The organism is Microbacterium esteraromaticum (assembly GCF_016907315.1).
Taxonomy (GTDB): domain Bacteria; phylum Actinomycetota; class Actinomycetes; order Actinomycetales; family Microbacteriaceae; genus Microbacterium; species Microbacterium esteraromaticum.
Genome location: NZ_JAFBBS010000001.1, coordinates 1,689,766 through 1,745,601 on the forward strand (window position 1 = coordinate 1,689,766; position 55,836 = coordinate 1,745,601).

Annotated in this window: 56 protein-coding genes and 3 tRNA genes (2 of these 59 cut by a window edge); 29 read left to right on the forward strand and 30 right to left on the reverse strand. The window is 66.7% G+C overall.

Going from position 1 to position 55,836, the window contains the following annotated elements; all coding sequences use genetic code 11:
• The 3 genes from JOE67_RS08225 to JOE67_RS08235 form a co-directional block, all read right to left on the reverse strand.
• A protein-coding gene (locus JOE67_RS08225; protein ID WP_204974989.1) for a metallophosphoesterase crosses the window boundary here: on the reverse strand, positions 1-196 show its beginning. The gene continues 4,838 nt to the left of window position 1, outside the view; 196 of the gene's 5,034 nt are visible here — the first part of the coding sequence; its start codon is at positions 194-196; its stop codon lies beyond the left edge, outside the window.
• A gap of 159 nt (positions 197-355) precedes the next feature.
• Complete coding sequence (locus tag JOE67_RS08230; protein ID WP_204974990.1) at positions 356-1,414, reverse strand: LLM class flavin-dependent oxidoreductase; 1,059 nt, start codon at positions 1,412-1,414, stop codon at positions 356-358.
• A gap of 29 nt (positions 1,415-1,443) precedes the next feature.
• Entirely contained in the window at positions 1,444-2,961 is a 1,518-nt protein-coding gene (locus JOE67_RS08235; RefSeq protein WP_420827640.1) for a DUF7059 domain-containing protein, read from the reverse strand.
• A gap of 89 nt (positions 2,962-3,050) precedes the next feature.
• On the opposite strand from JOE67_RS08235, the gene JOE67_RS08240 reads away from it, so the two are divergent.
• The 4 genes from JOE67_RS08240 (at position 3,051) to trxA (ending at position 8,294) form a co-directional block, all read left to right on the forward strand.
• Positions 3,051-5,147: a DUF6049 family protein gene (locus tag JOE67_RS08240; RefSeq protein ID WP_204974992.1), complete on the forward strand. Its 2,097-nt coding sequence runs from the start codon at positions 3,051-3,053 to the stop codon at positions 5,145-5,147.
• A complete protein-coding gene (murJ, locus tag JOE67_RS08245) occupies positions 5,144-6,757 on the forward strand; it encodes a murein biosynthesis integral membrane protein MurJ (protein WP_204974993.1) in 1,614 nt (537 codons plus the stop codon). Before JOE67_RS08240 ends, murJ begins: the two co-directional genes overlap by 4 nt.
• A gap of 176 nt (positions 6,758-6,933) precedes the next feature.
• Positions 6,934-7,908, forward strand: a complete 975-nt coding sequence (gene trxB, locus JOE67_RS08250; RefSeq protein WP_204974994.1) for a thioredoxin-disulfide reductase — start codon at positions 6,934-6,936, stop codon at positions 7,906-7,908.
• Positions 7,909-7,970: 62 nt separating this feature from the next.
• Positions 7,971-8,294, forward strand: a complete 324-nt coding sequence (gene trxA / locus JOE67_RS08255) for a thioredoxin (RefSeq protein WP_204974995.1) — start codon at positions 7,971-7,973, stop codon at positions 8,292-8,294.
• A 126-nt stretch (positions 8,295-8,420) separates the two neighbouring features.
• Here trxA and JOE67_RS08260 read toward each other — a convergent pair whose 3' ends face one another.
• The 11 genes from JOE67_RS08260 to rpmH all read right to left on the reverse strand — a co-directional run bounded on the left by JOE67_RS08260 (position 8,421) and on the right by rpmH (position 17,949).
• Entirely contained in the window at positions 8,421-8,711 is a 291-nt protein-coding gene (locus JOE67_RS08260; protein ID WP_204974996.1) for a tryptophan synthase subunit alpha, read from the reverse strand.
• Between the two features lie 9 nt (positions 8,712-8,720).
• Entirely contained in the window at positions 8,721-10,169 is a 1,449-nt protein-coding gene (locus JOE67_RS08265) for a sugar porter family MFS transporter (RefSeq protein WP_204974997.1), read from the reverse strand.
• Between the two features lie 148 nt (positions 10,170-10,317).
• Entirely contained in the window at positions 10,318-11,316 is a 999-nt protein-coding gene (locus tag JOE67_RS08270) for a ParB/RepB/Spo0J family partition protein (protein ID WP_204974998.1), read from the reverse strand.
• Positions 11,316-12,197 carry a ParA family protein gene (locus tag JOE67_RS08275; protein ID WP_204974999.1) on the reverse strand — a complete coding sequence of 294 codons (882 nt, stop codon included), beginning with the start codon at positions 12,195-12,197 and terminating at the stop codon, positions 11,316-11,318. The genes JOE67_RS08270 and JOE67_RS08275 overlap by 1 nt, the downstream gene beginning before the upstream one ends.
• 1,295 nt (positions 12,198-13,492) lie before the next feature.
• On the reverse strand, positions 13,493-13,792 hold the full coding sequence (locus tag JOE67_RS08280; RefSeq protein ID WP_204975000.1) for a GIY-YIG nuclease family protein: 300 nt from the start codon (positions 13,790-13,792) through the stop codon (positions 13,493-13,495).
• Between the two features lie 1,129 nt (positions 13,793-14,921).
• Positions 14,922-15,548 (reverse strand): 16S rRNA (guanine(527)-N(7))-methyltransferase RsmG, encoded by a 627-nt coding sequence (rsmG, locus tag JOE67_RS08285; protein ID WP_204975001.1) that lies wholly within the window; start codon positions 15,546-15,548, stop codon positions 14,922-14,924.
• Positions 15,549-15,611: 63 nt separating this feature from the next.
• A complete protein-coding gene (locus tag JOE67_RS08290; protein ID WP_204975002.1) occupies positions 15,612-16,097 on the reverse strand; it encodes a Jag family protein in 486 nt (161 codons plus the stop codon).
• The gene (gene yidC, locus JOE67_RS08295) at positions 16,097-17,104 is read right to left on the reverse strand and encodes a membrane protein insertase YidC (RefSeq protein WP_204975003.1); all 1,008 of its coding nucleotides are present in this window, start codon (positions 17,102-17,104) and stop codon (positions 16,097-16,099) included. Before yidC ends, JOE67_RS08290 begins: the two co-directional genes overlap by 1 nt.
• Positions 17,105-17,107: 3 nt before the next feature.
• Positions 17,108-17,458, reverse strand: coding sequence for a membrane protein insertion efficiency factor YidD (gene yidD / locus JOE67_RS08300; protein WP_204975004.1), 351 nt, complete (start codon positions 17,456-17,458; stop codon positions 17,108-17,110).
• Entirely contained in the window at positions 17,455-17,805 is a 351-nt protein-coding gene (gene rnpA / locus JOE67_RS08305; protein WP_204975005.1) for a ribonuclease P protein component, read from the reverse strand. The genes yidD and rnpA overlap by 4 nt, the downstream gene beginning before the upstream one ends.
• Before the next feature lie 6 nt (positions 17,806-17,811).
• A complete protein-coding gene (gene rpmH, locus JOE67_RS08310; RefSeq protein WP_022879826.1) occupies positions 17,812-17,949 on the reverse strand; it encodes a 50S ribosomal protein L34 in 138 nt (45 codons plus the stop codon).
• A gap of 341 nt (positions 17,950-18,290) precedes the next feature.
• On the opposite strand from rpmH, the gene dnaA reads away from it, so the two are divergent.
• The 7 genes from dnaA (at position 18,291) to JOE67_RS08345 (ending at position 28,307) form a co-directional block, all read left to right on the forward strand.
• Positions 18,291-19,685 carry a chromosomal replication initiator protein DnaA gene (dnaA, locus tag JOE67_RS08315; RefSeq protein ID WP_204975006.1) on the forward strand — a complete coding sequence of 465 codons (1,395 nt, stop codon included), beginning with the start codon at positions 18,291-18,293 and terminating at the stop codon, positions 19,683-19,685.
• A 418-nt stretch (positions 19,686-20,103) separates the two neighbouring features.
• Entirely contained in the window at positions 20,104-21,246 is a 1,143-nt protein-coding gene (gene dnaN / locus JOE67_RS08320) for a DNA polymerase III subunit beta (protein WP_204975007.1), read from the forward strand.
• A gap of 57 nt (positions 21,247-21,303) precedes the next feature.
• Positions 21,304-22,482: a DNA replication/repair protein RecF gene (recF, locus tag JOE67_RS08325; RefSeq protein WP_204975008.1), complete on the forward strand. Its 1,179-nt coding sequence runs from the start codon at positions 21,304-21,306 to the stop codon at positions 22,480-22,482.
• Positions 22,475-22,960, forward strand: a complete 486-nt coding sequence (locus JOE67_RS08330) for a DciA family protein (RefSeq protein ID WP_204975009.1) — start codon at positions 22,475-22,477, stop codon at positions 22,958-22,960. Before recF ends, JOE67_RS08330 begins: the two co-directional genes overlap by 8 nt.
• Before the next feature lie 117 nt (positions 22,961-23,077).
• Positions 23,078-25,138: a DNA topoisomerase (ATP-hydrolyzing) subunit B gene (gene gyrB / locus JOE67_RS08335; RefSeq protein ID WP_204975010.1), complete on the forward strand. Its 2,061-nt coding sequence runs from the start codon at positions 23,078-23,080 to the stop codon at positions 25,136-25,138.
• Positions 25,139-25,311: 173 nt separating this feature from the next.
• Complete coding sequence (gyrA, locus tag JOE67_RS08340) at positions 25,312-27,882, forward strand: DNA gyrase subunit A (protein ID WP_204975011.1); 2,571 nt, start codon at positions 25,312-25,314, stop codon at positions 27,880-27,882.
• A gap of 20 nt (positions 27,883-27,902) precedes the next feature.
• On the forward strand, positions 27,903-28,307 hold the full coding sequence (locus JOE67_RS08345; protein WP_204975012.1) for a DUF3566 domain-containing protein: 405 nt from the start codon (positions 27,903-27,905) through the stop codon (positions 28,305-28,307).
• A 101-nt stretch (positions 28,308-28,408) separates the two neighbouring features.
• Here the strand turns inward: JOE67_RS08345 and JOE67_RS08350 are convergent, their stop codons facing one another.
• A complete protein-coding gene (locus JOE67_RS08350; RefSeq protein ID WP_204975014.1) occupies positions 28,409-29,053 on the reverse strand; it encodes a hypothetical protein in 645 nt (214 codons plus the stop codon).
• A 378-nt stretch (positions 29,054-29,431) separates the two neighbouring features.
• On the opposite strand from JOE67_RS08350, the gene JOE67_RS08355 reads away from it, so the two are divergent.
• The 4 genes from JOE67_RS08355 to JOE67_RS08370 all read left to right on the forward strand — a co-directional run bounded on the left by JOE67_RS08355 (position 29,432) and on the right by JOE67_RS08370 (position 32,413).
• Positions 29,432-30,784, forward strand: coding sequence for a sensor histidine kinase (locus JOE67_RS08355; protein WP_204975015.1), 1,353 nt, complete (start codon positions 29,432-29,434; stop codon positions 30,782-30,784).
• Entirely contained in the window at positions 30,772-31,458 is a 687-nt protein-coding gene (locus JOE67_RS08360; protein WP_204975017.1) for a LuxR C-terminal-related transcriptional regulator, read from the forward strand. Before JOE67_RS08355 ends, JOE67_RS08360 begins: the two co-directional genes overlap by 13 nt.
• Complete coding sequence (locus JOE67_RS08365; protein WP_204975019.1) at positions 31,455-32,258, forward strand: DUF4097 family beta strand repeat-containing protein; 804 nt, start codon at positions 31,455-31,457, stop codon at positions 32,256-32,258. The genes JOE67_RS08360 and JOE67_RS08365 overlap by 4 nt, the downstream gene beginning before the upstream one ends.
• 81 nt (positions 32,259-32,339) lie before the next feature.
• A tRNA-Ile gene (locus tag JOE67_RS08370) sits at positions 32,340-32,413 on the forward strand.
• A 59-nt stretch (positions 32,414-32,472) separates the two neighbouring features.
• On the opposite strand, the gene JOE67_RS08375 is transcribed toward JOE67_RS08370, so the two are convergent.
• Positions 32,473-32,967 carry a DUF3253 domain-containing protein gene (locus JOE67_RS08375; RefSeq protein ID WP_204975021.1) on the reverse strand — a complete coding sequence of 165 codons (495 nt, stop codon included), beginning with the start codon at positions 32,965-32,967 and terminating at the stop codon, positions 32,473-32,475.
• A 165-nt stretch (positions 32,968-33,132) separates the two neighbouring features.
• Between JOE67_RS08375 and JOE67_RS08380 the strand changes: the two genes are divergently transcribed.
• Together JOE67_RS08380 and JOE67_RS08385 are read left to right on the forward strand one after the other, a co-directional pair.
• Positions 33,133-33,205, forward strand: a tRNA-Ala gene (locus JOE67_RS08380).
• A gap of 95 nt (positions 33,206-33,300) precedes the next feature.
• Positions 33,301-34,431, forward strand: a complete 1,131-nt coding sequence (locus JOE67_RS08385) for a pyridoxal-phosphate-dependent aminotransferase family protein (protein ID WP_204975023.1) — start codon at positions 33,301-33,303, stop codon at positions 34,429-34,431.
• A gap of 7 nt (positions 34,432-34,438) precedes the next feature.
• On the opposite strand, the gene JOE67_RS08390 is transcribed toward JOE67_RS08385, so the two are convergent.
• Positions 34,439-34,894 carry a hypothetical protein gene (locus JOE67_RS08390; protein WP_204975025.1) on the reverse strand — a complete coding sequence of 152 codons (456 nt, stop codon included), beginning with the start codon at positions 34,892-34,894 and terminating at the stop codon, positions 34,439-34,441.
• A gap of 172 nt (positions 34,895-35,066) precedes the next feature.
• Here JOE67_RS08390 and JOE67_RS08395 point away from each other — a divergent pair, with 172 nt between their 5' ends.
• The 3 genes from JOE67_RS08395 to JOE67_RS08405 all read left to right on the forward strand — a co-directional run bounded on the left by JOE67_RS08395 (position 35,067) and on the right by JOE67_RS08405 (position 36,866).
• Positions 35,067-35,981 carry an AraC family transcriptional regulator gene (locus JOE67_RS08395; RefSeq protein WP_239528051.1) on the forward strand — a complete coding sequence of 305 codons (915 nt, stop codon included), beginning with the start codon at positions 35,067-35,069 and terminating at the stop codon, positions 35,979-35,981.
• A gap of 99 nt (positions 35,982-36,080) precedes the next feature.
• Entirely contained in the window at positions 36,081-36,392 is a 312-nt protein-coding gene (locus JOE67_RS08400) for a DUF7882 family protein (RefSeq protein ID WP_204975027.1), read from the forward strand.
• 39 nt (positions 36,393-36,431) lie between these two features.
• Positions 36,432-36,866: an NUDIX hydrolase gene (locus JOE67_RS08405; RefSeq protein ID WP_204975028.1), complete on the forward strand. Its 435-nt coding sequence runs from the start codon at positions 36,432-36,434 to the stop codon at positions 36,864-36,866.
• A gap of 30 nt (positions 36,867-36,896) precedes the next feature.
• On the opposite strand, the gene JOE67_RS08410 is transcribed toward JOE67_RS08405, so the two are convergent.
• Both JOE67_RS08410 and JOE67_RS08415 read right to left on the reverse strand, forming a co-directional pair.
• Complete coding sequence (locus tag JOE67_RS08410; RefSeq protein ID WP_204975030.1) at positions 36,897-37,385, reverse strand: aminoacyl-tRNA deacylase; 489 nt, start codon at positions 37,383-37,385, stop codon at positions 36,897-36,899.
• Positions 37,382-37,879, reverse strand: coding sequence for a DNA helicase (locus tag JOE67_RS08415; RefSeq protein ID WP_204975032.1), 498 nt, complete (start codon positions 37,877-37,879; stop codon positions 37,382-37,384). Before JOE67_RS08415 ends, JOE67_RS08410 begins: the two co-directional genes overlap by 4 nt.
• Positions 37,880-38,024: 145 nt before the next feature.
• On the opposite strand from JOE67_RS08415, the gene JOE67_RS08420 reads away from it, so the two are divergent.
• Positions 38,025-38,582, forward strand: coding sequence for a peptidylprolyl isomerase (locus JOE67_RS08420; RefSeq protein WP_204975034.1), 558 nt, complete (start codon positions 38,025-38,027; stop codon positions 38,580-38,582).
• A 24-nt stretch (positions 38,583-38,606) separates the two neighbouring features.
• Positions 38,607-39,488: a rhomboid family intramembrane serine protease gene (locus tag JOE67_RS08425; RefSeq protein WP_204975036.1), complete on the forward strand. Its 882-nt coding sequence runs from the start codon at positions 38,607-38,609 to the stop codon at positions 39,486-39,488.
• Positions 39,489-39,695: 207 nt separating this feature from the next.
• Here the strand turns inward: JOE67_RS08425 and JOE67_RS08430 are convergent, their stop codons facing one another.
• On the reverse strand, positions 39,696-39,935 hold the full coding sequence (locus JOE67_RS08430) for a cell division protein CrgA (protein WP_204975038.1): 240 nt from the start codon (positions 39,933-39,935) through the stop codon (positions 39,696-39,698).
• 36 nt (positions 39,936-39,971) lie between these two features.
• Here JOE67_RS08430 and JOE67_RS08435 point away from each other — a divergent pair, with 36 nt between their 5' ends.
• Genes JOE67_RS08435 through JOE67_RS08445 form a run of 3 tightly spaced genes read left to right on the forward strand, consistent with a single transcriptional unit; the run spans position 39,972 to position 41,559 of the window.
• Positions 39,972-40,772 carry a class E sortase gene (locus JOE67_RS08435; protein ID WP_204975040.1) on the forward strand — a complete coding sequence of 267 codons (801 nt, stop codon included), beginning with the start codon at positions 39,972-39,974 and terminating at the stop codon, positions 40,770-40,772.
• Positions 40,772-40,927: a hypothetical protein gene (locus JOE67_RS08440; RefSeq protein ID WP_204975041.1), complete on the forward strand. Its 156-nt coding sequence runs from the start codon at positions 40,772-40,774 to the stop codon at positions 40,925-40,927. Before JOE67_RS08435 ends, JOE67_RS08440 begins: the two co-directional genes overlap by 1 nt.
• Complete coding sequence (locus JOE67_RS08445) at positions 40,924-41,559, forward strand: anthranilate synthase component II (RefSeq protein WP_338041539.1); 636 nt, start codon at positions 40,924-40,926, stop codon at positions 41,557-41,559. Before JOE67_RS08440 ends, JOE67_RS08445 begins: the two co-directional genes overlap by 4 nt.
• Here JOE67_RS08445 and pknB read toward each other — a convergent pair.
• From pknB to JOE67_RS08480, 7 genes are read right to left on the reverse strand one after another with little or no spacing between them, the layout of a single operon-like run.
• The gene (pknB, locus tag JOE67_RS08450) at positions 41,535-43,262 is read right to left on the reverse strand and encodes a Stk1 family PASTA domain-containing Ser/Thr kinase (protein WP_338041540.1); all 1,728 of its coding nucleotides are present in this window, start codon (positions 43,260-43,262) and stop codon (positions 41,535-41,537) included. The two genes, JOE67_RS08445 and pknB, sit on opposite strands and share 25 nt — an antisense overlap.
• Positions 43,263-43,302: 40 nt before the next feature.
• Positions 43,303-45,078: a protein kinase domain-containing protein gene (locus JOE67_RS08455; protein ID WP_204975043.1), complete on the reverse strand. Its 1,776-nt coding sequence runs from the start codon at positions 45,076-45,078 to the stop codon at positions 43,303-43,305.
• A complete protein-coding gene (locus tag JOE67_RS08460) occupies positions 45,075-46,544 on the reverse strand; it encodes a peptidoglycan D,D-transpeptidase FtsI family protein (RefSeq protein ID WP_204975044.1) in 1,470 nt (489 codons plus the stop codon). The genes JOE67_RS08455 and JOE67_RS08460 overlap by 4 nt, the downstream gene beginning before the upstream one ends.
• A gap of 16 nt (positions 46,545-46,560) precedes the next feature.
• Entirely contained in the window at positions 46,561-47,943 is a 1,383-nt protein-coding gene (locus JOE67_RS08465; RefSeq protein WP_204975045.1) for an FtsW/RodA/SpoVE family cell cycle protein, read from the reverse strand.
• Positions 47,940-49,244, reverse strand: coding sequence for a PP2C family protein-serine/threonine phosphatase (locus JOE67_RS08470; protein ID WP_204975046.1), 1,305 nt, complete (start codon positions 49,242-49,244; stop codon positions 47,940-47,942). Before JOE67_RS08470 ends, JOE67_RS08465 begins: the two co-directional genes overlap by 4 nt.
• Positions 49,245-49,258: 14 nt before the next feature.
• Positions 49,259-49,750, reverse strand: a complete 492-nt coding sequence (locus JOE67_RS08475; protein WP_204975053.1) for an FHA domain-containing protein FhaB/FipA — start codon at positions 49,748-49,750, stop codon at positions 49,259-49,261.
• The gene (locus JOE67_RS08480; protein ID WP_204975055.1) at positions 49,747-50,439 is read right to left on the reverse strand and encodes an FhaA domain-containing protein; all 693 of its coding nucleotides are present in this window, start codon (positions 50,437-50,439) and stop codon (positions 49,747-49,749) included. Before JOE67_RS08480 ends, JOE67_RS08475 begins: the two co-directional genes overlap by 4 nt.
• 139 nt (positions 50,440-50,578) lie before the next feature.
• On the opposite strand from JOE67_RS08480, the gene JOE67_RS08485 reads away from it, so the two are divergent.
• Positions 50,579-50,662, forward strand: a tRNA-Leu gene (locus JOE67_RS08485).
• A 133-nt stretch (positions 50,663-50,795) separates the two neighbouring features.
• On the opposite strand, the gene JOE67_RS15855 is transcribed toward JOE67_RS08485, so the two are convergent.
• The gene (locus JOE67_RS15855; RefSeq protein WP_420827641.1) at positions 50,796-51,194 is read right to left on the reverse strand and encodes a helix-turn-helix domain-containing protein; all 399 of its coding nucleotides are present in this window, start codon (positions 51,192-51,194) and stop codon (positions 50,796-50,798) included.
• Between JOE67_RS15855 and JOE67_RS08495 the strand changes: the two genes are divergently transcribed.
• The 3 genes from JOE67_RS08495 to JOE67_RS08505 are packed head-to-tail and all read left to right on the forward strand — an operon-like array spanning position 51,142 to position 53,373.
• Positions 51,142-51,636, forward strand: a complete 495-nt coding sequence (locus JOE67_RS08495; RefSeq protein WP_204975060.1) for a hypothetical protein — start codon at positions 51,142-51,144, stop codon at positions 51,634-51,636. The genes JOE67_RS15855 and JOE67_RS08495 overlap by 53 nt on opposite strands.
• Positions 51,636-52,319 carry a hypothetical protein gene (locus JOE67_RS08500; RefSeq protein ID WP_204975062.1) on the forward strand — a complete coding sequence of 228 codons (684 nt, stop codon included), beginning with the start codon at positions 51,636-51,638 and terminating at the stop codon, positions 52,317-52,319. The genes JOE67_RS08495 and JOE67_RS08500 overlap by 1 nt, the downstream gene beginning before the upstream one ends.
• Positions 52,320-52,323: 4 nt before the next feature.
• Positions 52,324-53,373, forward strand: a complete 1,050-nt coding sequence (locus JOE67_RS08505; protein ID WP_204975064.1) for a hypothetical protein — start codon at positions 52,324-52,326, stop codon at positions 53,371-53,373.
• A 67-nt stretch (positions 53,374-53,440) separates the two neighbouring features.
• On the opposite strand, the gene JOE67_RS08510 is transcribed toward JOE67_RS08505, so the two are convergent.
• Together JOE67_RS08510 and JOE67_RS15760 are read right to left on the reverse strand one after the other, a co-directional pair.
• Complete coding sequence (locus JOE67_RS08510; RefSeq protein ID WP_338041642.1) at positions 53,441-54,760, reverse strand: DEAD/DEAH box helicase; 1,320 nt, start codon at positions 54,758-54,760, stop codon at positions 53,441-53,443.
• Positions 54,667-55,836, reverse strand: the end of a protein-coding gene (locus JOE67_RS15760; RefSeq protein WP_338041541.1) for a hypothetical protein. The gene runs 1,815 nt beyond the window's last position; 1,170 of the gene's 2,985 nt are visible here — the last part of the coding sequence; the start codon falls outside the window, past its right edge; the stop codon is at positions 54,667-54,669. Before JOE67_RS15760 ends, JOE67_RS08510 begins: the two co-directional genes overlap by 94 nt.

The following is a 55,836-nucleotide window of genomic DNA, read 5'->3' on the forward strand; positions in this document are numbered from 1 at the left end:
CGGCCGTCTCGTCGGTGCTGGGTGCGGTGGGCGCGGGCTCGGGAGTCACGGCCTGCTCGGTGGCGGGGGTCGCCGTGGGCGTGGGTGTCGTCTCGTCCGCGAAGGCGGCGGGCGCGGCACCGGAGACCAGCGCGGTGGCGACGACCACGGCGGCGAGTGCTCCGGCTCCGGCACGACGGAGGGATGGATGGGGCATGGAAAGAGGACCTCTTCACGAAGGGGGAGTCGGCGAATGCCGCTCCTCTTCGTAGTCCCCTCGGATGACGGCTCGGTAACCGTCTTCCGTCCTATTCGACCGTCTCGTGAACCCTCGGTGAACCCCGGCGCGTCCCTTGCGCGCCGGGGTGAAGGCGGGTCAGTCGATGGGGTCGCCCTGCACGGGCCCCTCGGTGTTGGGCTTCCAGCCCAGGGCGGGGGCGACGTGCTCGGCGAAAGCCTGCAGCACGTGCAGGTTGTACTCCGGACCCAGCTGATTAGGGATGGTCAGCATGAGCGTGTCGGCGGCCATGACGGCCTCGTCGGCGCGGAGCTGCTCGATCAGCTCGTCCGGTTCGGCGGCGTACGTCTTGCCGAACGTCGAGCGGTAGCCGTCGATGATGCCCACCTGGTCGCTGTTCTCGCGCGAGCGCATGCCGAAGTACGCGCGGTCACGATCGCTGACCAGCGGGAACACGCTGCGACTCACCGACACGCGGGGTGCTCCCGTGTGACCGGCCTGCTTGTAGGCGGAGCGGAACAGGTCGATCTGCTCGCGCTGCAGCTCGTGGAACGGCTGGCCCGTGGCCTCGGTGAGCAGGGTCGAGCTCATCATGTTCAGGCCCATGCGCCCCGTGGACTCGGCGGTCGCGCGGGACCCTGCTCCCCACCAGATGTGGTCGCGGAGCGTGGGCGACTGCGGCTCGATGGCCAGGTACTGCCCAGGACCGACCATGCGCGGGTCGCCGGGTGCGATGCGCTCACCGTCGATCACCTTGAGGAACAGGTCGAACTTCTCGCGAGCCAGCACGCTGCCGCGCTCGGTGTCCTCCTCGTCGTGGAAGCCGAAGGTCTCGTAGCCCCGCAGCGCCGTCTCGGGTGATCCGCGGCTCACACCCAGGGCGATGCGTCCGTCGGCGATGAGGTCGAGCGCCGCGGCCTCTTCGGCGAACTGGAACGGGTTCTCGTATCGCATGTCGATCACGCCCGTGCCGACCTCGATGCGCTTCGTGCGGGCAGCCATGGCCGACAGCAGCGGCATGGGCGACGCAGCCTGACGAGCCCAGTGGTGCACCCGCACGTATGCGCCGTTGACGCCGATCTCATCGGCGCCCTCGGCGAGCTCGATGGTCTGGCGCAGCATGTCGCCGGCGGTGCGGGTGACAGAGCCGGGCACGTCTTGGTAGTGCCCGAACGAGAGGAAGCCGAATGCCTTCATGTCATATGCAAACGCATGTAAGCCGGATGCTATTCCCCGGCGGGCAGGAGAACTCCGTCGAGCACCAGCTGGCGGATGCGCGGCTCGACATCCGCCCATAGGTCGGCGAGCGGCACGTCGAAGAGGTCGGCGAGCGCGGCGGCGATCTGTGCGACGCTGAGTTCGCCGTCGCACGCGCCGACGAACCCGGCGAGTGCGCTGTCGACGCCGATCGTGCGGCCGAAGCCGCCGCCCTGGCGCAGCTCGATGACGCTCGGGTCGTCTTCTCCTGGCATGAGATGGCGGGCCTCGGTCACGTCGGGTGCGACCGTGAGCCGGGCGGGGATGCCCTCGGCGAGCACGTCATGTGCGGCGAGACCGGCACCGAGGGCCAGCCCGAGGTTCGACACCGGCTGCGAGACCGTCTCGAAGCGACGAAGCACGTCGTGGTTCGCCGGCGGGCGGCGCAGGAGGATGTACCCGAAGCCCACAGCGGTCACGTCACGCTCGGCGAAGTCGTCGAGCCACGCGGTGAGCAGACGGGTGAACTCGGCATCCCGTGGCAGCGTCCCCCCGTCCCGGATCCAGAGCTCGGCGTACCCGAGCGGGGTGAGCTCTTCGCGCTGGATCACCCAGGCGTCGAGGTCGTCGCCGATCCACGAGCGCACTCGGTCGAGGCCCCGAGCGCCGCCGCGCGACTCCCAGTTGCCGAGCAGCTGCGCGATGCCACCGGCGGCCAGGTGCGCGGGAGCGCTGCGCAGGAACTCCTCGACGAGGGCATCACCCACGAGGCCCCCGTCACGGTACTCGTATTCGGGCACACCTGACGCGCGCGGGGTGATGACGAAGGGAGGGTTCGACACGATGAGGTCGAACGACTCCCCCGCAACGGGCTCGAAGAGGCTGCCCAGGCGGAATTCGATGTTGTGCACGCCGTTCAGCAGCGCGTTCAGCTCGGCGTAGGCGAGCGCGCGAGCCGAGATATCGGTCGCGACGACCCGGCCTGCATGCCGCGAGACCAGCAGCGCCTGGATCCCGCATCCGGTGCCGAGGTCGAGCGCCCGCCCGATCGGCACGGGGATGACGAGCTCTGCGAGCGTGCGCGACGCTCCGCCGACGCCCAGCACGTGATCGGCGGGCAGTGAGGCGCCGAGGGCGATCTCATCGAGGTCGCTCGCGATCCACCATTCGCCGACGCCGTCGGCATCCACGAACGACTGGGGCCGGATCAGCGCTTCGGGATGCACGTCGCCGCCATCGACACGGGCAAGGCCCAGCGACACCGCCCCATCGACGCCGAGCTGCGGCAGCGCCCGCTCGACGGCGTCGTGCGGCTGCGGCATCCCGAGCACCCACAGCCGGCCCAGCGTCGGCAGGACGTCGTCTCGCCCGCCCAGCGCACGCAGGATCGGCTCCCGCAAGCCTCGGCCGACGGCGTCGTCCGCCTCTTCGCCCCAGAGTCGCCGCAGGGGCTGCGAACGGAAGTCTGCGGCGTCGAGATCGGCGGCGAGCGCCTGCGCGAGAGGGGCGTCTGGGAGGGGCTGAGCGCGGTGCGGCACGGCCGTCACTCTACGCGCCTTCAGGGTTCGCGAGGCGTCGCCGCCTAGAATCGGGGGCGTCGCCGGTGCCGGATTCCCGAAGCCGCCGACCCGCACACATGAACTCGACGATCCCTCGCGAAGGCCCCCGCCCGCGCGCGCGACGGCTGCTGGGCCGCCTCGCCGCGGTGGTCGTCGTCGGCTCGATCGGATTCGGCGTCTCCCCCGCCGCTCTCGCAGACGACGCGGATGCCGAGCAGCCGGCCGACCCGGCTGTCGAGCTGTTCCTCTCTGTCGGGGCGGGTGGCGAGATCGCGCCGGGCACGCCGATGACGGGAACCGTCACGATCGACAATCCCACCGACAGCGACCTCACCGCGGGGAGCGTCAGCGTCGAGTTGAACACCACTCCCCTGGCCGACGGCGCGGCTCTCGACGCGTGGCTCGACGGGGGCACGGCCGGCGGCGGGTTCCGCACCGTCGCCACCGAGAGCAGCCCCGTCGTGACCGACGGCGCAGACGACTCGGTGAGCGTGAGCGTCGACGCCACTGACCTCGGCACCCTCGCACCGGGGGTGTACCCGCTCAAGGCGCGCCTCAACGGGGCCACCACCACCGACGCCGACGGCGAGACCGTGCCGTGGAACGTCACCGCCGAATCTGTCGTCGTCGTCACGCCGCCGACGGACAGCCGCACCGCGGTGATCGTGCCCATCACCGCGACGCCCGAGAACGGCGGCCTGCTCACTGCCGACGAGCTGAGCACGCTCACCGCCGACGACGGCGCTCTCACAGATCTCGTCGAGGCCGTCTCGGGAACCAGCGCCATCCTCGCCATCGACCCCTCGATCCCCGCGGCCATCCGTGTTCTCGGCGAGTCGGCCCCGGTGAGCGCGACGCAGTGGCTCGAGAGCTTCGAGGCGCTGCCGAACGACATGTTCACCCTGCAGTTCGGCGACGCCGATGCCACGGTGCAGGCGCAGTCGGGTCGGGCGCAGCTGCTCGCCGAGCCCGACTTCGCGCCGCTTCTCGATCCCGCCGACTTCCCCGCCGTCGAGCCCGAGCCCGAAGCGACATCGGAGCCGACCCCCACCCCGCTTCCGAGCGCGGAGCCCGAGTTGCCCGACAACAGCGAGCTCACGGCCGTCCGCGGCTCGCAGGCCGGGATCCTGTGGCCGCGCGCCGGCATCACCGAGAAGGACCTCGCGGCGTTCGGAGGGTACCTCGGCGACCGGGTGACGACGATCCTTCCCTCCACGGCTGTGCAGGGCGCATCGGCGGTGCACAGCGCCGTCGGCGCACGCGACCTGCTGATCACCGACGCCGCGGCCTCCGCCCGTCTGTCGGCGGCCGTGGAGCGCTCCGATCCCGCGGCGGCCGAGGCCCAGCTGGCGGGCGCCGCCGGCCACCTGTTCTTCGCCGCCCGCAGCAGCGAGCTGACCGCCGTCGCGCTCGACCGCTCCGAGACCCGCTCCCCCGAGGCGCTGCGCAAGGCGCTCGTGGCCTTCGCCTCGCCCGGTGCGACGCTGAGCTCGCTGCGCGTCGGCGCACCGGCATCCGTCACCCTCACCGAGACGACTCCGGGTGCCCGCGTCGCCGAGCTGAACAGCATGCTCGCGGGTGAAGACCGGCTCGCCGCCTTCGCGACCATTCTCGATGAGCCGGCCGTCCTGCTCGCGCCCGAGCGCATCCGCCTGCTGCGCACCATCGGCGTCGGCCTCGACGACGAGCAGTTCAGCGAGCGCACTGCGGCGCACGCCGATCGCGTGAGCACCACACTCACATCGGTGACCGTGCAGAAGCCCAAGCCGGTGCAGCTGTTCACGTCGGCTGCGCCGCTGCCCGTGTGGGTGCGCAACGACCTGCCGTGGCCGGTGACCGTCAACCTGTTCAGCACCCCGTCCGACAACCGGCTCGACATTCAGCCCGTGACCCCGGTGACGGCGCTCGCTTCGAGCGCCACGCGCGTCGACGTGCCGATCGAGGCGCGCGTCGCGAGCGGTCAGGTCGATGTTCGTTTCCGCCTCGAGAGCGACGCAGGCGTGCCGATCGGCCAGCCCGAGGTCGCCGACGTCACGCTGCGCGCCGACTGGGAGGGCATCGGTCTCGGCATCCTCGGCGGGGTGATCGGGCTCCTGCTGATCGTCGGCATCGTGCGGATGGTGCGGCGACGCAGAGCGGATGCCGCAGATGACACCCCTGAGGAGAGCAAGTGACGAGTCTCGGCCGCGCCAGTGCACTGATCGGCGCGGGAACGATGATCTCGCGCGTCACCGGACTGCTGCGCACGATCGTGCTCGTGCTCGTCCTCGGCGCTGTCGGATCGCAGGCGGCCGACGCGTTCGACGTCGCCAACAAGCTGCCCAACAGCATCTTCAACCTCATCTCGGTGGGTCTGCTCACCGCGGTGATCGTGCCGCAGATCGTCGCCGCGGCCCGCCACGACGACAAGGGCAGCGCCTTCATCTCGAAGCTGTTCACCCTCGGCACGGTCGTGCTCATCGTCGCGACCGGCGTCGCGGCGATCCTCACCCCGTGGCTCGTCTCGGTGCAGCTGCCGAAGGGCGGTGAGCAGGCCGCCCTCGCCATCGCGTTCGCCTACTGGTGCCTGCCGCAGATCGTGTTCTACGGCCTGTACGCCATCGTCGGCGAGACCCTGAACGCCCGCAACATCTTCGGGCCGTTCACGTGGGCGCCCGTCGTCAACAACATCCTGTCGATCATCGGCTTCCTCGTTATCGGCGCCGTCTTCGGCACCGAACTGGTCGACGTCGATCAGTGGACGCCGATGATGATCGCCGCACTCGGCGGCACGGCCACCCTCGGCATCCTCGTGCAGGCGGCGGTGCTGATGCTGTTCTGGCGACGCACGGGCATCCACATCCGCCCCGACTTCCACTGGCGCGGCGTGGGCCTCGGCGATGTCGGCAAGCTCGCGAGCTGGACGCTGCTGATGGCTCTGGTGAGCCTGGCCACGGGGTTCCTGCAGACCAACGTCGCGAACCTGGCCTCCGGCGCGGGTGCGGGCAGCACGGTGATGTCGAACGCCTGGCTGGTGTTCATGCTCCCCTACTCGATCATCGTGCTGTCGATCGGCACCCCGTACTTCACGCGCATCAGCGAGCACGCCGTCGCCGGACGCGACGACGAGGTGATCGCCGACATCTCGCGCGCCGTGCGCACCCTCGGCTTCTTCATCGTCGGCGCGCTGGCCGCAGTGGTCGCGGCGGCCGTTCCCGCATCGCGGGTGTTCACACGGTCGGCTCCGGATGCCGAGGCCGCCGCCCTCGTGCTGCTCGCCTACCTCGTGAGCCTGGTGCCCCTCACCGTGATCTTCATGGTGCAGCGCGCGTTCTACGCCTACAGCGACACCAGGACGCCGCTGCTGTTCACCCTCGTGCAGTGCGTGGTCGTGGTCGCGACCGCGTTGGGCGCACGGATGCTGGTGGATGCCGGGATGCTCGACATCACGCATCTGGCGGCTGCCGTCGCCCTCGGGCAGTCCATCGCGAGCACCGTGCAGACGCTGCTCGCGATCTGGCTGCTGCACCGACGCCTCGGCCCTCTGGGTGCGCGTCGATGGATGGGCGCACTCGGGTGGTTCTCGATCGCCGCGGTTCCTGCGGGCTTCGCCGGATGGGGCCTGTACCTGCTCTGCGGTGGCGCCGATGGGTGGATGGCCCAGTCGCAGCTCCTCGGCGCCCTCGGCGCCGCGCTCGTCGGCGGGGTGGTGGTCGTCGTGTACGCCGGCCTGCTGGCCGTCATGCGCACCCCCGAGCTCGCCGTCGCAGGCACACTGCTGCGCCGCTTCCTGCCTGGCCGCTGAGCCACCGCCCGCGAGGCGGCTCCCGGCACGGAGACGCCGTGAATCCGGGCATCCGGAACCGCCGTCCGCCCTGCGGCGCCGCACAGCGCCCGGGAATGCCGCGCGGCTACCATGGGTTTACGCAGGTGACGCGGATCACCCGCGCCTGCTGAACATCAGCCGCCTTAGGAGAGCACATGCGTCAGGTCATCATCATCGGCTCCGGCCCCGCCGGATTCACCGCCGCGATCTACGCGGCGCGTGCCAACCTCAAGCCGCTGCTGGTCGCCAGCACCGTCGAGGTCGGCGGCGAGCTGATGAACACGACCGATGTCGAGAACTTCCCGGGGTTCCCCGAGGGCATCCAGGGCCCCGATCTGATGGCCAAGCTGCAGGCGCAGGCCGAGAAGTTCGGCACCGAAGTGCTCTACGACGACGTCACCGAGCTCTCGCTCGACGGCCCGGTCAAGAAGGTCATCCTCGGCAGCGGCGCCGTGCACGAGGCATCCACCATCATCTACGCGACCGGATCCGCTTACCGCAAGCTCGGCATCGAGGGCGAAGAGCGTCTCTCGGGCTACGGCGTCTCGTGGTGCGCGACCTGCGATGGCTTCTTCTTCCGCGAGAAGGAGATCGCGGTCGTCGGCGGCGGCGACTCGGCCATGGAAGAGGCCACCTTCCTCACCCGCTTCGCGTCGAAGGTGTACGTCATCCACCGCAAGGACACGCTGCGCGCTTCGAAGATCATGCAGGAGCGCGCGTTCGCGAACGAGAAGATCGAGTTCGTGTGGAACAGCACCGTCGACGAGATCCTCGGCGGCGACTCGGTCAACGGCGTTCGCCTGCGCTCGACCGTCGACGACACGACCCGTGAACTCGCTGTCGACGGCGTGTTCGTCGCGATCGGCAACGACCCGCGCACGCACCTCGTGCACGACAAGCTGCAGCTCACGGACGCCGGAACCATCTGGGTCGACGGCCGTTCGTCGCGCACCTCGGTTCCCGGCGTCTTCGCCGCGGGCGATGTGATCGACCCGACCTACCGCCAGGCCGCCACGGCAGCAGGCTCGGGCGTCGTCGCAGCGCTCGACGCCGAGCACTTCATCGCCGACCTCGAAGACGCCTCGGTCGAAGAGCCCGCCGCGATCGCCGCCGAGATCATCGCGAGCTGATCGGGAACACAATCCTCCCGCCTGACGTTTGATCAGGTGGACACCGAACAAGGAGACAATCCATGACTGCCAAGGCAACCACTCAGGCAACCTGGGAGCAGGACGTTCTGCAGGCTGAAGGACCCGTGCTGGTCGACTTCTGGGCCGCGTGGTGCGGTCCGTGTCGCATGGTCGCGCCCGTCCTCGACGAGATCCAGGCCGAGAACCCCGACAAGATCACGATCCTCAAGCTCAACGTCGACGAGAACCCCGACCTGGCCATGAAGTACCAGATCACGTCGATCCCGGCGATGAAGGTGTTCCAGGGCGGTGAGGTCAAGACGACCATCATCGGCGCCAAGCCGAAGTTCGCCCTCGAGCAGGATCTGGCTCCGTTCATCGGCTGATCCCCACGTGCACCGAGAGCGCGTCACCTCATCGAGGTGGCGCGCTTTCTGCATCCGGATGCCCGGCGGCCGTCGCCGGCGGAATCCCGGCGGCGGCTGAATCGCGGCGCTGGCGGATTCCCGTCGCTATGCGGCCAGCATCCGCCAGACGGTCGAGCTCAGCTCGGGATACTCGTGTGCGATGCTGCGCAGCACCACGTCGTTCCAGCGTGGATCCCGTGGGTTGCCGCCCCGGTCCTCATAGACGTCGGTGCGCAGCAACAGAACCACCAGCTCGTCGACCGACGGCAGCTCAGACATGAAGTCCCACGGGTCCTCGCCGCTGCGCAGGCGCTCGTGCACCAGCACCGACCGTTCGTCGCCCGCTTCGGCGCGCAGCACTTCGAGGCTGGCACGACGCGGGAACGAGGGGATCACCTCACAATTCTACGAGCGCTGAACGCGTCTGCGGCGCTCGACCGTGACATCCTCGGTCATCGACTCGAGCTCCTTGCCCTTCGTCTCGGCGACCTTGAAGTAGACGAAGAAGAACGACAGCAGCGCGAAGAACGCGTAGAAGCCGTATGCGAAGGTGAGCCCGATCTCGGCGAACGCGGGGAACGTCGTCGAGATGAAGAAGTTCGCCGCCCACTGAGCCGCTGCGGCGACCGCGAGCGCTCCGGCGCGGATGGAGTTGGGGAACATCTCCCCCAGCAGCACCCACACCAGCGGGCCCCAGGTCGCTCCGAAGAACACCACGAACGCGTTGGCGCTGATCAGTGCGATCGTCGCCCACGGGTCGGGAAGAGCGACCGCGCCCTCGGCATCCAGGGTTCCGAACGAGAACGCGACGGACATCAGACCCAGTGTCAGGGCCATGCCGATCGAGCCGACCATGAGCATCAGACGGCGTCCGACGCGGTCGACCAGCAGGATCGCGATGATCGTGACGACGATGTTCGTCACCGAGGTGATGACGGTGATCGTCAGGGCATCCGACTCGTCGAAGCCGACCGATCGCCACAGCGTCGTCGAGTAATAGAAGATCACATTGATGCCGACGAACTGCTGGAAGATGCTCAGCAGGATGCCGACCCAGACGATCGGCTTCAGTCCGAAGCGGTGGCCGCGCAGGTCGCTGAGCGATTCGCTGCGCTCGGTGTTGATCGTGCCCGTGATCTCGGTGATCTTCGCCTTCACGTCGATGGTTCCGGTGACGAGGGTGAGCACCTCCGCCGCCTTCTCGACATCGCCTCGTGCGACGAGGTATCGCGGCGACTCCGGCAGGCGCATCGCCATGAGCCCGTAGACGACGGCGGGGATCGCCTCGGCGATGAACATCCAGCGCCAGGCCTCCAGCCCCCAGAGCGGCTCCGCCGCTCCCCCGGCGACGTTCGCGAGCAGGGCATCCGAGAGCAACGCGATGAAGATGCCCGTCACGATCGCCAGCTGCTGCAGCGAGCCGAGTCGCCCGCGGACGTGCGCGGGCGAGACCTCGGCGATGTACGCCGGCGCGATGACCGACGCCGCACCGACGCCGAAGCCGCCGACGATGCGCCAGATGATGAGGTCGATCACGCCGAAGGCCAGACCGGAACCGACGGCGGAGACGAGGAAGAGGACGGCGGCCACGATCATCGTCGGGATGCGTCCGAAGCGGTTCGCCACAGGACCGGCGAACCAGGCGCCGATCGCGCAGCCGATGAGCGCCGAAGAGACAGCGAAGCCCTTGAGGCCCACGCCGAGGTCGAAGGCGCCCGCCAGGGCATCCACTGCGCCGTTGATCACCGCGGTGTCGAAGCCGAAGAGGAAGCCTCCCAACGCGGCGGCGATGCTCACGCCGATCACTTTTCCGCGGATCCCGCTCGCGGCACGTCCTCTGGCTGAATCGGTCATGATGCCCCTCCTCCGGTCGGTGCTCCGGATGCTAGCGGAGCGCGGGTGCCGTCTGAAAGGGGTGGTGCCGAGCAGACGGCGACGATACATCGCGGAAAGCAGCTGAGCACCGGAGTTTTCCGGTGCTCAGCTGCTGTGTCTGCGTGGGTCAGCGCGAGCCGAACTCCTCTTCGCCGAGTTCGGCGAGGATGCGGTTGAGATCCTGGATCGAGGCGAATTCGATCTTGAGCTGGCCTTTTCGTGCACCGAGCGTGATCTGCACCCGCGTGTTGAGGCGGTCACCGAGCTTGTGGGAGACCTCGTCGAGGTAGGCACGACGCGCACCGGCGGTGGGCTTGCTCGTGGTTCCCTGAGAGCTCGGGAGCGTCTTCGCCGCAGCCTCGGTGGCACGCACCGAGAGGTCCTCGTTGACGACCTTGTCGGCGAGGCGCTGCATCTGCTCAGGGGTCTCGACCGACAGGATCGCTCGGGCGTGACCGGCCGACAGCACGCCGGCCGCGACGCGCTGCTGCACCGGAACGGGCAGGCGAAGCAAGCGGATCGTGTTGCTGATCTGGGGGCGAGAGCGGCCGATACGAGCCGCAAGCTCCTCCTGGGTGATCCCGAAGTCCTCGAGCAGCTGCTGGTAGGCGGATGCCTCTTCCAGAGGGTTGAGCTGTGAGCGGTGCAGGTTCTCGAGGAGTGCGTCTCGGAGGAGGTCTTCGTCTGCGGTCTCACGGACGATCGCGGGGATGGCGTTGAGGCCGGCCTCACGTGCCGCGCGGGTGCGGCGCTCACCCATGATGAGCTCGTACTCGCCGTCCGCGTTCTCCCGGACGATGACCGGCTGAAGCACACCGAACTCGCGAACGCTGTGCACGAGCTCGGCGAGGTGGTCCTCGTCGAAGTGCGTGCGCGGCTGACGAGGATTGGGGACGATGCTGTTCGGGTCGATCTGGATCAGACGCACCCCGGGGACCTGTGACAGCTCTGCGTCCGTTTTCGTGGGCTCGTCCGTCGTGGCGGTGCTCGTGTCGGAGGTGGCGGGAGCGGCATCCGTCTTCACCTTCGTCGCGCCGGGGAAGAAGACGTCGACGGGACGCTCCGCCTGGTCCGTCGTCGGAATGAGTGCGCCGATCCCCCGACCGAGTCCAGTGCGCTTGGCCATCATGCTCCCTTGTTCTGCGCGGCGGATTCTCTGCGCTGCGCGATCTCGACTGCTGCTTCCCGGTAGGCGACGGCGCCGGCCGAGGTACCGTCATACGAGATGACGGTCTGTCCGAAGCTCGGCGCCTCGGATACCCGCACGGAGCGCGGGATCACGGCGTTGAGCACCTGCTGCGGGAAGTGGGTGCGCACCTCATCGGCGACCTGCTGGGCGAGGCGCGTGCGCGCGTCGTACATCGTCAGCAGGATCGTGGAGAGGTGAAGCTCGGGGTTGAGGTGCTTCTGGATCATCTGGATGCTCCCCAGCAGCTGGCTCAGACCCTCGAGCGCGTAGTACTCGCACTGGATGGGAATGAGCACCTCGGATGCCGCGGTGAACGCGTTGATCGTGAGCAGCCCCAGCGACGGCGGGCAGTCGATGATGACGAAGTCCACAGGACTGTCGCTCAGGTACTCTTCGAGCGCGCGGCGCAGACGGAACTCCCGCGCGACCTGTGAGACGAGCTCGATCTCGGCTCCCGCGAGGTGGATGGTGCTGGGTGCACAGCGCAGATTCGGGGATTCCGGGCTGTCCTGCACGATCTCACCGAAGGGAAGATCGTTGATCAGCACGTCGTAGATGCTCTTCGTGTCTGCCGAATGGGCGACACCGAGGGCCGTCGACGCGTTTCCCTGCGGATCGAGGTCGATCACGAGCACCTTGGCGCCGAGATCGGCGAGAGCGGATGCCAGATTGACCGCCGTCGTGGTCTTGCCGACTCCGCCCTTCTGATTCGAAACCGTGAAGACGCGGGTGTCACCGCTGAACTGCACCTCGACCGCCTTGAGCGCTTTGCGTCGTGACGAGAGGTCTGCGAGTTCCCGAGCGAGCGGGGTATCCATCCCGAAATCGTTGTTCGGCGATGCGTTGTCGGATGGTTTCACGTGAAACATCGACTCCTTTCGGGACCGCCTACCACTCTACGTGATCCCTCCCCCACGCCCCGGCCTTGCGGTCATTGAACAGGGACGTCAGCTCGAGTCGCAATGCGCCACACACCGCCCGTTGCCACCCCGGTCATTGAGCGTGGAGCGCAGCGACGAGACGAAATGCTCGTCCTCCCCGGTCATTGAGCGAGGAGCGCAGCGACGAGTCGAAATGCCACCATGCCCGAACACACCGGGGCGTTTCGACTCGCTGGGCTCGCTCAACGTCCGGGATGTCCCCTTCCCTGAGGTGCGCCCATCGTCTCGCGCATGTTTCACGTGAAACGCCCTTGCTCGGTCATTGAGCGAGGAGCGCAGCGACGAGTCGAAATGCTCGCCGACTCCAACAGTCAATCCGTTTCACGTGAAACACAGACGACCGGCGCTCGTGCCGAGGTCATTGAGCGAGGAGCGCAGCGACGAGACGAAATGCTCGCCGACTCCAACAGTCAATCCGTTTCACGTGGAACATAGGGGCCCGGAGCTCGAGCCGGGGCTATTGAGCGCGCGGACGCCGTGCGAGTCGAAATGCCAGCCGGCCTCTAGGACCTGGCCGCACCGTTTCGACTCGCCCCGCTCGCTCAATGCCCTTCCCCGTCACCTTTCCGGTCATTGAGCGAGGAGCGCAGCGACGAGACGAAATGCCAAACAGCCCCAGAAATCTGGCCGCAACGTTTCGACTCGCTCCGCTCGCTCAAGGCCCCTGCCCGTCACCTCTCCGGTCATTGATCGAGGAGCGCAGCGACGAGACGAAATGCCAAACAGCCCCAGAAATCTGGCCGCAACGTTTCGACTCGCCCCGCTCCCTCAATGCCCTTCCCCGTCACCTTTCCGGTCATTGAGCGAGGAGCGCAGCGACGAGACGAAATGCCAAACAGCCCCAGAAATCTGGCCGCAACGTTTCGACTCGCCCCGCTCGCTCAATGCCCTTCCCCGTCACCTTTCCGGTCATTGAGCGAGGAGCGCAGCGACGAGACGAAATGCTCGCCGACCCCAACAGCTGGCCCGTTTCACGTGAAACATACGCTCCCGGCGCTCGAGTCGAGATCATTGAGCGAGAGCGGAGCGCACAAGTCGACGTCCGCCCCAGTACCCAGAATCGACGTTGTGACTCCGACCGCTGCCCGCTTCACGTGAAACTCAGGTGGGCGAACGTGCCGCACAGTTGCGCTGCCACCCGTACTTTCGGTGTTCTCAACCAGAGACGCAACCTACTTGCTGCCTCGGAGGGCCCGCTCTCGCGCACTCCATCCCTTGATGGCAACCCAGCCTCCTTCGATGAAAGCGAGCCGTTTGGCGTGGCTCCAACCCTGTATCTGCTTCTCGAGCGCGAACGCCTCGTCAATTCGCGAGAACTCGGCCCACCAGATCAGCTGAAGTGGCCGTCTGTTGGTCGTGTAGTCACTACCCAACCCCTGATGATGCGCCTCGATCCGGTCCTCGAGATGCTTCGTGCTTCCCGCGTAGAACGTGCCGTCTGAGCACCGAAGAACATAGGTGTACGCCGTCATCACGCGAGTGTAGCGGTTGCCGTTCATGGATTCTGTCTCAGATGCGCACATGTGGATGACACGAACCGACGAGTTCGATGTGCAGGAAGAGCTGTGGTGTCCTCCCAGCTCGATCAGCCGCCGGAGGATGCTCAGTCACTTCGAGTAGTCGCCTCTCAGGTGTGAGATATCAATCTGACAAGCCAAGCCCGGTGGCGCCGAGGTGCGCGTTTCGCCGACTTCGCTCCCCAACGACCGGGACGCCGGAGGAAATGGCAGCCGCTGCTCAAACTGCGCGAGCGTCGCCGGGTGTTTCACGTGAAACATTGGTGTCGCCGCAGGGCTAGGGCAGGCGTTTCGACTCGCAACGCTCGCTCAACGACCGGGATGCTGTACTCGATTATGCCTCGCGACATCGCCTTCTCATGGTGCGGTCACAGTTCGGCGAGTGCAGCTTCGAGACGAGGTGGGCTCGGGCCCTTCCAGCGCGCCTCGCTTGCACGATGTCCGGCACACCGGGGTCAGGCAGCCAAGGGAGCGCAGCACCGGTCGGATCCTACGTGTTTCACGTGAAACGTCGGCGTCGCGAAAGAGCGGAACGGGCGTTTCGACTCGCTTCCCTCGCTCAACGACCGGGGGGCAGAGCGAGGAGCGCGGTGAGGAGACGAGAAACAACCAGAACGAGCGTTTCGACTCGCTTCGCCCGCTCAACGACCGTGGGAATCCTCTGAACGTCGCGGCAGCGTAGCCGTTTCACGTGAAACATCGGCGACGACCTTGGCGGGCGTTTCGACTCGCTCCGCTCGCTCAACGACCGGGGGGGCCTCCGGACGTCGCGGCAGAACAGCCGTTTCACGTGAAACATCGGCGACGACCGTGACGGGCGTTCGTCTCGCTCCGCTCGCTCAACTACCGGGGGTGATTGAGCGAGGAGCGCAGCGGTGAGACGAAACGAGAAGCAACCAGAACGAGCGGTTCGACTTGCTTCGCTCGTTCAACGACCGTGGGCATCCTCCGGACTCCGCGGCGTAGCAGTCGTTTCACGTGAAACATCGGCAACGACCCTGGCGGGCGTTCGACTCCCTCCGCTCCCTCAACGACCAGTGTTGGGGACGAAATGGACCCGCTTCGCCCGGTCAACGACCGGGATTCAGGCGCGAACGCGGGCGCGAACAACCCGAGTCGTCTCGGAGAGGAGATCCTCCCCCAGCACCTGGACCGTGACGTCGGTCACCTTGTGCTTCTTCAGCACCTTCTGCGCAGAGTCGATCTCCGCAGGCACGTTGTGCCCCTTGAGCAGAATGAGCTCTCCGCCGTCTTTCACCAGCGGGGCCGTGATCGGCACCAGCGTGCGCATCGCGCTGACAGCACGTGCGGTCACGACATCGAACTCGAGTCCGACGTCTTCAGCGCGGGAGCGCATGACCTTCACATTGTCGAGGCCAAGGGCATCCACCTGCTCGTTGAGCCAGGTGACGCGACGGTCCATCGGCTCAATGAGAGTCCACTGCACGTCCGGCCGGCTGATCGCGAGTACAAGTCCGGGAAGACCTGCGCCTGAACCGACGTCAGCCACAGAGCCGTAAAAGAGCGGTGCGGCGATCGCGGAGTTCAGAATGTGACGCGTCCAGATTCGCGGCAGCTCCAGTGGCCCGATCAGACCGCGCAGCTCACCCTCCGCAACGAGCGCAGCAGTGAACCGCCTCGCAAGCTCGATCCGGTCGCCGAACAGCTCCGCAGCGACGGAGGGTTCAGGCTCGACAGCAGGAGTCGTCATCTCAGCATCCTCGGGTCGCAACGGGGGTACTACGCACAGACCGTTTCACGTGAAACATCACGCTCAGCCGCGCGAGATCACCGTGTGCCGATCGGCACCCTCACCGTAGGACTCCGACGTCAGCCCGCGCTCCGAGACGATGTCGTGCACAAGCTTGCGCTCATAGCTCGACATCGACGGCAGGGATGCCTGCGTCGCTCCCTCATCGAGCTTCGCGACAGCAGCATCCACCAGCTGCTCCAGCTGACGGCGGCGCGTATCACGCGACCCGCCGATGTCGAGGATCATCCGCGAGAAGGTGCCGATCTGGTTCTGCACGGCCAGGCGCGTCAGTTCCTGCAGAGCCTGCACGGTGTCGGGGGCCGACAGCAGAGCGAGTCCGTCGCCCTCTGCTTCGACCGAGACATAGGCGCGGCCCTGACGAACGTCCAGATTGAGGTCGCCGTCGATGTCGGCGATGTCGAGCAGCTCTTCGATGAAGTCAGCGGCGACGTCGCCCTCGTGCTCGAGTTCTTCGACCGACGGCGCGGCCTTCACGTCATCAGTCATCAGTTGGCGCCCTTCTTCTTCGCACGCTTCTTGCTCATCGGCTGCTCACGCTTGGGAGCTTCAGCCTTCGCCTTCTCGACCTCTTCGAGCTTGCGCTGCTCCTCGGCCTCGTAGACGGCCATCGGAACGACCTTGCCCTGAGCGTTCACGGCCTTGCCCTTGCGAGCCAGGCGCTCTTCACGCGCCTTAGCCGCCTCGGAGCCGGGGGTCGGCATCTCGCGGATCACGAGGAACTGCTGCGCCATGGTCCACAGGTTCGACACGAACCAGTACATGACTACGCCGAGCGGGAAGAAGACACCCGAGAAGATGAAGCCCAGCGGCAGCACGTAGAGCATGATCTTCTGCATCTGATACGCCTGGCCGGTCTTGGCCTCGGGCGACAGGTTCTTCGAGATGATCTGCAGCTGGGTGAAGAACTGCGACACGATCATCAGCACGACGAGAACGGCGAGCAGTGCGATCGCCGGAGTGTTGCCGGCCTCCCAGGCGGTGCCGAGGTTCTCGTGCAGAGACACGGCGCCGAACACCTTGGCGTCATAGAACTGCTCTGTGAGCTCGGCGTTGAGCAGACCCACACCGCCCGTGCTCGCGTTGTGATGCTTGGTCACGTCGTTCAGCACGCTGAACAGGGCGAAGAAGATCGGCATCTGCACCAGCAGCGGCAGGCAGCTCGACATCGGCGTCGTGCCGTGCTTCTTGTACAGCGCCATCGTCTCGCGGCTCATGGCCTCACGAGAGAGCTGATCCTTCTTGCCGCGGTACTTCTCCTGAACTTTTCGCAGTTCAGGAGCAATTTCCATCATCTTCCGCTGGCTCTTGATCTGCTTGACGAACAGCGGGAAGACCGCCGCGCGCACCACGATCACCAGACCGACGATCGAGAGCACCCAGGTCATGCCCTCGGCCGGCGCCATGCCCATGGTCGTGAACAGCCAGTGCCATGCGACGAGGATGAGCTCAACAGCCCACTTCAGCGGCCACAGGATGATTCCCAGGAAGTCCACTGTTCAGTCCTTTCGAGCAGGTACGACGAACCCCCGGGGGGTCAGTTCGTATCGGAAATGAGCGTGGGGCTTGACGTCGTCGACGCCGCCCGCGCTCCACGGATTGCAACGCAGAATGCGCCAGACGGAGAGCACTGCTCCCCACACGGCGCCGTTCTGCTGAACCGCCCCTACAGCGTACGCGGAACAGGACGGGTAATACCTGCACACGTCCCCGTAGAGCGGTGAGATCAGAGCCCGGTAGAGGGCGAGAAAACCCAGAGCGAGGTTGCGCGGCAGCAGTGCGATCCCCCGCAGCAGATCGGATGCCCGGAACCGCGCCGTTCCGAAGGCGTACGACGGCAGCGCGCTCATGCGCGGGCCGATCCGGACAGCACGCGGCTCAGACAGCGCTCGACGTCGGTCCGAAGGGCGGCGAAGTCCGCTGTCGCGGACGCAGGAAGGGCACGGATGACGACATCCGTGCCCTCGGGAACCATGTCGACGAACTCCGCGCACACCGCCTTGAGGCGTCGGCGAACGGTGTTGCGAACCACGGCGGTTCCTACCTGCTTGCTGATGATGAAGCCGAACCGGGGAGCCCGCTGATCCGCGCCACGAAACACCGAGGTGATCAGACGCGGACCGCCGCATCGGGTGCCACGGCGGACCACCTGTCGGTAGTCGACGCCGCGGGTCAGCCGATTCGGCCGGGCGAGCACAGGGCTTTACGCCGAGAGCTCGGTGCGGCCCTTCGCGCGGCGTGCCGACAGGATGGCGCGGCCGGCGCGGGTGCGCATGCGGGCGCGGAAGCCGTGCTTCTTGGCGCGACGGCGGTTGTTGGGCTGGAAGGTGCGCTTGCTCATGGAATCACTCCGGGAATGGTGTCACCGGGTCTAAGCATCCGGAGACAGGGGGTACTGCCTAAATGGCATAAGTCAACCGATTAAGGGTACGACCTGCCGCCGCGCAGGGCAAATCCGCCCGGGGATTCCGTGGATCTCCGCACCGGGTGCCGCGCTGCAGCCGTGGAGTTGCGCACACCCATTATCCACAACTGTGGAGATCTCGCCGACCCACGACACACCCGCGTGTTTCCGGGGACGGGTTGCTGTTAACAGCGGCGGTGACTACCGTGGCATCCGACGTTATCCACAGGGGGAGATCACGCTTCACGCGCCCTTTCCACAACTTCGCCCGGAGCACCATGACCTCTGCCGCCCATCCCGATGTGCCCATCTGGTCGACTCTGCTCGAGCGACTGGCGGAGGATGAGCGCGTCAGCCCGCAGCTGCGAGGCTTCCTCAGCCTGGTCGTGCCGGCGGGAGTCATGGGCGGTGTGCTGTATCTGGACGTCCCGAATGATCTCACCGCCGCGCAGATCAACAAGCGCCTGCGCGTGCCGATGATGGAGGCTCTCTCGGACATCGGCGAAGAGGTGACCTCCTACCGCACGGTCGTGAACCACGAGCTGATCGATCAGCCGACCGCGCCCATCTCGGTGCCGGACTTCGCCGCTGCGGAACCGGTGCGCGTCGAATCGCCCATGGAGCAGCAGCCCACTCCCCTGCGCCACGAATCGCGACTGAACCCGAAGTACACCTTCGACAACTTCGTGATCGGTCAGTCCAACCGCTTCGCACATGCCGCGGCCGTCGCCGTGGCCGAGGCGCCGGCGAAGGCGTACAACCCCCTCTTCATCTACGGCGACTCGGGTCTGGGCAAAACCCATCTCCTGCATGCGATCGGCGACTACGCCCAGTCTCTGTACGCCGGGGTGAAGGTCCGGTACGTCTCGAGCGAGGAGTTCACGAACGACTTCATCAACTCGATCGCGAACAACCGAGGAGCGGCGTTCCAGAGCCGCTATCGCGAGGTCGACATCCTGCTCATCGACGACATCCAGTTCCTGCAGGGTCGTGCCGAGACCCAGGAGGCGTTCTTCCACACCTTCAACCAGCTGCACGATCACAACAAGCAGGTCGTGATCACCAGCGACGTGGCGCCGAAGCTGCTGACCGGCTTCGAAGACCGCATGCGCAGCCGGTTCGAGTGGGGTCTGATCACCGATGTGCAGGCGCCCGATCTCGAGACGCGCATCGCGATCCTTCGCAAGAAGGCGCAGAGCGAGTCGCTGCACATCCCCGATGAGGTGCTGGAGTACATCGCAACCGTGGTGTCGTCGAACATCCGCGAGCTCGAGGGCGCACTGATCCGGGTCTCGGCGTTCGCCAGCCTGAACCGCTCGATGCTCGACATCTCGCTGGCGCAGACGGTGCTGCGCGACATCGTCGACACGACCGAAGACAACATCATCTCGCCGACCGACATCATCACGGCGACCGCCGCCTACTTCAAGCTCACGGTCGACGATCTGTACGGATCGAGCCGCTCGCAGCAGATCGCCACCGCCCGGCAGATCGCGATGTACCTGTGTCGTGAGCGCACGAGCCTGTCACTGCCGAAGATCGGTCAGCTGTTCGGCAATCGCGATCACACGACGGTCATGTACGCGGTCAAGAAGATCAGCGAGCTCATGAAAGAGCGTCGCTCGCTCTACAACCAGGTCACCGAGATCACCACCCAGATCAGCCGGCGCTGACGGCCCCGACACGCCTGCTCTGGCGCGGAATCGGACCGGTTCTCCGCAGGGCTTGTGGATAACTTGTGGAAACTTCGTCTTCCGGATGCCTCCGCACGGGGTCCCCTGTGGATAAGCACCACCCTTGAGAAAAACGTCCACACCCCCGAAACCCGCGGATTCCTCAGGGATTCCACATGTCACACGTGTGTAGTTACCTACTCTCTGCTGATATCCACCGACTTATCCACAGAATCCACAGTTGTTAACACCGTTAAGAGATCTCCATCCAGTCAGGGGTCATTCGATGACCAGACGGATGTGGACGAACCCCGAATCACAAGACCTTCGGGGTGGTGGACGGCTCGTCACCTGCGACTAGCATGGGATCGCCTGCAGTGCGCCCACTGCAGAGAGCAGGTACAACGAGGGAGCGCCCGTGAGGTTCCAGGTCAACCGCGATGTGTTCAGCGAGGCTGTGTCCTTCGTCGTCAAGCTGCTTCCGCAGCGCAATCCGCAGCCGATCCTCGCGGGTGTGCTCATCGAGGCATCCGGTGACGGGCTCACCCTTTCCGCGTTCGACTACGAGGCCTCCGCGCGCACCACCATCGAGGCGACCGTCGACGACCCGGGCACGATCCTCGTGCACGGCCGTCTGCTCTCAGACATCGCGAGCCGTCTGCCGAACGCGCCGATCGAGATCGCCGTCGAGGAAGACGGCGGCGTCGCGGTGACCTGCGGCTCCGCCCGCTTCACCCTCGCGGCCATGCCCGTCGAGGAGTACCCCTCGATCCCCGAGGTCACCGGGTCCACCGGCGTCGTGCCGGCCGAGGACTTCGCGACCGCGATCGCCCAGGTCGCCTTCGCTGCATCGCGCGACGATGTGACCCCTGTGCTCACGGGTGTTCAGCTCGAGGTCGCCGACCACAATCTCAGCCTCGTCGCGACCGACCGCTACCGGGTCTCTCTTCGTGACGTCCCGTGGGACGGCCAGGTCGCCGAGCAGTCGGCACTCGTGCCTGCGCGCACTCTGACCGAGGTCGGCAAGACCTTCGCCCATGCGGGCAACATCGAGGTCGCGTTCTCGGGCGCGGGCGATCGCGAGATCATCGCCTTCACCGCGGGCAACAAGACCGTGACTTCTCTGCTGATCAAGGGCAATTTCCCGCCCGTCCGCCGGCTGTTCCCCGAGCAGACCGACCACTACGCAGTGGTCAACACGGGCGAGCTCATCGAGGCCGTGCGTCGTGTGGCCCTGGTGCTCGACCGCTCTGCTCCGCTGCGCTTCACCTTCGGCGCCGACGGAGTGACGATGGATGCCTCCGGCAGCGAGCAGGCACGGGCATCCGAGTCGGTCGACGCCCACCTCAACGGCGGCGACGAGGTCACCCTCGGTCTCAACCCGCAGTACCTGCTCGAGGCTCTCGGCGCCGTGAAGAGCGAGTTCACCCGCGTGACGTTCACGTCGAGCGACAACGCCAACAAGCTCAGCCCGGTGCTCATCACGAGTCAGACGTCGGTCGATCAGGCGGGCCTCGACTCGTTCAAGTACCTGCTGCAGCCGAACCTGCTGCTGCGCTGATCGCGAGCATCCGGCTCCGCCGGGGCCGATGTCGGGGGCCGAAGGTAGGCTGATGCGGTGATTGTGGAGCACCTGAACCTGGTCGATTTCCGCAATTACGCGACCGCCGATCTCACCCTCCATCGCGGTCCGAACGTGCTGGTGGGCAGCAACGGGCAGGGCAAGACGAACCTCGCCGAGGCGATCGTCTTCCTCGCCACTCTCGGTTCGCATCGCGTGTCATCCGATGCCCCGATGGTGAAAGACGCCCAGGAGTTCGCGGTCATCCGCGCGCGGCTGGCGCACGGAGAGCGCAAGGTGCTCGTCGAGGTGCAGCTGAACCGCCAGGGATCCAACAAGGCGAGGGTCAACGGCTCGCCGTCGAAGACCAACGAGCTGCCGCGCTATGCACATGTCGTGCTGTTCGCCCCCGAAGACCTCCAGATCGTGCGCGGCGATCCTTCTTCGCGCAGAAGATTCGCAGATCAGATGCTGATTCAGCGCACCCCGCGAATGGCAGGCGTCATCGCCGACTATGAGCGGGTGCTCCGGCAGCGCACCGCCCTGCTGAAGTCCGCGCGGGCCCGTGGCGTTCGCGGCGAGGGCCTGTCGACGCTGGACGTGTGGGACGACAAGCTCATCGCGCTCGGCTCCGAGATCATCCACGCGCGCCTGCGTCTCGCGGCGGATCTGCAGGGTCCGGTCGCCGAGGCGTACACCGCCATCGCCGGAGCCGATCACCGTCCCGAGCTCGAGTGGGCGCTCTCGGTGCGCGGTGCCGATCCCGAGGAGGACGGCGATGAGGCCGATGCCGAGTCGGATGCCAGGGGCGAGATCGCCGATCAGTTCCGGGCCGCACTGCAAGCCAAGCGGTCGAAGGAGATCGAGCGGGGTCTCACTCTCGTCGGTCCCCATCGCGACGATCTGATCCTGCGGGTCAGAGACCTTCCGGTGAAGGGGTACGCCTCGCATGGCGAGTCGTGGTCGGTGGCGCTTGCGCTGCGCCTGGCATCCGCCGAGCTGCTGCGCGCCGAATCGCCTGCGGGAGATCCGGTGCTGATCCTCGACGACGTGTTCGCCGAGCTCGACGCCGATCGCCGTCAGCGCCTCGCGGCGCTGACTTCGGGCTACGAGCAGGTCATCGTCACCGCCGCCGTCGAGGCCGACATCCCCGAGCCGCTGCACCGCCACGTGGTGCGGATCACCGCGGGCACGATCAGCGACGACCGCGAGTCGGAGGGTGGTCCGGATGCGTGATCCTCAGCCTCCCGAAACGGTCGCGACCTACCTGCGGCTGCGCGGTCTCAAGCCGAGCGCGAAGAACTGGAAGCGCAAGAAGCGCATCGAGGTCGACGACGACAACGCACCGTTCACCAAGGGACGCGACCCGGGAACCCTCGGCGACGTGCTCGCCAAGCTGACGAAGGACTCTGGCTGGGAGAAGACCCTGGCCGCTGAAGACCTCGTACGTCAGTGGGCCGAGCTCGCCGGCGCCGATACGGCGAAGCACTCCGAGCCGGTGTCGCTGGAGCGCGGTGTTCTCACGGTCAAGTGCGACTCGACGGCGTGGGCGAAGAATCTGCAGTTCATGCGTGCTGTCATCATGACCGAGATCGGCAACCGCTATCCGGATGCCGGGGTGCAGAACCTCCGATTCATCGGGCCTGATGTGCCGTCGTGGAAGTGGGGTCCGCGCGTCGTGCCCGGACGGGGCCCACGAGACACCTACGGGTAGGGCATCACGACCGCACCCTCAAGCGCTCAGAATCGCCCACACGGCGTTTGAGGCGCATATCGACCCTCGAAACCCAGTAGAATGAGTGGGTACTTTCGATGTGGAGAACCATTCCTGATGACGCCTGAAGAACCTTCGACCAGCTCTGAGCAGGATCCGACGAACAGCTCAGCGACCGAGAACAGCTCCTCGAAGGTCTCCGGTGACTACGGCGCCGATCAGATCCAGATCCTCGAGGGTCTCGAGGCGGTGCGCAAGCGCCCCGGCATGTACATCGGATCGACCGGACCGCGCGGTCTGCACCATCTCGTGTACGAGATCGTCGACAACTCCGTCGACGAGGCCCTCGCCGGCCACGCCGACAACATCGAGGTCACCATCCTCGAAGACGGCGCTGTCCGCGTGGTCGACAACGGCCGAGGCATCCCGGTCGACCCGCACTCCTCCGACCCGAACAAGTCGACGGTCGAGGTCGTGCTGACGATCCTGCACGCCGGCGGCAAGTTCGGCGGTGGCGCCTACGCCGTCTCCGGTGGTCTGCACGGCGTCGGCTCGTCTGTGGTGAACGCGCTCTCGACCCGGTTCGAGGTCGAGGTCAAGCAGAAGGGCTTCGTCTGGCGGCACAGCTTCGCCGAGGGAGGAACCCCGCAGCAGAAGCTCGAGAAGGGCGAGGCGACCGACGAGACCGGAACCGCCATCACCTTCTGGCCGGATCCCGAGATCTTCACCGAGACCATCGAGTTCGACTACGACACTCTGCGCACCCGCTTCCAGCAGATGGCGTTCCTGAACAAGGGTCTGCGCATCGCCCTGCGCGACGAGCGTCCGGCATTCGCCATCGAGGACGAGGTCGACGGCACCGTCGTCTCCCGCCAGCCGGCCGAGGTCTTCCTCTACGAGCGCGGTCTCGTCGACTACGTCGAGTACCTCAACAAGGTGCGCAAGGCTGAGGTCGTCAACGAGGAGATCATCGCGTTCGAGTCCGAGGACACCGAGCGCAAGATCTCGCTCGAGCTCGCGATGCAGTGGACCACCTCGTACACCGAGAACGTGTTCACCTACGCCAACACGATCAACACCCATGAGGGCGGAACGCACGAAGAGGGCTTCCGCGCCGCTCTCACCAGCCTGGTCAATCGCTACGCCCGGGCGAACAACCTGCTCAAGGAGAAGGACGAGAACCTCTCCGGCGATGACGTGCGCGAGGGTCTCACCGCGGTCATCTCGATCAAGCTCGGCGAGCCGCAGTTCGAGGGTCAGACCAAGACCAAGCTCGGCAACACCGAGGCGAAGGCGTTCACGCAGAAGATCGTGAACGACCAGCTCGGCGACTGGTTCGACCGCAACCCCCAGCAGGCGAAGAACGTGATCCGCAAGGCGATCGATGCCGCCACCGCGCGTCTTGCAGCCCGGAAGGCCCGAGAGACCGCGCGTCGCAAGAGCGTCTTCGAGTCGGCCGCGATGCCGGACAAGCTCAAGGACTGCACCAGCAAGGACCCGTCGATCAGCGAGATCTTCCTCGTCGAGGGTGATTCGGCAGGCGGCTCGGCCGTGCAGGGTCGCGACCCGCACACCCAGGCGATCCTCGCGCTGCGCGGCAAGATCCTCAACGTCGAACGCGCGCGTCTCGACAAGGCGCTGGGCAACAAGGAAGTCCAGGCGATGATCCAGGCCTTCGGCACGGGCATCGGCGAGGACTTCGACATCGAGAAGGCCCGCTATCACAAGATCGTCCTGATGGCGGATGCCGATGTCGACGGCCAGCACATCACCACGCTGCTGCTGACGCTGCTGTTCCGCTACATGCGCGGACTCATCGAGGCCGGCTTCGTGTACCTGGCCATGCCGCCGCTGTACCGGCTGAAGTGGTCGAATTCGCCGCACGAGTACGTGTACTCCGACGCCGAGCGCGATGCGCTGCTCAAGCACGGCGCCGAGAACGGCAAGCGTCTGCCGAAGGATGCCGGCGTGCAGCGCTACAAGGGTCTGGGCGAGATGAACGCGAAGGAGCTGTGGGAGACGACGATGGATCACACCACGCGCACCCTTCGCCAGATCACCATCGACGACGCGGCAGCGGCGGACGAGATCTTCAGCGTGCTGATGGGTGAAGACGTCGAGTCGCGACGCACGTTCATCCAGCGCAACGCCAAAGACGTCCGCTTCCTCGACATCTGACCCACATACACACAAAGCCGCTGCTCGTGAGCAGCAGCTCATACAGAACTCAGGACGGAGGGCTCTTCTCAGAGTGAGCATCGGGAGGGACCCGCGAAGCGGGAGGGACCCGCTCTGCGAAGGAAGAGAAGAGCCCGAAGTCCGGCAGCCACAGGCATCAGAGAAGAAACCACATGACTGACGAAGAACGCCCCGACATCAACGAGGGCCACGAGCACGGCCGCATCAACCAGGTCGACCTGCAGTCCGAGATGCAGCGGTCGTACCTCGACTACGCCATGGCTGTCATCGTCGGGCGTGCGCTGCCCGACGTGCGCGACGGGCTCAAGCCCGTGCACCGCCGCGTGCTCTACGGCATGTACGACGGCGGCTTCCGTCCCGACAAGTCGTTCTCGAAGTGCGCCCGCGTCGTCGGCGAGGTGATGGGTCAGTACCACCCGCACGGTGACACCGCGATCTACGACACTCTCGTCCGCCTCGTGCAGCCGTGGTCGCTGCGCTACCCCCTCGCCCTCGGTCAGGGCAACTTCGGGTCGCCCGGCAACATGGGCGCTGCTGCCCCCCGGTACACCGAGACCAAGATGGCTCCCCTCGCGCTCGAGATGGTGCGCGACATCGAAGAGGACACGGTCGACTTCTCGCCGAACTACGACGGTCAGACGCAGGAGCCCGACGTTCTGCCGGCTCGGTTCCCGAACCTGCTCGTCAACGGCTCGATCGGCATCGCGGTCGGCATGGCGACCAACATCCCGCCTCACAACCTGCGCGAGGTCTCGGCCGCCGCTCTGTGGGCGCTCGACAACCCGCAGCTTCCGCGTGAGGAGCTGCTCGAGGGTCTCATCCAGCGCGTGCCCGGCCCCGACTTCCCGACCGGTGCGCAGATCCTCGGCACCAAGGGCATCCACGAGGCGTACCGCACCGGCCGCGGCTCGATCACCATGCGCGCGATCGTCGAGGTCGAGGAGATCCAGGGCCGGACCTGCCTCGTGATCACCGAGCTGCCGTACCAGGTCAACCCCGACAACCTCGCGGTGAAGATCGGCGACCTGGCGCGCGACGGCAAGATCACCGGCATCGCCGACATCCGCGACGAGTCCTCCGACCGCACCGGTCAGCGCCTGGTCGTCGTGCTCAAGCGCGACGCGGTCGCGAAGGTCGTGCTGAACAACCTGTACAAGCACACGCAGCTGCAGGAGAACTTCGGCGCGAACATGCTCGCGATCGTCGACGGCGTGCCGCGCACGCTGGGCCTCGACGGCTTCATCACACACTGGCTCGACCACCAGCTCGACGTCATCGTGCGTCGTACCGGCTTCCGGCTGCGCAAGGCGCAGGCGCGCATGCACATCCTGCAGGGATACCTGAAGGCGCTGGATGCCCTCGACGAGGTCATCGCGCTGATCCGTCGCTCGCCGACCGTCGATGAGGCCCGGGAGGGCCTGAAGACGCTGCTCGACATCGATGACGACCAGGCTCAGGCGATCCTCGACATGCAGCTGCGTCGCCTCGCTGCACTCGAGCGGCAGAAGATCATCGACGAGGCCACCGACCTCGAGCTGAAGATCGCCGATTACAAGGAGATCATCGCCACCGAGTCGCGCCAGCGCGACATCGTGCGTCACGAGCTCACCGAGATCGTCGACCGCTTCGGCGACGAGCGCCGCACGCACATCCTGCACGGATACGACGGCGACATGTCGATGGAAGACCTCATCCCCGTCGAGGAGATGGTCGTCACCGTCACCCGCGAGGGCTACATCAAGCGCACGCGCAGCGACAACTACCGCTCGCAGCACCGCGGCGGCAAGGGAGTGAAGGGTGCGCAGCTGCGCGCCGACGACCTCGTCGAGCACTTCTTCGTCACCACCACGCACCACTGGCTGCTCTTCTTCACCGACAAGGGTCGCGTCTACCGCACCAAGACCTATGAGGTGCCAGAGGCCGGCCGCGACGCGAAGGGCCAGCACGTCGCGAACCTGCTCGCCCTGCAGCCCGACGAGAAGATCGCCCAGGTGCTCGCCATCAGCGACTACCAGGCGAAGGACTACCTGGTGCTGGCCACCCGCAGCGGCCTGGTGAAGAAGACCCGCCTCGGCGACTACGACACCAACCGTCAGGGCGGCGTCATCGCCATCCGCCTCCGCGAGACCGACGAGCTGGTCAGCGCCAAGCTCGTCAATTCCGACGAAGACATCCTGCTCATCAGCGCCAAGGGCATGTCGGTGCGCTTCCACGCGACTGACGACGCGCTGCGCCCGATGGGCCGCGCCACCGAGGGTGTGCGGGGCATGAAGTTCAAGGACGACGAGGACTGCCTGCTCTCAGCATCCATCGTCTCCGACGCATCGTTCGTCTTCACCGTCACCGACGGCGGCTACGCGAAGCGCACCAGCGTCGATGAGTACAAGGTGCAGAAGCGCGGCGGAACGGGCATCAAGGTCGCCAAGCTGAGCGACGAGAGAGGCGTTCTCGCCGGTGGTCTCATCGTCTCGGAGGACGACGAGGTCTTGGTGGTTCTGTCCAGCGGCAAGGTGGTACGCTCTGCCGTGGCCGAGGTGCCGGCGAAGGGCCGAGACACGATGGGAGTCGTGTTCGCCCGTATGTCCGGTGACGACCGCATCCTCGCCGTCGCACGCAACAGCGAGCGCGGCATCGACGAAGAGGACGACGCGGAGACCGAGACCCCGGCACCCGAGACCCCCACCCCCGCGCAGACCCCCGCGGCGGATTCCCCCGAAGCCTGAGAACGAGAGAGCACTGACACATGAGCACAGTGGCAGACAAGCTGGCGAAGAAGTCCACGCGCAAGACGGGCGGCAAGCAGGTGCGCCTGCGCCTGGTCTACGTCGACTTCTGGTCGGCTGTGAAGCTGTCGTTCCTCGGAGCGGTGGCACTGGCGATCGTCACCATGGTGTCGTTCTTCCTCGTGTTCATGGTTCTGCAGGCGACGAACGTGATCGGCCAGACCGGTGACTTCCTCGACACGCTCACCGACGGCGCTGTCGACATCGAGAGCCTCATCGGGCTTCCGCAGGTCATGGCGTTCGGCGCGGTGGTCTCGATCCTGAACCTCATCGTGTTCACGGTGCTCGGTGCCGTCATCGCGGGTATCTACAACCTCGCGGTGAAGGTGACCGGCGGACTGCTCGTCGGGTTCATGTCGAACTGAGCCTGCGCCTCTGTTGGGGCAGACTCTGCCCCGAACGGCGCCTAGCATGCGTGGGAACCAGCGGGGTCAGGCACATTCGCCTCTAGGCAACGTAGCCAGACTTATATGTTGCTGGCGCTTGCGTGGTTGAAATAGGCATAGTTGTCGGAGAAGTCCGCGTTGTTCCCGGTGTCGCTGTCGGTGACTCCCGAACCGGGCTGGAAGTCGGACGTGGTGCGCACCCGATAGAAATTGGTGGCCGTGTTCTCCGTTCCGTTCATCTGAACCGTGAAGTTCACGGTGAATGAAGCGCCTGGGGCGAGGGGCGCCATCAGCGTGAAGTACCAGAGCTGGCGCACCGCGAGTGGCTCAGTACCGATCTCCTGCGTGCCCGTACCTGAGGCGGCCAGGGGGTACCCGTCAGATCCCACGATGGTGAACGAGGAAGTCTCCCAGATCGCCGCGAAGGGCAGGCCGATGGTGAGCGTCGCACCGGCTGGCAGCTCGTCTGGCCCGAGGTTCCCGAACGTGTAAGAGAAACTGGTGAGCCGCGGCCCGCGGTAAAAGGACTCCCCGCGGTAGGTGCCGTCCGGGCCCGATGGCAGCCGAGCGGTCGACCACAAGTTGACCTGCGGAGCAGGAGATGCGGCCGTGAGCGGCGCCGCCACGGCAACCGCGATGGCGGGGATGGACCATGCAGCTCCAGCAACCAGAGTTCTCCGTGACAGAGCCGTGCTCTCCGACGCGGTGTGGTCAGGCATGTTCATGTGGGTTTCCTAACTGCTCGTCGGCCGGGGCCTGCTGACTGGTGCATCGTACTCGGGCCGAAGAACCGGATTGCAGGAGCGGGGGTGCTCCGGCATCGTCGCCTCCGGTGGTCCGGCGGGTACGCCGCCTTTCGTGAAGCCAGTTCGGTCGTCGTGGACACCGAGATGACCGGCCTGGAGCGGCAATCGTGGCGACGTACGTGCCGAGGAGCACGAGGAGGGTCGTCGACGGGTCTCGAAAGATCAGCGACAGAACGGGCCGGACTACCGACCCCTTTCTGGGGCGCTTACCTCGGATGGAGCGAGTAGGGAAAACCCGAATGCGGCTGTCGGGCTGGCTCCGTGTCGGGATGCTCTGCGGAACCGTAGCTTTGAGCTATGACCACGAATCCGATCCCGCCGGCCCCGCCAGCGCCGGTTCCGCCCGCGCCGGTTCCGCCCGCGCCGACCAAGCCGGCGCCTGCACCGCTTCGCACGAAGGCGGATGCCGAGCAGCCGCCGCTGCGCATCGCCCTGACCGTTCTCGAGCTCGCCGCACTTGGTGCCGTCGGCTCGGGCGCGTTGGCCGTGCTGAGCACAGTTTTCGGCGTGGGCGTCGCTCTGCTCTTCGTCTTCGGCATCGGGCTGCTGTTCCTCGTCGGCGTCGTGTACGCGCTCTTCGGTGTGGCGTGGTTCGAGGTGCGCCGCGTCGGCGCCCTGTATGCCGCTGACGTTCCCGACCTGCAGTGGCGCGAGCGCACACGCCCCGGCTTCGGCGGGTGGCTGCGCAACCTCGGCCGGCAGTCGATCGACGGGCGAATGTGGCGCGTCATGCTGAACTTCGTGCTGGCGTGCATCGCCGGAACCCTCGTGCTTCGTCTGTTCTGGGGCGTCATCTGGTCTGTGATCTTCTCTTTCGCTCCCCTGTCGTCCGATGACAGCATCGAGGGACCGTTCGGCAGCTATCTCGCCGTCGAGTGGGCGCCGCTGGTCGGCATCCTCGGCGTGATCGCCGGCATCGCGGCGATCATCGGCCTTGCGCTGCTGCACCGCGTGCTCAGCCGCGCCCTCGTCATCCCCAGCCGCGAGGCGGAGCTCACCGCGCAGGTGCGCACCTCCACAGCGCAGCGCGCCGGTGCCGTGCGCGCCGCCGAGCTCGAGCGCACCCGGATCGAGCGCGATCTGCATGACGGCGTCCAGCCGAGGCTCGTCTCGGTCGGCATGACGCTCGGGCTCGCCAAGCAGAAGATCGACGCCGACCCGGCGGCCGCGAAGGCGCTCATCGACGAGGCACACACCTCGACCAAGGCCGCGATCACCGAGCTGCGACAGCTCGCCCGCGGCATCCACACCTCTGTGCTCGACGACCGTGGCCTCGATGCGGCGCTCTCGGCGCTCGCCGGACGCTCGCACATCCCCGTGCAGCTCGACGTGCTCATCGATCCGTCGATGACCGGCGCCGGCGCATCGTGCCGCGATGCCGAGGCCGCTGTCTACTTCGCGATCGCAGAGTCACTGACGAACGCGGCGAAGCACTCGCGTGCCAGCGAATGCCGTGTGGTCGTGCGCAGTCGCGAGGGCGGGCTGTGGGCCAGGGTCGAAGACAACGGCATGGGCGGCGCGCAGGTGCAGCCCGGCGGTGGCCTCGACGGCATCACCAACCGCGTGCTCGCCGCCGGCGGCACCTTCCGCCTCGACAGCCCCGCCGGCGGGCCGACCAGCCTGGAGGTGACGGTGCCATGCGCATCCTGATCTGCGAGGACTCCGTCCTGCTGCGGGAGGGTCTCGTCCGCCTGCTCCACGACGCCGGCCACGAGGTCGTCGCCGCGCTGCCCGACACGACGGGCCTCACGGATGCCGTCACCGCATCGGCCCCCGATCTGGCGATCCTCGACGTGCGGCTGCCGCCGACGTTCACCGACGAGGGCATCCGCGCCGCACTCGCGATCCGAGCCGGCCGGCCGACTCTCCCGATCCTCGTGCTCTCGCAGTACGTCGAGGAGCGCTACGCCAGCGATCTGATCGCCGCGCAGGGCGGACCGCTCGGCTACCTGCTGAAGGACCGCGTGGCTGACGTGACCGAGTTCGTCGAGTCGGTCGAGCGGATCGCCGCCGGCGCCACCGTGCTCGACCCCGAGGTGGTCGCCCAGCTGCTCACCCGCCGCAATCGCGACGAGCGGATGCTTCGTCTCACCGAGCGCGAGAGGACGGTGCTCGCGCTGATCGCCGAGGGCAAGTCGAACAACGCGATCGCGGGGATGCTGTTCCTCAGCGAGGCCAGTGTCGAGAAGCACATCACCGCGATCTTCCAGAAACTCGGGCTCGAGCCCGAGGACGGCAACAGGCGAGTGCTGGCGGCACTCGCCCACATCGAGAACTCCGGTTCGGCAGACGCCGGCCGAAACGATCAGGGAGGGCTGCGATGAGCGGCACGAAGAAGAGCATCGGCGCGATCACCGTGGTGATCGCCGCGTTCGGCGGAGTGGTGATGCTGGGGTCGGCGGCCTCCGCAGCGGTCACCGGACTGCAGCAGATCGGCCCGCAGGCGGGTCGGCTGACGGCGGATGCCCGCGGCGTGACCGCCGTCGACCTCGAAGTCGGTGGAGCCGACATGCGGGTCATGTTCGACGAGGTCGACGAGGCCGAGCTGCGCATCGAAGGCGCCTCGACCAGCGGATGGACGCTGCGTGCCGACGGCGGGCAGCTCGAGGTGCGAGGCCCCGACCGCGGGTTCGACTGGTGGAGCCCCGACTGGCTGCGCGGCGACGAGCGGGCGACGCTCGTACTGCCGCTCGAGCTCGAGGGGACGGATGCCCGTCTCACCCTGCACGCCGGTTCGCTCGACGTCGCCGGTGAGTTCGACGAGCTCGGCGTCGACGTGAACGCCGGGGCGCTGACGGTGAACGGCGATGCGCGCGACCTCGATCTCGACGTGAACGCGGGGCGGGCCGACATCGAGCTGGCTGGCGTCGAGCAGGCGCAGTTCTCGATCAGCGCCGGGCGGGCCGTGTCGACGCTCACCACGGTCCCCGACAGCGTGGCGTTCACGGTCTCGGCCGGTTCGCTCGACCTCACGCTGCCCGACCGCGAGTACGACCTTCGTCGCGACGTGAGTGCCGGTTCGCTCGACAGCAGCCTCGACCAGAGCAGCAGCAGCTCGCACCGGATCACCGGCAACGTGTCGGCAGGATCAGCGACTCTTCGCCCCGGCGGCGCGGGGGAGTGATCCGAAACGCCCGGCCTGCGCTGCGGGCTGCGCTCGATTCGCTTTTCCCCTCGATCATCCGGTAAAGTCTTGGAGGTTGACGGGGCTATAGCTCAGGCGGTTAGAGCGCTTCACTGATAATGAAGAGGTCCCAGGTTCAAGTCCTGGTAGCCCCACTCCGACAACGAAGAAGGCCCCGCTCCGGCGGGGCCTTCTTCGCGTCTCTCGGAGCGAGCTAGAGCTCGGGTCCACGCACGATGCGCACGGGCGCGCGGGCATCCCGCAGCTGCACCGGCTGACCCTTCTGGGTGACGATCACCTGCCCCTGGTCGGCGAGGTGAGCCGTGACGCGACGCACATCGTCCATGATCGCTCGCCACGACTCGGCCCCCACGGTGCGGGCGACATCGCTCGGGCAGATCGACGATTCCCGTCGCTTGCGCACCAGAGCGCGCACCGCGGAGGCGATCCGCTCATCGAACTCTGTTCCCGACCGCTCGTCCCACCACGGCGCACCGCGCTCGCCCAGGGCGGTCTTCGCATCGCCGACTCGCTGCCTGGCATCGCTCTCCCCCGCCTTCACCGCGCGCCGCGCCGACATCAGCTCGTCGACCAGCTCCTGCCGGAACGTCTCGGGGATCGTCGGGTCGGTGGCCCGCCAGCGCCGCCCATCGACGACGATGTGGTGGCCGTCGGCCGTCTTCTCCGGTTCTGCCTTCTCCGCGCCCATGCCATCAGCATCCGATTGGCAGTCGTGCGTCGGAAGGGACTTGACCGGTGCCGTCCGGGTTGACCGGCGCACGACGACACGCGCGGGCACGGGGTGCCCGGTGCCCGACTACTGTCCGCCAGCTCACGGCATGTATCATTGAAGCCGCGGTGTTCGCGCCGCTCGGGGGCCTTAGCTCAGTTGGTAGAGCGCCTGCTTTGCAAGCAGGATGTCAGGAGTTCGAATCTCCTAGGCTCCACAGATGAAAGCCCCGACTCGGTCGGGGCTTTTCTGTTCCCCTTCGCAGGGCGGAAGGTCTGTCGCTCGCACAGGTGCGGATGCCAGGCTGGAGACATGACTCTGCCGCACGCTGACATCGATCCCGACGGACTGCTCGAGTACTCGGTCGTGTTCACAGACCGATCGCTGAACCACATGTCGAAGAGGTTCATCGGCATCATGCAGCAGACGATCGATATCCTCTGCGAGGCGTACAACGCCGACAGCGCCGCACTCGTCAACGGCGGCGGCAGCTTCGCGATGGAATCGGTCGCCCGTCACCTCGCCACAGGCAAGCGCACGCTGATCGTGCGCAACGGACTGTTCTCGTACCGCTGGTCGCAGATCCTCGAGATGGGCGACGTCGCGTCCGACGTCACCGTCTGCCTCGCCCGCCCCGACAGCGACGACGTGCAGGCGGCATGGAGCCCTGCACCGATCGACGAGGTCGTCGCCGCGATCCGGGCGAAGCGTCCCGAAGTCGTCTTCGCGCCGCACGTCGAGACCGCGGCGGGCATCATCCTCACAGACGACTACGTCCGCGCGCTCGCCGACGCCGTGCACGAGGTCGGCGGCGTGCTCGTGCTCGACTGCATCGCCTCCGGCGCGATGTGGGTTGACATGGGCGCCCTCGGCGTGGACGTGCTGCTCTCGGCCCCGCAGAAGGGCTGGAGCGGATCGCCCGGTGTCGGCTACGTGATGCTCAGCGGAAGGGGACGGGATGCCGTGGCATCCGGCACCGCGACGAGCTTCGCCCTCGACCTGAGCCGCTGGCTCTCGATCTCCGACGGCTACCGCGACGGCGCCGCCGGTTACCACTCGACGATGCCGACCGACACGATCGCGCGGAACCTTCAGCAGATGATCGACACGCGCGAGCGCGGATTCGAGGCGCTGCGCGCGGCGCAGATCGAACTCGGCACCCGTGTGCGCGCCCTGCTCGCCGAGCACGGGTTGCCCTCGGTAGCCGCGCCCGGCTTCGCCTCGCCCACGGTCGTCGTCGTGCACACCACCGACCCCGACCTGCGCAGCGGCGCGGCCTTCAAGGCGCACGGCCTGCAGGTCGCCGCCGGCGTGCCCCTGCACTGCGACGAGCCCGACGGCTTCTCGAGCTTCCGCGTCGGGCTGTTCGGCCTCGACAAGCTGGGAGACGTGGATGCCGCCGTCGGACGCCTCGAGAAGGCGCTCGCCGAGCTGGAGGGCTGATCCGGGTTCAGGAGGCCGCGAGCCGCACCCGCTCGGCGAGGAAGGCGATCTCGTCGTCGCCCAGAGCGGTGACCGCGTAGGCGGTGGGCCAGACGGCGCCGTCGTCGAGCTTGGCGGCCTGGTCGAATTCGAACGTCGAATAGCGCACCTTGAACTTCGAGCGGGGCTTGTAGAAGCAGACCACCTTGCCCGCTTCGTTCGCGTACGCCGGCATGCCGTAGTAGGTCTTCGGCACGAGATGCGGGGCGACCTCGGCCACCATGGCGTGCAGGCGCTCGCCGAGCTCGCGGTCGTCGTCGGGCATGTCAGCCAGCTTCGCCCGCACCTCGGCCTCGCCCTCGGCCCGCACGTGCGCGGGGTCCTTCTTCGCGCGTGAACGCGCGGCCCTGCCCTCGCTGGCACGCGCCTTCATCGCTTCGCGTTCGGCATCGGTGAAGTTCGCCGTCTGCTCCGTCTTCGACATGATCTCCTCCTCGTGATGTGTCTCCACGATAGAACCGGCGCGAGACCACGTGCTTCTTGATTCCTGACCACTGCGCGCAGTGGCCCGAGTGCCCTCTCGACGGATATTCTGGTCGGTGCGCCATACCCGATCACCCTTGTGCCCAGGAGGTTCTGTGGCGGATATTGTGCGGATGGACTCCGACGATGTCTCCGATGTCGAGGACATCTGGAAGACGTTCGTGCCCTCGGCGTCGCTGCTGCGCATAGACCCTGACGACTTCGCGTTCCGCTGGCGGTCGGCCACCCTCTGCGACATGTCGATCGTGCGGTACTCGCTGACCGCCGAAGTGCACTCGCGCGTGCAGCCCGAGGATCAGCTGTTCGCGTGCCGGCTGGTGACCGCCGACGGCGTGCTGCGCAGCCGCCGGTCGATCATCGAACCCGGGATGCCCTGGGCCACCGACAGTGCGCAGGTCGAGGCCGAGTGGAACGGCACCGCAGAGGTCTCTGCGCTCATCTTCGACCGGGTGCGGGCTCAGGAGCTCGCACGCCGCATCACGGGTGACGACCTGCTCTCGCTGCGACTGACCTCCGTGCACCCCCGCTCCGATGCTGCCGCGCGCCACTGGGTGCGGGCATTCGACTACCTGCTCGCCTCGGCCATGTCGGTCGACGGCGACGAGCTGATCGAGGCGGGTCTCGCACGGCACGCGCTGACCGTCGTGCTCAGCTGCTTCCCGTCGACCTTCGGATCGGCGATCGTCCGTGACGGCGCTGGCGAGAGCGGCGCCACCGTGAGCAGGGCACTGGCGTACATCGACGACAACGCGCATCTGCCGATCACTGTCGACGACGTGGCCGAGGCGGTGCACATCTCGACGCGAGGCCTGCAGTACGCCTTCCGCCGAAGCATCGACACGACCCCCACCGAGTATCTGCGTCGCGTGCGACTCGACGGCGCGCATCGCGACCTGCGCAACGCCGCCAATGACGAATCGGTGGCTCAGATCGCCCGGCGCTGGGGCTTCGGCAACTCGTCGCGCTTCAACGCCCTGTACCGGCAGACGTACGGTCGCAGCGCGAAGGAGACGCTCGAGGGCGCCTGAGCCGCTCCGCCATCCAGGGAACGAAGACGCCTTGCGCCCCTCGTCCATTCACCGCAACAAAGATGCGGCGTGCACCGCGCCCTCGTACGGTGAAGACAAATGGGATTCATCTACTACGGCAACTCCCCCGACCCGATCGAGGTCGACGATCGGACGCTCGCGCACCTCAAAGTCGTGATCGCCGTCAAGCTGCGTCGGAACGAGAGCTTCACCCTGTCGTGGCGGCACCCGGATGCCTCGGGCCGATCGACCCTCTGGCTGCATCCCTCGATTCCCCTGCGCTTCATCTTCGACGAGCCGATCCCCCCTGAGCTGAGTCAGCAGTGGCTGAATGAGCTGTCGAACTCCGCCAACACGAGTGGCGGGATCCTGCTCACGGAAGAGCACATCGAACCGCTCGAATCGGCCTGACGCTCGCCGCCGCGCGAGTGCCGCGGCTACTGTGAACCCATGGACCTGCGCGTCGCCGCTTACGGCATCGTCACCGACGACGACGGACGAGTGCTGCTGGCTCGGTGGGTCGAAGGGCGTCGAGTGGCCTGGACACTGCCGGGAGGCGGCCTCGAGCATGGTGAGGATCCCGAGCTCGCTGTGCGCCGCGAGCTTCGCGAGGAGACCGGGTTCCAGATCGAGACGACGGCGCTCCTGGGCATCCACTCCCGCGTGATCCCCGCGTCGCGCCGGGTGCGACGCAACGAGAACAGCATGCCGCTGCACACTCTGCGGATCGTCTACCGCGCCGAGATCACCGGCGGAGAGCTGCGTTTCGAGAAGAACGGGTCGACCGACATGGCGGCGTGGTTCACGCTCGATGAGGTGGCCGCGCTGCAGCGGGTGAAGCTGGTCGACATCGGCCTGCGGATGGCGGGGCTGCTGTCGCGCTGAGGACTCCGGATGCCCGGATCAGGGCATCCGTCAGTCGCGGGGCTCTTCGGGCTGCGAGATGTCGGCGACCGTGGCGCTGTATGCGCGGATGAGGTCATCGGCGTCGGTGAACAGGCTGAAGCCATGCGCGCCTGCTCCCATGGCGATGCGCCGCCCCACGATCGTCTCGTCGGCGTAAACCGGCCAGTCGGTGGTGCTGCCGATCGGCACGATGGTTCCTCGCTCGTAGCCCGTGGCGGCGAGGGCGAGTTCGGGCTCAGGGAGGCGCAGCTTGTTCACTCCGACGACGGCGCGCAGCTTCGGCCACGAGATCGAGCGGCCGCCCGGCACGAGAGCGAAGAGGTAGGTGTCGTCGGACCGCTTCACGACGAGCGTCTTCACGATGTCGGACGGCTGGAGGCCGAGCAGGGCGGCTGCCTCGGGCAGACTGCGTGCCTGCGGCCGCTCGCGGATCTCGATCTCGAGTCCGCGGGCGGCCGCAGCGGCGCGAACCCGCTGATGCGGGTCGGCCTCGGTCATGCGTTGGGGGGAGACAGCGGGTCGTCTGCGACCCAGAGCTCGTCATCCGCGCGCAGCGCCTGCCAGGCGGCGGCCACCACGCCGATCGCCGCGGCGGCACCGAGCACGATGGCGACGATCGAGCCGATGCCCATGCTCTTCTTGGGGGGTGCGACGTGACGCGGTCCGAAGCCGAGGTCGTGGCGCTTCTTGTTCGCAACATCCCACGCCGTCAGGGCGGTGCCGACGACGCCGCCGACGATCGGCACGACGCGCTCGTCGACGACGTGCTTGCCGAACTTCACACTGCGGTCGACCGTCGGCGCCACGTGGCGCTCGTACGAGTCGTGCACGGTGGGCAGGACCTGCTCGCGGTTGAAGTTGCCGAGCTGGCGGCCGGCCTCACGCGCGATGTCGGCAGCGTTCCCGACGAGGACCTGCTGCGACTCCCAGAGTCGTCCTGCGTCCTGCTGAAGCTGACGCAGTTCCTTCTTGCGCTTGCGGCTGAGATTCACGTTGCTCTCCCGTCGGTCGGTTCACTGTCCGTTCCGCCACTCATCCAACCACAACAGACTGAATACGAGCAGAGTCTGGCGGCACGACCGTGGAAAGGAGACAATACGCCGCGCCCGCACAGGACCCCTCTGCGAGAATGGAGCCATGCCTCACGCATCTCACGTCGCAACCCTGCACACCAACCACGGTGACATCGTCATCAACCTGTTCGGCGACCACGCCCCGAACACGGTCGCCAACTTCGTCGGGCTCGCCGACGGATCGAAGGAGTGGACGCACCCCGCCACCGGCAAGCCGGGCGAGGGTCCCCTCTACAAGGACGTCATCTTCCACCGCATCATCCCGAACTTCATGATCCAGGGCGGCGACCCGCTCGGTCAGGGCATCGGCGGACCCGGCTACAACTTCAACGACGAGATCCACCCTGAGCTGAACTTCAACGACCCGTACGTGCTCGCGATGGCGAACGCCGGTCTGCGCCGCAACGCCATCACCGGCCAGCCCGAGGGCACCAATGGCTCGCAGTTCTTCATCACCACCGACCCGACTCCGTGGCTGATGGGCAAGCACACCATCTTCGGCGTGGTCGCAGATGACGCCTCGAAGGCCGTCGTCGACGAGATCGCCGCCGTGCGCACGGGTGCCCAGGACCGTCCCGTCGAGGACGTCGTGCTGCACTCGGTCGACGTCGTCCCCGCCTGATCGCGACAGCTCGAGCCGATCCGGATGACCTCTCCTGATTTCACGCGCAACCGCGAGAACTTCTGCTACCGGCATCCGGATCGGCAGAGCTTCGTGCTCTGCCAGCGCTGCACGCGCACCATCTGCGCCGACTGCCAGACGCAGGCGCCCGTCGGCGTCATCTGCCCCGAGTGCATGAAGGCCGACCGCAAGGCTCAGACGCCGGCGCAGCGTCGTGCGAACCGCGTCTGGAGCGCGGGCAACGGGTCATCGCAGCCGATCGCCACCTACACGATCATCGGCATCACCGCCGTTGTGGGTGTGCTGCAGGTGCTGCTGGGCCCGATCGTCGATCGCACGCTGCTGTTCGCAACGCCCTACCTGTTCCCCGACATGTTCGCGGGCGGCTTCACGTTCCAGCCGTGGCGGCTGCTCACGGCCATGCTCGTGCACTCGGGCATCATGCACTTCGCGCTGAACATGCTCGCCCTCTGGATGATCGGCCGCAGCCTCGAACCGCTTCTGGGCCGCTGGCGCTTCGTCGCCCTCTACCTGATCGGCGGACTCGGCGGCTCGGTCGCCATGGCCGTGCTCGATCCGGGCGCAGCCACGGTCGGCGCCTCCGGCGGCGTTTTCGCCCTGATGGGCGCCCTGCTCGTCATCGGCCGGCACATCGGCGCCAACATCCGGGGCATCCTGGTGATCCTCGCGATCAACCTCGCGATCGGCTTCATCCAGACGCTCAACATCGCCTGGCAGGCGCACATCGGCGGTGCCGCCGTGGGCGCGCTGATCGGGCTGATATTCGCCCGCACCCGCAAACACTCGCAGCGCGTGGTGCAGATCCTGCTTCTCGCAGGCCTGGTGATCGCGCTCCTGGCACTCGCCTTCCTGGTCTCTCCGGTGGTCATCCGCGGCACGCTCTGACCCTCGACCGTGAGTTGTGCACACGTCGTGCACAGGTCATGCACAGGGATCTGCACAGCATTTCCCCAAAGTTATCCACAGGTATCTCCACATGTGGGGAGAATTACACGGGTGTTATTCACAGGTGGACAGGGTTGTTAACAACCCTCTGGGGAAAGACGAATGCCCTCCCACCGAAGTGGAAGGGCGCGTGCATGGCGGTGCGTGTCAGCGCCAGCGAGTCGTCATGAGGAAGCCGATCAGCGCGATCCCCAGACCGATGCCGAGGTTCCACGAATCCAGGCCGGGGATCGGCAGGCGCGAGCCGGAGATGTAGTACACGAGGATCCACGCGAGACCCAGCAGCATGAAGCCCACCATGACGGGCTTGAACCACACGGCGTTCGGGGCGGACTCGCCCTCGGGACGCTCGACGGTGGGCTCTTCGGGATTGCGGTCACGTGCCATGCGCATCATTCTAGCCGGGCGAATAGACTTCCCCACATGCATGCGGTCGCGACTCCCCCGGCGTCGCGACCGCGGCCAGACAGGCCCCGCCGCTCGCGCGTGACCGTCGGCAGCGTGCTCGGCGAGCTGCTGCTCACCGCCGGCGTCATCGTGCTGCTGTTCGTCGCCTGGCAGATGTGGATAGGCGACCTCATCATCGGCGCAGAGAACAACGCCAGGGGCGCCGAGCTGTCACAGCAGTGGGCCGAGCAACCCCCGCCGCAGCCCCCGCCGGCCGTCCAGAAGGGCGATGAGACCGTTTACGAGCCGCCGCTGCTGCCGCGTCCCGTGGATGCCGAGATCTTCGCGAACATGCGCATCCCCCGCTTCGGTGACGACTACAACGTGCACATCGCCGGCGGCACCACCCGCGAGCGCACCCTCGACCGCATCGGGATCGGCATGTACACCCAGTCGAAGATGCCCGGCCAGATCGGCAACTTCTCGCTCGCCGGTCACCGCACCACCTGGGGCAAGCCGTTCAACCGCATCGACAAGCTGCGCCTGAACGACGCGATCGTCATAGAGACCGAGCTCGGCTGGTACACCTACCGCTTCCGCAACCTGCAGTACGTGAAGCCGTCGGCCGGCGACGTGCTGCTCGACGTGCCCCAGATGCCCGACGCGCCGGCTCGCGATCGCTTCATCACCCTCACCGCCTGCTCGCCGCTGTACTCGCTCGCCGAGCGGATCGTCGCCTACGGTGTCTTCGAGAGCTTCCAGCCCCGCGCCGAAGGACCGCCCGCCTCGCTGGCACCGGTCGACGAGGCGGCACCCTCAGCCGAAGGAGCCCGCTGATGTACGCCGCTCTCTGGCGCCTGCTGCCCGGCCCGTGGTGGGTGCGACTGCTGATCGTGCTCGCCCTGGTGAGCGCTGTGCTCTATGCGCTGTTCTTCTACGTCTTCCCGTGGATCAGCCCGCTGATCACCCCCGGAGAGGTCGACCTGCAGTGAGCGTGCGCGTTCTCGTGGTCGACAATCACGACAGCTTCGTGCACACGCTGATCGGCTATCTGCGCGAACTCGGCGCCGAGGTGGTGATGGTCGAGGCGGACGTCGCAGGAGATGCTGCGGATGCTGCCGTGCGCCGTCACTGGCTCACGCTGCTGCAGGAGTTCGACGCCGTGATGATCTCACCCGGCCCCGGTGCCCCGGGTGACGCGGGCGCATCGATCGCCGTCGTGCACCTGGCGGCCGAGACGGGCACGCCTCTTCTCGGCGTGTGCCTCGGCCACCAGGCGATCGGCGAGGCGTTCGGCGGTGTGGTCAGCGGAGCGCCCGAGCTGATGCACGGCATGGTCTCGCAGGTGACCCACGACTCGTCGACGCTCTTCGAGGGCATCCCGTCGCCGTTCGCCGCCGGGCGCTACCACTCGCTCGCGCTCGACGGCACCGCCCTGCCGGCGGTGCTGCGAGTGACCGCCCGAGCCGAGCACGGCACCATCATGGCGGTCGAGCACGAGAGCCTGCCGATCGCCGGGGTGCAGTTCCACCCCGAGAGCGTGCTCACCGAGAGCGGCCACCGGATGCTCGCCAACTGGCTCGCGTCAGTATCGCGGCGTCACTCGGCCGGCTTCACGCAGTAGCGCAGCTCGACGGTGGAGTGGATCGCCACCTCGCCGGGCGACAGCGACATCGAGGCCACGACGTCGGGGATCTGCCCGTCGGCGCACGGGCCCAGCTCGACGGGTTTGGCCTCGAGCCCCAGCTTCTCGAGCTGACCGGTGGCTGCCTCCATCGAGAAGCCGGTCATGTCCTCGAGGGTGACCAGGCCGTTCGCGACCACGAGATCGACGACCGTTCCCGGAGCCACCTGAGTGCCGGCCGGCTCGCTGGCGCTGAGCACCGTTCCGGCCTGGGCGTCCTTGTCGTTCTGAGGGCGCACCGTGCCGAGCTTGAGGTTCGCGTCGGCGAGCACCTGCTTGGCGGCGTCCTGAGAGAGGCCCTCGACCACGGGCATCTCGATCGTGTCGGCGCCGGTCGAGACGTACACGATCACCGAAGTGCCCTCGGTGAGCTTCGCGCCCGTCGTCGGCGAGGAGCGGATCACATGATCCTCTTCGAACTCCGTGCTCGCCTCGTCGCGCATGTCCGGGACGAGTCCCTTCGCCTCCAGCACCTCCTCGGCCTCATCAGAGGTGAGGTTCACGAGGTTCGGTACCGCGACCGAGGTCGTCGGGACGTCGTTCGGTCGCATGGTGAGGGTGATGACCCAGATGAGCACCGAGATCAGCAGCACCGCGAGCAGCGCCACCCCGGCCCAGATCCAGGCCACGGGCGGGCCGGACTGAGTGCGGGTCATGGTCGTGTCGGTGCTCAGCTGGCGCAGCGACCGAGCGGTCTCCTGCGCCTGCCGAGGGTTGGGGCCGTACAGCTCGCTCGTGAGCGCGCCGATGTCCTTCTTGCTGGGAGTCTGACCCTGCGAGACGCCCTTCAGCGCGAGACGGAACGATCCGGCATCGGGGAACCGCTGATAGGGGTCCTTCGCCATGGCCCGCAGCACGATGGCATCCAGCGACCGGGGCAGCTGATCGTCGACCTCGGTCAACGGCATCGGCGTCTCGCTGACGTGCTGGTACGCGACCGCGACCGGGGAATCGCCGCGGAACGGCTGGCGACCCGAGAGCATCTCGTACAGCACGACACCCGCCGAGTACAGGTCGGTGCGGGCGTCGACCGCCTCGCCCTTGGCCTGCTCCGGTGAGAAGTACGCGGCGGTGCCGATGATCTGCGTCGTCTCGGCGACCGTGGACGACGAGTCCGACACCGCACGGGCGATGCCGAAGTCCATCACTTTCACGGCGCCCTTGTCGGTGATCATCACATTGCCCGGTTTGATGTCGCGGTGCACGACACCGGCGCGATGCGAGTACTCGAGGGCCTCGAGAATGCCGTCTGCGTAGCGGATCGCGTCGGCGACGGGCAGCGGGCCCTTCGCGATGATGTCCTTCAGCAGGGTGCCCTGCACGAGCTCCATGACGATGTAGGGCTCGGAGTGCTCTGACCCGTCGGGGCTGGTCGATCCTGGCCGGCCCGCGCCCGTCGACGGATCGCCGGCGTCGAAGACGCGCACGATCGACGGATGGGCCATGCGTGAAGCCGCCTGCGCCTCGAGACGGAAGCGCGTGCGGAACGCGGTGTCGCGGGCGAGCTCGGGGTCGAGGATCTTGATGGCGACCTCGCGCCCCAGCGTCAGGTCGTAGCCTCGGTGGACCTTGGCCATGCCGCCCTGCCCGATGACCTCATCGACGCGGTAGCGCCCGGCGATGATGCGCGGTTCCGGCGACACAGACGACCCCCCTCGGATCTCTTCGACAATGCCTTCCAGATTACTCGGTGGGGGCTGAGCCCTCGGTGCCCTCGCCATCGCCCTCAGGCACAGCGGGGGTCTCGAGGGCCTGGATCTGCTGCTCCATCTGCGGCGACCGCGGCGAACCGAGGTCGTTGCCGCAGAAGGCGACGTAGCTCGCGGTCACCGTGGCGCCGGGGGCGCCGGTGATCGTGATCGGGGCGCTCAGCGTGCCGCGCTCGAACGATCGCTCGGTGCTGCCGTCATCGAACGTGGCGTTCGTGATCTTCACGTCGTACGAGCTCAGCGCGGGAACACCGGACGGGCACTCGAAGTTCGTCCAGTTCAGCGTGACCGTGGCACCGGTGGTCGGCGTGCCGCTGATCGTCGGCGCCGAGGTCGGCTGCGCGATGCTCACCGGAGCCTTGTAGGTCGTCAGGGTGATGGTCGTGCCCTCTTCGACGTTGCCCGAGGGGCTGACGCTCTGCACCCAGCCCTCGCGGTCGGCGGACGACGCCTCGGTGTTGCCCTGCTCGCACACGCCCGTGAGGTTGTTGTCCTCGAGGATCTTCTGAGCGTCGGCGCACGGGCGATCGGTCAGCTGCAGCGCGTCGACGTCGACCATGACCTTCTCGGGCTCGGTCGGCTGCGCGCTGGTCTTCTCGGGCTTCGGCTTCTGCGGGGTCGAGCTCGAGGCTGCAGGCTTCGGCTCGTCCTGGTTGAGCATGGCGATCAGCGTGCCGCCGAGAACGAGCACGAGCAGCGCGATGAGCGCGATCAGGGGCCACGTCCACGGGCTGCGCTTGCGCTTCTTCTGCTCTTCGGGCTCGGTCGTCGTCGCCGCGGCGGCGGCAGCGCCGGCGGGCAGCTGCGCGGTGGTCGGCAGGATGCGCGTGGCGTCTTCACCGCCCATCCCGGTCAGGATGCGCGTCGCGTCGTCGGCATCCGCCACCCCGGCGCCCGCGATCGCCGGAACAGCGATCGCGGCCGAGTTCAGGTCACCGCGACGCAGCGCCTGCGCCGCCCGAGAGACGGTCGCGGCCGACGACGGCCGATCGGCCGGCTTCTTCGCGATCATCGCCATGACGAGGTTGCGCACCGGCACAGGCACCGAGTCGGGCAGCGGCGGCGGCTGCTCGTTGATCTGCGCCATCGCGATCGCGACCTGCGACTCGCCGGTGAACGGGCGCTTGCCTGCCAGGCACTCGTACGCGACGATGCCGAGCGAGTAGACGTCGGTCGCGGGCGATGCCGCGTGACCGGACGCCTGCTCGGGCGACAGGTACTGCACGGTGCCCATGACCTGGCCGGTCGCGGTGAGCGGCACCTGATCGGCGATGCGGGCGATGCCGAAGTCGGTGATCTTCACGCGGCCGTCGGGCGTGATGAGCAGGTTGCCCGGCTTGATGTCGCGATGCACGAGTCCCGCGGCGTGCGCGGCCTGCAGCGCCGAGGCGGTCTGCGCGACGATGTCGAGCGTCTTGTCTGCGCTCAGCGCGCCGTCGCGCTCGAGGATCGTCGACAGCGCCTCACCGGGCACGAGCTCCATGACGAGGAAGGCCGAGCCGTTCTCCTCGCCATAGTCGAACACGCTGGCGATTCCCTCGTGGTTGACGAGAGCGGCGTGACGGGCCTCGGCGCGGAAGCGCTCGAGGAACCCGGGATCGCCCATGTACTCGTCCTTGAGGATCTTGATGGCGACGGTGCGACCGATGACGTGATCGGTCGCCTCCCACACCTCGCCCATGCCGCCGATCGCAATCCGCGACAACAGCTCGTAGCGTCCTCCGAACGACACACCCTGCGTCGGCCTCATCTGCCCAGCACCGCCTCTATGACCTTCTTGGCAATCGGAGCGGCGATCGTGTTGCCGCTGCCCGATTTGCCTCTTCCACCGCCGTCTTCGACGACGACTGCCACCGCGATCTGCGGATCCTCCGCAGGCGCGAAACCTGTGAACCACAGCGAGTAGGGCTTTCCGCCGTTCTCGGCCGTGCCTGTCTTTCCGGCGACATCGACGCCGTCTATTCTTGCACCCGTCGCCGCTCCGGACGCGACGCCCTCTACCAGCACCTTGGTCAGCGCCTGAGCGGCCTCAGGGTCGAGAGCCTGCTGGAACACCTCGTCGTCGAACTGGGTGTGCACGGCGAAGTCGTCGCCGATCACCCTGTCGACCATGCGCGGCTTCATCACGGTTCCCTCGTTGGCGACGCCGGCCGCGACCATGGCGATGGTGAGCGGGGTCGAGGTGACCTTGCCCTGTCCGAAACCGGACAGGGCGGTCTCGTCGTCGCTGAGGCCCGCATCGTCGTCGCCCTGCGGGTAGACAGAGGGGGTGACGGCGAGCGGGATCTCGAGCTCGGTGTTGAAGCCGAACTTCTCGGCCATCTCGCGGATGCTCTTGTCGCCGAGCTCGACCGCGAGTTCGGCCATCGGGATGTTGCAGCTGAGCTTGAGCGCCTGCGCGAGCGTCGCCGTCTCGCCCTCGCCGCACTTCCCTCCCCAGGCGTTGGACACCTGCTGGCTCGTTCCCGGCAGCGTGTAGCGGGCGGGGTTGGGGAAGGTGGAATCGAGGGTGAATTTGCCGGATGCCAGCGCAGCGGCCGCCACGACGACCTTGAACGTCGATCCGGGCGGGTTGAGGTTGCCGCCGATGGCGCGGTTGTACAGCGGCTTGCTGGGGTCTGCCGCGAGCCGGTCGTGCTCGGCGTTGACCGCCGAAGGATCGTGTGCGGCGAGCGTGTTCGTGTCGAAGCCGGGCGTCGAGACCATCGCCAGCACCCGGCCCGTCGCCGGCTCGATCGCGACGACAGCGCCCTGCAGGCCCTGCAGCGCGTCGTACGCCGCGCGCTGCGCCTTGGGGTCCATCGTCAGTTCGACGCTGAGTCCCTGCTGCGGCTGGCCGGAGAGGATGCGCTCGATCTCTCCGAAGAACGCGTTCGATCCCGTGCCGGACAGGTCGGAGTTGAGAGCCTTCTCGATGCCCGTGCGCGAGTCGAGCGCGGGGTTGTAGTAGCCGGTGATCGGCGCCCACAGCCCGGGATCGGTGTAGACGCGCTGGTACTGATACCGGTCGGAGGCGGGCTCGGACGTCGCGATCGCGGTGTTGTCGACGATGATCGATCCACGCTGGATCTGGTAGCTGTCGAGGCGCGTCCGCGTGTTCGCCGGGTTCTGGGCGAGGTTGTCCGCGTCGACCACCTGGATCCAGCTGGTCGCGGCGAAGAGCGAGATGAACATCGCGAGGATCACGAAGCTCAGTCGGCGCAGCTCTTTCGTCATGGTCTGCTCACCATCCTCATCCGATGACCACCCTCGGCTGGCGTCGAACCGCGTCGCTGATGCGCAGCAGCAGAGCCACGATCAGCCAGTTCGCGACCAGCGACGATCCGCCGGCTGCCAGGAACGGGGTCGTGAGCCCGGTGAGCGGGATCACTCGCGTGACGCCGCCGACCATGATGAACACCTGCAGCGCGATGGTGAACGACAGGCCAGTGGCCAGCAGCTTGCCGAAGTCGTCCTGCCCAGCCATGCCGATGCGCAGGCCGCGGCTGACGAACACCATGTACAGGCAGAGGATCGCGAAGAGCCCGACGATGCCCAGCTCTTCGCCGAGGCTCGGGATGATGTAGTCGCTGTGCGCCAGGGGGGTGATCTGCGGGCGCCCCTGGCCCCACCCGGTGCCGATCAGACCGCCGTGCGCGAGGCCGAAGATGCCCTCGACGAGCTGATAGCTGCCCCCGTCGCGCGAGATGATCTCGGGGTTGAACGCGTCGAGCCAGTTCGTGAACCGGCGCTGCACGTAGGCGAGGATGCGCGTCGCGAGGAAGGCACCCGTGGCGACGCCGGCGAGTCCGATGAGCACCCAGCTGGTCTTGCCCGTGGCGACGTAGAGCATCGCGATGAACATGCCGAAGATGAGCACGCCGGTGCCGAGGTCGCGCTGCGTCACGATGATCAGCAGCGAGATCAGCCAGACCACGAGCACGGGACCCAGCTCTCGCATGCGCGGCCAGGTGATGCCGAGGAACTTCTTGCCGACGGAGCTGAGGCTCTCGCGGGTGCGCACCAGGTAGCCGGCGAAGAAGATCGCCAGGCAGATCTTCGCCAGCTCACCCGGCTGGAACGAGAAGATGCCGCCGAGAGACACCCAGACGTCGGCGTTCGCGCCGCGGGCGCGCAGCCCGGGGATGAAGGGCAGGATCAGCAGCACGATGCCCGTGAGACCGAAGATGTACGTGAACCGGTAGAGCACGCGGTAGTTGCGCAGGGCTATGACGATCGCGATCGCGCCCGCCAGCGAGATGGCCGTCCAGGCCAGCTGCTTGTTCGAGTACGCGGCCCACCCGCTATTCTCCTGGGCGATGTCGATGCGGTAGATCATCGCGATGCCGAGGCCCGAGAGCACGGTCGCGATCGGCAGCACGAACGGGTCGGAGTCCGATGCCACGACCCTGAGCACCACGTGCAGCGCGAAGACCAGCACCGCGAGTCCGCCGCCGATCACGAGGATCATCGGGTCGATGCGGCCGAGCGCCCCCAGCTGCACGAGGGTCAGCGAGGCGCCCGAGATGAGCAGCGCGAACAGCAGCAGCCAGAACTCCCGGTTGCGCTGCTTCTGCGGCATCCGGATCTTCTTCAGCGCCTTGATCACGCTGGTGTCGGCAGAGACGGCGGTCATGGCGTCGGCACCTCCGTCGTCGCGGATGCGGTGGGCGTGGGCGTCGGCAGCGGCAGCACGGGCTCGATCGGCAGCACCATCTTGGCGAGGCGATCGGTGATCGCCTCGGCGTCGGCGAGCGAGCGGGCGTTGATCGTGCGCTCGACCGACGAGCGCTGGTACGACTGCAGATCGGCGAGCAGGATGCCCGTGTCCTTCACCTCTGTCGAGAGCGAGAACGGCCCGATGCTCTGCTGCACGCCACGGTAGATGACGACGCTGTCGTCGTCGGCGCCCACGAAGTATCGCGTCTGCGTCCAGTTGTAGGCGAACAGGCCGGCTCCGACGAGCGCGAGCACCGCGAGGAACAGGGCGAAGAGCCAGGCGAACCGGCGGCGCCGAGCGCGACGGCGGTCTTCTTCGATGATCTCCTCGAAGAAGTCGTCGGAGTCGGGCTCGAAGTGGCTTGGCTCGTTGGCGGCCTGCAGCACGGGGTGCAGCCAGCCGGTGAGAGAGGGACGCGGCGCGGGCACCGGCAGGTCGGTCGGGTTCGACGCGGCGCCGACGATGGTCGGCGTGCCGGAGGAGAGCGGATGCGCGCCGCCCACGTCGACCAGCACGATCGTGACGTTGTCGGGTGCGCCGCCGTCGAGGGCCTGCTTGAGCAGGTTGTCGGCCGTGCGGCCGGGTGCGAGGCCCAGTCGCATGGCCTTCGCGATGTGCTCGTCGTCGACGACGCCCGAGAGTCCGTCCGAGCACAGCAGCCATCGATCGCCCGGCTGGGTCGGCATGACGAACATGTCGAGGTCGGGGGCGATGTCCATGTCGCTCAGCACACGCATGAGCACCGAGCGACGCGGGTGGTATCTGGCCTCTTCGACCGTGATGCGGCCGGAGTCGACCAGGCGCTGCACGAACGTGTGATCGGTCGTGATCTGCGTGAGCACGTCGTCGCGGTAGAGATAGATGCGCGAGTCGCCGATGTGGCCGATCACCGCGTGGTCGTCGACCATGATGATGGCGCACAGCGTAGTGCCGAGGCCGGCGAGCTCGGGGCGTTCCTTCGATGCGCGCACCAGGTCGGATGCCGCGGTGGTGGCCGCTGCCTGCAGCTCGGCCTGCGCGTCGTCGGTCGACGAGTAGATGTGGTCGAGCGCCTCCATGCGCGAGACGGCCATGGTCGAGGCGACGTCTCCGCCCGCGTGCCCGCCCATGCCGTCGGCGACGACGAAGAGGTTGGCCCCGGAGTAACCGGAGTCCTGGTTGTTGGAGCGGACCTTCCCGGTGTGGGAGATCGCGGCGCTCGAGCCCTCGAAGACCATCTCGGTGCGCGGCCTCAGGAACGCAGCTCGAAGGTCGTGGCGCCCACCTTGATGGGGGTGCCGATCTCGACCTGCGTTGGCTTGTCGCCCAGACGCCGGCCGGCCAGGTACGTGCCGTTGGTGGAGTCGAGGTCCTGAATCGTCCAGATGTCGCCGCGCTTCGAAAGGCGCGCGTGGTGGCTGGAGGTGTAGTCGTCGCGGATCACGAGGCCGGATTCACTCGAGCGGCCGATCGAGAGCGAGTCTGCCGATCCGAGGGGCACCTCGAGGCCCGTCTTCGGACCGGAGGTGATGATGAGGTGCGTGGGGATGCGGCTGCTGGAGCCGTTCTTCGCGGGCCGCGGAGCGGGGGATGCCGCCGGCACGGCCGCTGCCTCACTCGCCGGCATCTTGCGCACGCGGACACCGAAGAGGTCTGCGCGCAGCGAGTAGACGACGCCGAACACGAAGAACCACAGCAGCACCAGGAAGCCGATGCGCAGCAGCAGGAGCACCAGTTCGCTCATCGGGTGGTCCTCCTGTGGTCGGTGGTGCTCACCGGAACGACGCGGAAGGTCAGCTCGGTGCGTCCGATCGTGAATGACGTGTCTGGGGCGAGGGCGATCTCTCGGATCTTCTGCCCGTCGACCTTGGTGCCGTTCGTCGAGCCGAGGTCGCGCAGCATCCCTCGCTCGCCATCCCAGAGGATCTCGGCATGACGACGGCTGGAGCCGGCGTCGGAGATGGTGATGTCGGCGTCGCTGCCGCGCCCGATCACGGTGCGGGCGCTGGTGAGCGGGTGACGACGGCCGTCGATCTCGACGACCCCCTGCCAATCGACGCTGCTCTCCACCGACGACGAGGTGACCCTCACGACACCGGTCGCGACGCGTTCGTCGGCCTCGATCGAGATGTGCAGCGGGCCCGCGAAGCTGTATCCCTGCGTGCGGGCATGGGCGGTCAGCAGAGCGAAGAGCTCGTCGTTCAGTGCGCGGCCGAGCGCCCGCATCCGCTCATGGTCGTCGGGGCTGAGCCGCACGAGGTAGTCGCTGGGCGTGATGATGCGGTCGCGACTGACCACAGCCGCGTTCGTGTCGGCCTCGCGCCGCAGCGCCGAGGCGATCTCGACGGGCTGGATGCCGCTGCGGAAGGTCTTGGCGAACGCGCTGTTCACGGCGCGCTCAAGACCTTTCTCAAAGCTGTCAAGTAGTCCCACGAGGTTCCTCTGGCATGCCGACCGGTAGGCCCATCGTAGTCAGGCGCGCTGGATAACCGCTTGTTGAGGTCACGCCGGTTCGAAGCACCCCCTGCATCGTGATAGCCTTTCCGGGTTGAGTTCTTCGGAACGAGACGATGCGCGAGTGGCGGAATAGGTAGACGCGCTGGCTTCAGGTGCCAGTGCTCGCAAGGGCGTGGGGGTTCAAGTCCCCCCTCGCGCACAGATGGCCCTGTTTGCAAATGCAGGGCAATCTGTTCGTAAATTAGAAGAGCCGGTAGGAAGTCATTTCCCACCGGCTCTTCTGCGTTCGTCTGCCCGGAGAGGCAGGGCTTACCTGGAGAGTCAACCTCTCTTCACTGTTGGAAGAACGCGTGCACGTCCGCCTGGAGCGCGGATCGCTTCGGCGCTGACATCGCATGGCTCAGTGCGGACACCACCCGCGCTACCAAGAAGAAGCCAGGCTCCGGGTTTCGCCCTCCTTCGAGCTTCGCTACGGATCCGATGGACACGCCCGCTTGCTCAGCCAGGCGCTGCTGACTGAGCCCGACCGAACGTCGGGCAGTTCCGAGCAGGCTGCCGAGGCGCGCCGCCTTCTGGGCGCTCTGAGGGTCCGTAACGGAGGCTGGTGGACGTGGCATAGGTTCCCTACAATAGTAGGGGGATAATAATCGTGCAGTCGCCGCAGGGTAAAGATCGAGTATGGTCACGAGTGAGGAGGTGTCTGAGATGGCTTGGCAGGCGATGCAGCTCATGCGAGACGCAGAGCGCACGGAGCTTTGGTATGTGAGCAACGATTCGCACCTGGCTCCTCGCGCCTTCGACGACAAGGTGCACGGGAACTTCGTCCCGAGGTGGGGCTCTACTGCTCTTCTGCACCTCGCCATCCAGGCGAGAGTCGTGCACCTCAACCCGAAGCGGGTTGAACTTCGAGACGTGTCGCTCATGCCGTTGGACCACGAAATCGCGGAGCGAGCAAGTGAGAGCATCGTTGAAGCGTTGCGCTCGGACGATCTTGACGCCGCCGAGTACCTCCTTGACGGACCTGGTGGCCCTTACGTCGTGATGTCCGTCGAGCTCGAGTCAGAGGACGGAGCGCGAGTCGTCGTTGAGCGCTACGGAGGGTTCGAGGTGACCGAGGACGAACCGATCCCGGCCCTCGTCTCGGCTGCGCGAACGCTCCTCAGCATCAGCTAATGCCCGAGGACTATAAGGGTGCGTTCTTTGACGCGCTCAAAATCGCCGGCGTGGGCGCACTGACGTTCCTCTTTGCTCCGTGGGTGGACGCGACGTTCCCGGATGTATGGCCATGGGTGCAATTTGCCGTGCCCGCGTTCGTCGGTGTGCTCTTTCTGCTTCTGCTTTATGTGTTCGCGACCGGGAAGGCACATCTTGAGGTGGTGTGGCGGATCATCGATGAACCCGCAGTTGACGTCGACAAGGTCATCGCGAAGTTCTTGACCGCCAACTCGGGCGAAGGCCGTGATCTCTTTGATGTCTCCGTACGGCATAAGTATGGACGTGGTCTCGGAAGGTTCGCGTTGAAACAGGCCGTGAAGTCCGGTTGTTGTCTCAGAGTGAGTGTGCCTCACTCAGACCTCAGTGTGGTAGCGGAAGGCCAGCAAGCAAGGGTCAACTCGGGTGAGATCGCTGTAGATACGAACTTCTCCATCACTTTCGCGCTCAAGCCTGATCTTCCCCTGCCTGGGCACACCTGGACTCATCTACGGTTCCGACTCAACGCGGGTGTGACTCCAAGCTCTCAAACACACTGGACGGTGCGTTACGAGTTGGAGCCCAGCGGCAGGTTGGCGAAGGTCTATGCCAAGCTCATCAAGGTGGACGCGAGAGTCGCGTCCCTCGTTGAAACATGGAAGTGAGCGGATGCCGACGTTCGCCAACACACAGGTGCACATGACACCGCAGACGCTGACCACGACCCTTCAGCTCAACGAAATTGTCGATCTACTCGTTGCACGGGCGCCTGATGGGTCGACACGCACACGCGGGTGGCGAGGGATCACTGACGATCTTGAACGCCCTGTGATCAGCGACGACGCGGGTAGTGCAGTGCCGGAGTTGTGGGCAGCGGATCCTGCTTATCAAGTCCCGGAGCGTGTCGCGGCCCGCTTGGTCTGGTGGGAGAAGCGCGCCGTCGAGAACCTCACCTCGGGGTCGACCGAGGCATGGTTCAAGGACGGTGTCGACGTCCTCATCAGCAAGGCGTCGGGAGGTTACCTGCTGCTCTGGTCCACGAACGACCCGCGACTCATCAAAGATCCGACACGCCGCCAAACCGTCGGGTCCGCGGTGGACGCGCTGCTCACAGCCCTGAGGCGACGCGACAGCGGAGCGAACATTTCCTCCTCGTCCGTCCTATCCTTCGACCGTGAGGCGTACCTCTGGCTGACGAACGCGGCGGAAACGAAGAAGGACATCGGCCACTCTGTGACGGTCACGAAGATCGCCAGCATGGGAACCAATGAACTGAACGGTCGGCAGCAGCTCACGAACAGGCTCAACGGGGAAGTGAACCTGGTTCGGACGTCGTTCCTGAGTGCGCTCGGGTCAGGAGCCGAGCTTGGTCCCGCCGACGTGGAGTTCACTGAGAGGGGGCCGAACGGCCGGATCGAGCATACGACTGCTCGCATCATCGTTTCGGGCGGTGCGAAGCTGCTGGCCGGAGACTCCAAGTACGAAGCTCTCCTCACCGGTGTCTTCAAGAGACTGCGAGTCGCCGAACGGCTGGCGTACCGCTATCTTCCTTTGGTCCGCGATGGTCACATCGACGATACGAACTGGGGCACCGCTGAGCGGGATCTGCTGATCCTCGAGAAGCAAGTACTGCTCGTGAAGGAGTTCCGGCGACGAGCCAAGCTGAACGCGCAATATCCCGCATGGGTGGCCGCGGGTGGAGACATCGACTCAGACTGAGGTGAGCGCGAGGGTTCGCCCGCGCGCTCGAAACTACAGCGTCCTGCCGGCGCCCGCGTTCGGAGGACTACGTCCGCCACCTCAGCTCTGTAGTCACATCGCCGTCCTGCGACGGGAGGTCGATGAGCAGTTCATTCGAGCAGAACACATCCACGAAGTCTTTCAGCATCTCGCTCGTCCGGATCGTCTCTAGATCGTTGCTCGTATGCTGGATGATCTCGCGGCTCGCCATAACGATGAGCTTCGCGCGGGCGCGCGTCGCGAGGACGTTGAATCGGTTGAGGTTGTGCAGGAAGTCTTCCTCCTCAGCGACCGTGTCGGGGTCGCCCACCGCATAGGTGGCGAGGATGATGTCGCGCTCCTGACCTTGGAAGCGCTCGACCGTGTCGACGGCGCTTTCAATCCACCTCGGGAGCCGTGCATCCGAAGTGGCCGTCACGAACGCCGTTCTCAGCAGTTCGATGATGCGGGAACGCTGAGCGCGGTGGAGGCTCACCACCCCGAGGGCTTCAGTCCAGAAGTACTCGTCCGACATGGGCGTTGTGCTCGCGGTACTTAGGCCGCGGACGAGGGTGTTGTGGTACCAGCGCACGAGGTCCGCGATAGTCCTCGCCTCGAAGTCGTTCCACTGCCCGGAGACGCCTTCAAGGTAGGTGAGGGCGACCGCCACCCGGTCTGGATCTGCGACGGCCACGAGGTCTTCGCTGAGTGCGAGCTCGAGGCGAATGTCCTCGAGGGACACACCATTTCGATACTGGATGCGGAGGTTTGGATGCGCCGCGCGCAGCGCCTCCGGGTAGCCGGCGAGTTTGCCTAACTCGACCAGCGTGGTGTTCGAGCGGTAGTTGACGAGGAGCTGCTCCTGTGGGACGCCCTGGTCGTGAAGCAGATAGTTGTAAATCGAGCCGACCTTGTTCTCTAGTCCCAGGGGAGGTTCGGCCGCATGGATGGGCGCCAACTGCAGGTGGTCGCCCGCCACGATGAGCTGTGCACCACTGCTGGCTCCGGAGAGTAGCAAGGTCGCGTGGGCAACGTCGAGCTGACCGGCCTCATCGAAGATGATGACGTCGAAGGTTCCACGCGTGCCACGGGCATCTCGCGCCTCGATGGCGGCATGCAGTTGCTCGGTGGTTCCGAAGACGAACATCGGTTGGCCGGAACCGAGGTCATCGATGAGGTCATCGAACTCGCGGGTTCGACGCCTGACGTCCATGTGTTGCGGAAGCCAGTCAGGGGTCGCTCGCGAGCCCGAGCTCAGTCGCCTGACCAGCACGTTCGACGAGAGCACAGGAATCAGTCCCTGCAGCACTGTGTCGATGGCTGTGTATGTGAAGGCGGCGATGGCCACCCGTAGCGGCCGCCCAGTGGCTGCGAAGCCTTGGAGGATCGCGCGGACGGTTGCTGTCTTGCCGGTTCCTGGGGTCCCCAGATGAGTGTTACCCGGCGCGACAGTGCGCTCTCCCACGCGCTGTCCTGGGACGCGTTGAGGGCCGTGAAGGTCGCGGGCATAGCGGCTCGCAGGGCCTGCATGTCGCGGGCGACCGTTGTCGCATTCAGCGCCGCCGCGTTCCAGAGCAGGTCTCCGGCGGGGTGGGCTGGGCCCGTGCGAGGTCGGACTGCTCGACCCAGCGCCGAGTCGACGAGTGGGTCTCGACCTGACACCGGCGGGTTTCCGATGGCTTTGGTCGCTTCCTCCAACCGCTTGACGAAGAACTCCTTGTCCACGGCTTCGAGAGTGAGCGGTCCATGCCCGCCAAACGCGCGGGCCTGCCCCAGACGGCGTCGGATCTCCGTGCGGTTGCCCCAGGTGTCAAGGTCCACCACCAAGGTGGCCTCGTGACGGTCGATGGCGACGATGGTCGCTCCAAGCACATCTCCGAGTGTGACGCGGAAGTCATCAACCCCGGCCCACCAGGCGGTCAGTTGCGGGTTGTCGACGCGACGGACGAAGCTGTTGATGGTCGTGTCGAGGTCCATAGCGAGCATCTCGGGAACGACAGCCCAGGAGAATTCTCCGGCCTTCACCTTCACATCGACACTCCCAGGACGGAGCCTGAACACCATGCGGTTCGGCAGCGGAGGGAGACCCAGAGATGTCAACACCGCATCGCGGTCGGGTCCGACCAGCGCCGTCATGACTGCGGTCTCGAACTTCGCTTCCTTCTCATCGGTGGGAAGAGCCCGCACCTGCGCGCGGTCCAGTTTTGTGACCGCGCGGTCCAGCTTCGAATAGGCCACCAGGAGTACCCCGAGCGGACTCGTCGCGTTCTGTAGCGTCGGCGCCGACAATTGCCGCAGCAGCGGTGCCTTCCGGGAGATTCGGTCACCGAACGCAGTGGTCAGCGCATCCGTGACGTCGCTGAGTGCGCGCAGCTTCGTCTTGACCGTCTGCAAAAGCCGGCCAGAGAGCTCCGCGGGCGTCGGTGCAGAGGGCACCCGTCGGGGGTTCCAGAGCTGGTGGGC

Coding starts and splice junctions, on each gene's coding strand:
- trxB (WP_204974994.1), top strand. CDS start 6,934: ATGCGTCAGGTCATCATCATCGGCTCCGGCCCCGCCGGATTCACCGCC.
- JOE67_RS08275 (WP_204974999.1), bottom strand. CDS start 12,197: ATGGATACCCCGCTCGCTCGGGAACTCGCAGACCTCTCGTCACGACGC.
- JOE67_RS08230 (WP_204974990.1), bottom strand. CDS start 1,414: ATGAAGGCATTCGGCTTCCTCTCGTTCGGGCACTACCAAGACGTGCCC.
- JOE67_RS15855 (WP_420827641.1), bottom strand. CDS start 51,194: ATGAGCTGCATCGCCTGCCAAGCCATCTCAGACACCTCCTCACTCGTG.
- gyrA (WP_204975011.1), top strand. CDS start 25,312: ATGACTGACGAAGAACGCCCCGACATCAACGAGGGCCACGAGCACGGC.
- JOE67_RS08385 (WP_204975023.1), top strand. CDS start 33,301: ATGACTCTGCCGCACGCTGACATCGATCCCGACGGACTGCTCGAGTAC.
- JOE67_RS08395 (WP_239528051.1), top strand. CDS start 35,067: ATGGACTCCGACGATGTCTCCGATGTCGAGGACATCTGGAAGACGTTC.
- JOE67_RS08365 (WP_204975019.1), top strand. CDS start 31,455: ATGAGCGGCACGAAGAAGAGCATCGGCGCGATCACCGTGGTGATCGCC.
- JOE67_RS08270 (WP_204974998.1), bottom strand. CDS start 11,316: ATGGCCAAGCGCACTGGACTCGGTCGGGGGATCGGCGCACTCATTCCG.
- JOE67_RS08360 (WP_204975017.1), top strand. CDS start 30,772: ATGCGCATCCTGATCTGCGAGGACTCCGTCCTGCTGCGGGAGGGTCTC.
- yidD (WP_204975004.1), bottom strand. CDS start 17,458: ATGAGCGCGCTGCCGTCGTACGCCTTCGGAACGGCGCGGTTCCGGGCA.
- JOE67_RS08390 (WP_204975025.1), bottom strand. CDS start 34,894: ATGTCGAAGACGGAGCAGACGGCGAACTTCACCGATGCCGAACGCGAA.
- JOE67_RS08475 (WP_204975053.1), bottom strand. CDS start 49,750: ATGAGCGAACTGGTGCTCCTGCTGCTGCGCATCGGCTTCCTGGTGCTG.
- rpmH (WP_022879826.1), bottom strand. CDS start 17,949: ATGAGCAAGCGCACCTTCCAGCCCAACAACCGCCGTCGCGCCAAGAAG.
- JOE67_RS08345 (WP_204975012.1), top strand. CDS start 27,903: ATGAGCACAGTGGCAGACAAGCTGGCGAAGAAGTCCACGCGCAAGACG.
- gyrB (WP_204975010.1), top strand. CDS start 23,078: ATGACGCCTGAAGAACCTTCGACCAGCTCTGAGCAGGATCCGACGAAC.
- JOE67_RS08410 (WP_204975030.1), bottom strand. CDS start 37,385: ATGACCGAGGCCGACCCGCATCAGCGGGTTCGCGCCGCTGCGGCCGCC.
- JOE67_RS08465 (WP_204975045.1), bottom strand. CDS start 47,943: ATGACCGCCGTCTCTGCCGACACCAGCGTGATCAAGGCGCTGAAGAAG.
- JOE67_RS08280 (WP_204975000.1), bottom strand. CDS start 13,792: ATGACGGCGTACACCTATGTTCTTCGGTGCTCAGACGGCACGTTCTAC.
- JOE67_RS08350 (WP_204975014.1), bottom strand. CDS start 29,053: ATGAACATGCCTGACCACACCGCGTCGGAGAGCACGGCTCTGTCACGG.
- JOE67_RS08460 (WP_204975044.1), bottom strand. CDS start 46,544: ATGACGAAAGAGCTGCGCCGACTGAGCTTCGTGATCCTCGCGATGTTC.
- JOE67_RS08240 (WP_204974992.1), top strand. CDS start 3,051: ATGAACTCGACGATCCCTCGCGAAGGCCCCCGCCCGCGCGCGCGACGG.
- JOE67_RS08430 (WP_204975038.1), bottom strand. CDS start 39,935: ATGGCACGTGACCGCAATCCCGAAGAGCCCACCGTCGAGCGTCCCGAG.
- JOE67_RS08420 (WP_204975034.1), top strand. CDS start 38,025: ATGCCTCACGCATCTCACGTCGCAACCCTGCACACCAACCACGGTGAC.
- JOE67_RS08375 (WP_204975021.1), bottom strand. CDS start 32,967: ATGGGCGCGGAGAAGGCAGAACCGGAGAAGACGGCCGACGGCCACCAC.
- JOE67_RS08455 (WP_204975043.1), bottom strand. CDS start 45,078: ATGAGGCCGACGCAGGGTGTGTCGTTCGGAGGACGCTACGAGCTGTTG.
- JOE67_RS08470 (WP_204975046.1), bottom strand. CDS start 49,244: ATGGTCTTCGAGGGCTCGAGCGCCGCGATCTCCCACACCGGGAAGGTC.
- trxA (WP_204974995.1), top strand. CDS start 7,971: ATGACTGCCAAGGCAACCACTCAGGCAACCTGGGAGCAGGACGTTCTG.
- rsmG (WP_204975001.1), bottom strand. CDS start 15,548: ATGACGACTCCTGCTGTCGAGCCTGAACCCTCCGTCGCTGCGGAGCTG.
- JOE67_RS08440 (WP_204975041.1), top strand. CDS start 40,772: ATGTACGCCGCTCTCTGGCGCCTGCTGCCCGGCCCGTGGTGGGTGCGA.
- JOE67_RS08265 (WP_204974997.1), bottom strand. CDS start 10,169: ATGACCGATTCAGCCAGAGGACGTGCCGCGAGCGGGATCCGCGGAAAA.
- JOE67_RS08290 (WP_204975002.1), bottom strand. CDS start 16,097: ATGACTGATGACGTGAAGGCCGCGCCGTCGGTCGAAGAACTCGAGCAC.
- dnaA (WP_204975006.1), top strand. CDS start 18,291: ATGACCTCTGCCGCCCATCCCGATGTGCCCATCTGGTCGACTCTGCTC.
- JOE67_RS08425 (WP_204975036.1), top strand. CDS start 38,607: ATGACCTCTCCTGATTTCACGCGCAACCGCGAGAACTTCTGCTACCGG.
- JOE67_RS08400 (WP_204975027.1), top strand. CDS start 36,081: ATGGGATTCATCTACTACGGCAACTCCCCCGACCCGATCGAGGTCGAC.
- JOE67_RS08435 (WP_204975040.1), top strand. CDS start 39,972: ATGCATGCGGTCGCGACTCCCCCGGCGTCGCGACCGCGGCCAGACAGG.
- JOE67_RS08500 (WP_204975062.1), top strand. CDS start 51,636: ATGCCCGAGGACTATAAGGGTGCGTTCTTTGACGCGCTCAAAATCGCC.
- JOE67_RS08505 (WP_204975064.1), top strand. CDS start 52,324: ATGCCGACGTTCGCCAACACACAGGTGCACATGACACCGCAGACGCTG.
- JOE67_RS08355 (WP_204975015.1), top strand. CDS start 29,432: ATGACCACGAATCCGATCCCGCCGGCCCCGCCAGCGCCGGTTCCGCCC.
- JOE67_RS08330 (WP_204975009.1), top strand. CDS start 22,475: ATGCGTGATCCTCAGCCTCCCGAAACGGTCGCGACCTACCTGCGGCTG.
- JOE67_RS08495 (WP_204975060.1), top strand. CDS start 51,142: ATGGTCACGAGTGAGGAGGTGTCTGAGATGGCTTGGCAGGCGATGCAG.
- JOE67_RS08405 (WP_204975028.1), top strand. CDS start 36,432: ATGGACCTGCGCGTCGCCGCTTACGGCATCGTCACCGACGACGACGGA.